Origin of the sequence: Glaciecola punicea, assembly GCF_001756615.1 — a bacterium.
Taxonomy (GTDB): domain Bacteria; phylum Pseudomonadota; class Gammaproteobacteria; order Enterobacterales; family Alteromonadaceae; genus Glaciecola; species Glaciecola punicea.
Map to the genome: position 1 here is coordinate 403,701 of NZ_LZXY01000001.1, position 57,671 is coordinate 461,371.

The 57,671-nt window shown below is 42.7% G+C and carries 46 protein-coding genes and 1 tRNA gene (2 of these 47 cut by a window edge); 11 read left to right on the plus strand and 36 right to left on the minus strand.

Translation table 11 applies throughout. The features are described from left to right. Positions 1 to 413, plus strand: partial view of a YciK family oxidoreductase gene (locus BAE46_RS01860; RefSeq protein WP_006004085.1) — the 3' portion only. Its footprint begins 364 nt before the window's first position; 413 of the gene's 777 nt are visible here — the last part of the coding sequence; its start codon lies off the left edge, out of view; the stop codon is at positions 411 to 413. 66 nt (positions 414 to 479) lie between these two features. Here BAE46_RS01860 and glnS read toward each other — a convergent pair whose 3' ends face one another. Continuing rightward, positions 480 to 2,135, minus strand: a complete 1,656-nt coding sequence (glnS, locus tag BAE46_RS01865; protein WP_070111632.1) for a glutamine--tRNA ligase — start codon at positions 2,133 to 2,135, stop codon at positions 480 to 482. A 241-nt stretch (positions 2,136 to 2,376) separates the two neighbouring features. Here glnS and BAE46_RS01870 point away from each other — a divergent pair, with 241 nt between their 5' ends. Beyond that, positions 2,377 to 2,847: an FKBP-type peptidyl-prolyl cis-trans isomerase gene (locus tag BAE46_RS01870; protein ID WP_070111668.1), complete on the plus strand. Its 471-nt coding sequence runs from the start codon at positions 2,377 to 2,379 to the stop codon at positions 2,845 to 2,847. 127 nt (positions 2,848 to 2,974) lie between these two features. Here the strand turns inward: BAE46_RS01870 and BAE46_RS01875 are convergent, their stop codons facing one another. From BAE46_RS01875 to hrpB, 3 genes are all read right to left on the minus strand, one after another. Then, on the minus strand, positions 2,975 to 3,532 hold the full coding sequence (locus tag BAE46_RS01875; protein WP_070111633.1) for a YbhB/YbcL family Raf kinase inhibitor-like protein: 558 nt from the start codon (positions 3,530 to 3,532) through the stop codon (positions 2,975 to 2,977). Between the two features lie 72 nt (positions 3,533 to 3,604). Further along, on the minus strand, positions 3,605 to 4,390 hold the full coding sequence (locus BAE46_RS01880) for a 3-hydroxybutyrate dehydrogenase (protein WP_070111634.1): 786 nt from the start codon (positions 4,388 to 4,390) through the stop codon (positions 3,605 to 3,607). 65 nt (positions 4,391 to 4,455) lie between these two features. Beyond that, positions 4,456 to 6,999, minus strand: a complete 2,544-nt coding sequence (gene hrpB / locus BAE46_RS01885; RefSeq protein WP_070111635.1) for an ATP-dependent helicase HrpB — start codon at positions 6,997 to 6,999, stop codon at positions 4,456 to 4,458. A gap of 193 nt (positions 7,000 to 7,192) precedes the next feature. Between hrpB and BAE46_RS01890 the strand changes: the two genes are divergently transcribed. Continuing rightward, entirely contained in the window at positions 7,193 to 8,500 is a 1,308-nt protein-coding gene (locus BAE46_RS01890) for a mechanosensitive ion channel family protein (RefSeq protein WP_006004098.1), read from the plus strand. A gap of 88 nt (positions 8,501 to 8,588) precedes the next feature. Here BAE46_RS01890 and sucD read toward each other — a convergent pair whose 3' ends face one another. The 8 genes from sucD to sdhC form a co-directional block, all read right to left on the minus strand. Then, positions 8,589 to 9,461: a succinate--CoA ligase subunit alpha gene (gene sucD, locus BAE46_RS01895; RefSeq protein WP_040520326.1), complete on the minus strand. Its 873-nt coding sequence runs from the start codon at positions 9,459 to 9,461 to the stop codon at positions 8,589 to 8,591. Then, positions 9,458 to 10,627 (minus strand): ADP-forming succinate--CoA ligase subunit beta, encoded by a 1,170-nt coding sequence (gene sucC / locus BAE46_RS01900; protein WP_006004103.1) that lies wholly within the window; start codon positions 10,625 to 10,627, stop codon positions 9,458 to 9,460. Before sucC ends, sucD begins: the two co-directional genes overlap by 4 nt. A 183-nt stretch (positions 10,628 to 10,810) precedes the next feature. After that, a complete protein-coding gene (gene odhB, locus BAE46_RS01905) occupies positions 10,811 to 12,322 on the minus strand; it encodes a 2-oxoglutarate dehydrogenase complex dihydrolipoyllysine-residue succinyltransferase (RefSeq protein WP_070111636.1) in 1,512 nt (503 codons plus the stop codon). A gap of 1 nt (position 12,323) precedes the next feature. Further along, positions 12,324 to 15,158, minus strand: a complete 2,835-nt coding sequence (locus BAE46_RS01910) for a 2-oxoglutarate dehydrogenase E1 component (RefSeq protein WP_006004110.1) — start codon at positions 15,156 to 15,158, stop codon at positions 12,324 to 12,326. A 182-nt stretch (positions 15,159 to 15,340) separates the two neighbouring features. Beyond that, positions 15,341 to 16,051: a succinate dehydrogenase iron-sulfur subunit gene (locus BAE46_RS01915; RefSeq protein WP_040520328.1), complete on the minus strand. Its 711-nt coding sequence runs from the start codon at positions 16,049 to 16,051 to the stop codon at positions 15,341 to 15,343. A gap of 14 nt (positions 16,052 to 16,065) precedes the next feature. Next, the gene (gene sdhA / locus BAE46_RS01920; RefSeq protein WP_006004114.1) at positions 16,066 to 17,838 is read right to left on the minus strand and encodes a succinate dehydrogenase flavoprotein subunit; all 1,773 of its coding nucleotides are present in this window, start codon (positions 17,836 to 17,838) and stop codon (positions 16,066 to 16,068) included. A 1-nt stretch (position 17,839) separates the two neighbouring features. Then, complete coding sequence (gene sdhD, locus BAE46_RS01925) at positions 17,840 to 18,187, minus strand: succinate dehydrogenase, hydrophobic membrane anchor protein (protein WP_006004116.1); 348 nt, start codon at positions 18,185 to 18,187, stop codon at positions 17,840 to 17,842. Next, entirely contained in the window at positions 18,181 to 18,555 is a 375-nt protein-coding gene (gene sdhC / locus BAE46_RS01930) for a succinate dehydrogenase, cytochrome b556 subunit (RefSeq protein ID WP_006004118.1), read from the minus strand. The genes sdhD and sdhC overlap by 7 nt, the downstream gene beginning before the upstream one ends. A gap of 612 nt (positions 18,556 to 19,167) precedes the next feature. On the opposite strand from sdhC, the gene BAE46_RS01935 reads away from it, so the two are divergent. Beyond that, a complete protein-coding gene (locus tag BAE46_RS01935; protein ID WP_006004122.1) occupies positions 19,168 to 20,448 on the plus strand; it encodes a citrate synthase in 1,281 nt (426 codons plus the stop codon). Between the two features lie 111 nt (positions 20,449 to 20,559). Continuing rightward, positions 20,560 to 20,976, plus strand: a complete 417-nt coding sequence (locus BAE46_RS01940) for a DUF3429 domain-containing protein (protein WP_006004124.1) — start codon at positions 20,560 to 20,562, stop codon at positions 20,974 to 20,976. A gap of 116 nt (positions 20,977 to 21,092) precedes the next feature. Here BAE46_RS01940 and BAE46_RS01945 read toward each other — a convergent pair whose 3' ends face one another. Then, complete coding sequence (locus tag BAE46_RS01945; RefSeq protein WP_006004126.1) at positions 21,093 to 22,547, minus strand: phosphohexomutase domain-containing protein; 1,455 nt, start codon at positions 22,545 to 22,547, stop codon at positions 21,093 to 21,095. 173 nt (positions 22,548 to 22,720) lie between these two features. Here BAE46_RS01945 and tcdA point away from each other — a divergent pair, with 173 nt between their 5' ends. Further along, positions 22,721 to 23,518, plus strand: a complete 798-nt coding sequence (gene tcdA, locus BAE46_RS01950; protein ID WP_006004133.1) for a tRNA cyclic N6-threonylcarbamoyladenosine(37) synthase TcdA — start codon at positions 22,721 to 22,723, stop codon at positions 23,516 to 23,518. A 37-nt stretch (positions 23,519 to 23,555) separates the two neighbouring features. Here tcdA and BAE46_RS01955 read toward each other — a convergent pair whose 3' ends face one another. Continuing rightward, positions 23,556 to 24,209: a hypothetical protein gene (locus tag BAE46_RS01955; protein ID WP_070111637.1), complete on the minus strand. Its 654-nt coding sequence runs from the start codon at positions 24,207 to 24,209 to the stop codon at positions 23,556 to 23,558. 337 nt (positions 24,210 to 24,546) lie between these two features. Here BAE46_RS01955 and BAE46_RS01960 point away from each other — a divergent pair, with 337 nt between their 5' ends. Next, positions 24,547 to 24,912, plus strand: a complete 366-nt coding sequence (locus BAE46_RS01960) for a RidA family protein (protein ID WP_006004138.1) — start codon at positions 24,547 to 24,549, stop codon at positions 24,910 to 24,912. A 348-nt stretch (positions 24,913 to 25,260) separates the two neighbouring features. Here the strand turns inward: BAE46_RS01960 and BAE46_RS15165 are convergent, their stop codons facing one another. From BAE46_RS15165 to proB, 3 genes are read right to left on the minus strand one after another with little or no spacing between them, the layout of a single operon-like run. Continuing rightward, entirely contained in the window at positions 25,261 to 25,728 is a 468-nt protein-coding gene (locus tag BAE46_RS15165) for a DUF2919 family protein (RefSeq protein ID WP_006004142.1), read from the minus strand. 30 nt (positions 25,729 to 25,758) lie between these two features. After that, a complete protein-coding gene (locus tag BAE46_RS01965) occupies positions 25,759 to 27,006 on the minus strand; it encodes a glutamate-5-semialdehyde dehydrogenase (protein WP_070111638.1) in 1,248 nt (415 codons plus the stop codon). Continuing rightward, the gene (gene proB / locus BAE46_RS01970; protein ID WP_006004144.1) at positions 27,003 to 28,106 is read right to left on the minus strand and encodes a glutamate 5-kinase; all 1,104 of its coding nucleotides are present in this window, start codon (positions 28,104 to 28,106) and stop codon (positions 27,003 to 27,005) included. Before proB ends, BAE46_RS01965 begins: the two co-directional genes overlap by 4 nt. A gap of 352 nt (positions 28,107 to 28,458) precedes the next feature. On the opposite strand from proB, the gene rimO reads away from it, so the two are divergent. Next, entirely contained in the window at positions 28,459 to 29,871 is a 1,413-nt protein-coding gene (gene rimO, locus BAE46_RS01975) for a 30S ribosomal protein S12 methylthiotransferase RimO (RefSeq protein WP_040520365.1), read from the plus strand. Here rimO and kdsB read toward each other — a convergent pair. From kdsB to BAE46_RS02000, 5 genes are all read right to left on the minus strand, one after another. Next, positions 29,868 to 30,626 carry a 3-deoxy-manno-octulosonate cytidylyltransferase gene (gene kdsB, locus BAE46_RS01980; protein ID WP_006004146.1) on the minus strand — a complete coding sequence of 253 codons (759 nt, stop codon included), beginning with the start codon at positions 30,624 to 30,626 and terminating at the stop codon, positions 29,868 to 29,870. The two genes, rimO and kdsB, sit on opposite strands and share 4 nt — an antisense overlap. Before the next feature lie 96 nt (positions 30,627 to 30,722). Next, entirely contained in the window at positions 30,723 to 30,929 is a 207-nt protein-coding gene (locus tag BAE46_RS01985; RefSeq protein WP_006004147.1) for a Trm112 family protein, read from the minus strand. Positions 30,930 to 30,997: 68 nt separating this feature from the next. Then, on the minus strand, positions 30,998 to 32,071 hold the full coding sequence (gene lpxK / locus BAE46_RS01990) for a tetraacyldisaccharide 4'-kinase (protein ID WP_083256765.1): 1,074 nt from the start codon (positions 32,069 to 32,071) through the stop codon (positions 30,998 to 31,000). Positions 32,072 to 32,104: 33 nt separating this feature from the next. Beyond that, the gene (gene msbA / locus BAE46_RS01995; protein ID WP_006004149.1) at positions 32,105 to 33,886 is read right to left on the minus strand and encodes a lipid A export permease/ATP-binding protein MsbA; all 1,782 of its coding nucleotides are present in this window, start codon (positions 33,884 to 33,886) and stop codon (positions 32,105 to 32,107) included. A gap of 171 nt (positions 33,887 to 34,057) precedes the next feature. Next, positions 34,058 to 36,457 (minus strand): DNA internalization-related competence protein ComEC/Rec2, encoded by a 2,400-nt coding sequence (locus BAE46_RS02000; protein WP_070111640.1) that lies wholly within the window; start codon positions 36,455 to 36,457, stop codon positions 34,058 to 34,060. A gap of 30 nt (positions 36,458 to 36,487) precedes the next feature. Here BAE46_RS02000 and BAE46_RS02005 point away from each other — a divergent pair, with 30 nt between their 5' ends. Then, a complete protein-coding gene (locus BAE46_RS02005; protein ID WP_040520367.1) occupies positions 36,488 to 37,012 on the plus strand; it encodes a DUF2062 domain-containing protein in 525 nt (174 codons plus the stop codon). Positions 37,013 to 37,076: 64 nt separating this feature from the next. Here the strand turns inward: BAE46_RS02005 and ligA are convergent, their stop codons facing one another. The 3 genes from ligA to smc all read right to left on the minus strand — a co-directional run bounded on the left by ligA (position 37,077) and on the right by smc (position 44,252). Further along, on the minus strand, positions 37,077 to 39,119 hold the full coding sequence (ligA, locus tag BAE46_RS02010; protein WP_006004152.1) for an NAD-dependent DNA ligase LigA: 2,043 nt from the start codon (positions 39,117 to 39,119) through the stop codon (positions 37,077 to 37,079). A gap of 102 nt (positions 39,120 to 39,221) precedes the next feature. Then, on the minus strand, positions 39,222 to 40,712 hold the full coding sequence (gene zipA, locus BAE46_RS02015; RefSeq protein WP_006004153.1) for a cell division protein ZipA: 1,491 nt from the start codon (positions 40,710 to 40,712) through the stop codon (positions 39,222 to 39,224). A 30-nt stretch (positions 40,713 to 40,742) separates the two neighbouring features. Next, positions 40,743 to 44,252 (minus strand): chromosome segregation protein SMC, encoded by a 3,510-nt coding sequence (gene smc, locus BAE46_RS02020; protein WP_070111641.1) that lies wholly within the window; start codon positions 44,250 to 44,252, stop codon positions 40,743 to 40,745. Between the two features lie 216 nt (positions 44,253 to 44,468). On the opposite strand from smc, the gene cysZ reads away from it, so the two are divergent. Next, positions 44,469 to 45,227 (plus strand): sulfate transporter CysZ, encoded by a 759-nt coding sequence (cysZ, locus tag BAE46_RS02025; protein WP_083256766.1) that lies wholly within the window; start codon positions 44,469 to 44,471, stop codon positions 45,225 to 45,227. 27 nt (positions 45,228 to 45,254) lie between these two features. Here the strand turns inward: cysZ and BAE46_RS02030 are convergent, their stop codons facing one another. The 5 genes from BAE46_RS02030 to nhaR all read right to left on the minus strand — a co-directional run bounded on the left by BAE46_RS02030 (position 45,255) and on the right by nhaR (position 51,484). Further along, on the minus strand, positions 45,255 to 46,730 hold the full coding sequence (locus BAE46_RS02030) for a tetratricopeptide repeat protein (protein ID WP_070111642.1): 1,476 nt from the start codon (positions 46,728 to 46,730) through the stop codon (positions 45,255 to 45,257). A gap of 79 nt (positions 46,731 to 46,809) precedes the next feature. Beyond that, positions 46,810 to 47,751, minus strand: coding sequence for a lipoprotein NlpI (gene nlpI, locus BAE46_RS02035; protein WP_342341481.1), 942 nt, complete (start codon positions 47,749 to 47,751; stop codon positions 46,810 to 46,812). A gap of 116 nt (positions 47,752 to 47,867) precedes the next feature. Then, entirely contained in the window at positions 47,868 to 48,170 is a 303-nt protein-coding gene (locus BAE46_RS02040) for a DUF1244 domain-containing protein (protein ID WP_006004160.1), read from the minus strand. Positions 48,171 to 48,339: 169 nt separating this feature from the next. Further along, positions 48,340 to 50,454: a polyribonucleotide nucleotidyltransferase gene (gene pnp / locus BAE46_RS02045; RefSeq protein WP_006004161.1), complete on the minus strand. Its 2,115-nt coding sequence runs from the start codon at positions 50,452 to 50,454 to the stop codon at positions 48,340 to 48,342. A gap of 127 nt (positions 50,455 to 50,581) precedes the next feature. Next, positions 50,582 to 51,484 (minus strand): transcriptional activator NhaR, encoded by a 903-nt coding sequence (gene nhaR / locus BAE46_RS02050; protein WP_006004162.1) that lies wholly within the window; start codon positions 51,482 to 51,484, stop codon positions 50,582 to 50,584. 267 nt (positions 51,485 to 51,751) lie between these two features. Here nhaR and BAE46_RS02055 point away from each other — a divergent pair, with 267 nt between their 5' ends. Continuing rightward, positions 51,752 to 52,093: an HPF/RaiA family ribosome-associated protein gene (locus BAE46_RS02055; RefSeq protein WP_040520336.1), complete on the plus strand. Its 342-nt coding sequence runs from the start codon at positions 51,752 to 51,754 to the stop codon at positions 52,091 to 52,093. 57 nt (positions 52,094 to 52,150) lie between these two features. On the opposite strand, the gene BAE46_RS02060 is transcribed toward BAE46_RS02055, so the two are convergent. The 6 genes from BAE46_RS02060 to ftsH all read right to left on the minus strand — a co-directional run. Then, a tRNA-Leu gene (locus BAE46_RS02060) sits at positions 52,151 to 52,235 on the minus strand. Between the two features lie 10 nt (positions 52,236 to 52,245). After that, a complete protein-coding gene (secG, locus tag BAE46_RS02065) occupies positions 52,246 to 52,632 on the minus strand; it encodes a preprotein translocase subunit SecG (protein WP_006004163.1) in 387 nt (128 codons plus the stop codon). A gap of 13 nt (positions 52,633 to 52,645) precedes the next feature. After that, positions 52,646 to 53,380 (minus strand): triose-phosphate isomerase, encoded by a 735-nt coding sequence (gene tpiA, locus BAE46_RS02070; protein WP_006004164.1) that lies wholly within the window; start codon positions 53,378 to 53,380, stop codon positions 52,646 to 52,648. A 132-nt stretch (positions 53,381 to 53,512) separates the two neighbouring features. Beyond that, complete coding sequence (glmM, locus tag BAE46_RS02075; protein ID WP_006004165.1) at positions 53,513 to 54,853, minus strand: phosphoglucosamine mutase; 1,341 nt, start codon at positions 54,851 to 54,853, stop codon at positions 53,513 to 53,515. A gap of 14 nt (positions 54,854 to 54,867) precedes the next feature. Beyond that, positions 54,868 to 55,704, minus strand: coding sequence for a dihydropteroate synthase (gene folP, locus BAE46_RS02080; protein WP_006004166.1), 837 nt, complete (start codon positions 55,702 to 55,704; stop codon positions 54,868 to 54,870). Between the two features lie 165 nt (positions 55,705 to 55,869). Beyond that, positions 55,870 to 57,671: the 3' portion of an ATP-dependent zinc metalloprotease FtsH gene (ftsH, locus tag BAE46_RS02085; RefSeq protein WP_040520339.1), read on the minus strand. The gene runs 121 nt beyond the window's last position; 1,802 of the gene's 1,923 nt are visible here — the last part of the coding sequence; its start codon lies beyond the right edge, outside the window; its stop codon occupies positions 55,870 to 55,872.

Sequence of the window (57,671 nt, forward strand, 5' to 3'; positions counted from 1 at the left end):
AGCAAATAAAAGAAAGTGAATATGACGAAGTGATGCAAACCAACGTTAAGAGTCATTTTTTGCTAGTGCAGTCTATGTTGGGCTTATTAAAACGCACCAAGCTTGCTTCTGTTATATTTACGACATCTTCTGTTGGTCGCCAAGGCAGAGCATTTTGGGGCGGTTACGCTATATCAAAATTTGCGACCGAAGGCATGATGCAAGTGCTTGCTGATGAACATAAAAACAGCTTAGTGCGGTTTAACTGTATTAATCCTGGGGCGACTCGTACCGACATGAGGGCTAAAGCGTATCCAGGAGAAGATCCTAAAGCGCTTAAAACGCCCGCGCAAATTATGGCAGCTTACGTATATTTAATGTCTGATATTAGCCGCGGAATTACGGGGCAATCATTAGACTGCCAGCCCATGTAAAGAATTTTTATTTACTAAGCAAAACAGCCACTTAAGTGGCTGTTTTATATAAATTTACAACATGTGTTAATTTTGCCAGCTATCGCGCAAACCAACTGTGCGGTTGAACACTAAACTGTTTTGGCTACTGCTGCCATCAATGCTGAAATAACCAACGCGCTCAAACTGAAAACCTTGGCCTTGCTCACCAAGCATTAAGGCGGGCTCTACAACCGCCTGTTTTTCTATTAAAGACTCAGGATTAATACTCTGCGAAAAGTCATCCTGTGCCCCTGGATTGGGCACTGTGAACAAGCGATCATACAAACATACTTTAGCCTTAAGTCCTTTTGTCGCACTTACCCAATGGATCACGCCTTTGGCTTTACGGCCATCTTGTGGATCATTTCCGAGCGTGCTGTCATCAAATGTGCAGTACACGCAGGTCACATTGCCATGGGCGTCTTGATCAAAACGCTCAGCTTTTATGAAGTAAGCATTTCTAAGTCTTACTTCTTTGCCGATAACTAAACGCTTGAATTTTTTATTCGCCGCTTCTTTAAAGTCTTCTGCTTCGATAAATAATTCACGTGTAAACGGCACTTCACGCGTTCCCATTTCAGGTTTGTTTGGATGATTTGGTGCCTGTAGGAGCTCAACTTTATCGTCTGGATAATTTTCAATGATGATTTTTATCGGGTCAAGTACCGCCATTCTTCGTGGCGCACTGTCGTTTAGCTCCTCGCGAATGCAGGCTTCTAGCATGCTCATTTCAACCATGTTATCCACTTTTGTTACGCCAATGCGCTTGCAAAATTCGACGATTGAATCGGGGGTATAGCCGCGTCGTCTTAAACCTGCAATAGTAGGCATTCGGGGATCATCCCAGCCCTGCACATGGTTTTCGTCAACTAGTTGGATCAATCGGCGCTTACTTAAGACCGTATATTCTAAGTTCAAACGACTAAATTCATACTGACGCGGCACACATTCTATGCTTATATTTTCAATAACCCAATCGTATAAACGGCGATTATCTTGAAACTCTAAGGTGCACAATGAATGCGTAATACCCTCAATGGCGTCACTAATGCAGTGCGTAAAGTCATACATGGGATAAATACACCACTTGTCACCGGTTTGATGATGGTGTACAAATCTTACGCGATAAATAATAGGATCGCGCATACACATAAAATTTGATGCCATGTCTATTTTGGCGCGTAAGCTGCACTGACCTTCTTTATAGTCACCTTGTCGCATTTTTTCAAAATGGATAAGGTTTTCAGCAACGTTGGTGTCTCTATAAGGGCTGTTTGTGCCCGGCTGCTTTAAGGTACCGCGCATTTCTCGCACTGCTTTTTGCTCACTAAAGTCTACATAGGCTAAGCCTTTCTCAATTAGTTCAAGCGCAAAACCATATAGCAAATCAAAATAGTCTGACGAATAACGTGCTTCGTTGTGCCAAGTAAAACCTAACCAGGACACATCTTTTTTTATCGCGTTAACATAATCAATATTTTCTTTGGCAGGGTTTGTATCATCAAAGCGCAGGTTGCAGCTGCCATGATAGTCTTGTGCAATCCCAAAGTTAAGGCAGATAGACTTTGCATGACCTATATGAAGAAAACCATTTGGCTCTGGCGGAAAACGCGTCACAATATTAGTGTGGATGCCTGCAGCTAGATCTTTATCTATTATTTGGCGAATGAAGTTGGTCGCACGGCGGTCTCTCTCGGCCATAAAGGCATCTTCCTTTTGTGTAAGTATTTAGGAGTATCACGCGAGTATACCACTACCTTGCTATAAGCATAATAGCTTGTTAGTTTTTGTGTTTGAAAGCTGTGTGGATTGACTAAGAAAAACACATTGCGCTTTTTTATGGCTGTTAAGAAGTGCCGAAGATCGAAAAAGAGGAATATAGGTTTATCACTCAAAGCTACGAGTGTTAGAATACAGCGAAGTGTTACAAGCAGGACTTGTTATGAAGTATATTATTTTAGCTGTCGTTGTTGCCTTAGCAGTGTTCTATTTTACAAGAAGCTCCAGCAATAAAAAGTTGGCGCTCGAAAATATTACTGTTGGCAAGGATTTTTTGATTGAAAACAAAGCGAATGCCGATATTGTAGAAACCGCTTCTGGTTTGCAGTACCAAGTTTTACAAAAAGGCGCTGGCAGCACCCATCCAGACGCGCGTTCAACGGTAAAAGTGCATTATCATGGCACTTTGATTGACGGTACTGTATTTGACAGCTCGGTAGATAGAGGTCAAGCCATCAGTTTTCCGTTAAACCAAGTTATAAGCGGCTGGACTGAAGGTGTGCAATTAATGGTCGTGGGTGACAAGTTTAAGTTTTTTATACCGCCTAAACTGGGCTATGGAAATTCAGCAACAGGGAATATAACTCCTGGATCGCTATTAATTTTTGAAGTAGAACTGCTAGAAATTAAATAAAAATTTGATTAGGTTTATATGCAAAACAGGCGCGCCTACTCCATTTTCATTAATCGCAACAAAAAACGCCTGAATAATTATTGCTCTGCGGGCGTTTTGCATTATATGTTAGCCTTACCTATAGCACTTATTTACGTTCGTACAGCGCTTCTATTGTGGCTGATGCAAGCGAATTTGATTTCACCATAAAGCCCGTAAGCGCACCGGAAGGGTCTTGCGGCAAGTCTAGCTTTTGAGACAGTGCATACACCGTGAATTGGTATCGATGAGCGGCCTTGCCAACGGGAGGGCAAGCGCCGCCGTAAACGTTCTGGCCATAGTCATTCTTTATTTGAGTAACGCCCTGCAGTGCCTTTTGATCATTCGAAATCTCTACACCGGCGGCTAAAGAATTAACATTTCTGTCTATATTTACAAGTTGCCAATGCCACCAACCACTGCCAGTGGGCGCATCTAGGTCGTAAGCAAATACGGCAAAGGCTTTTGTACCCTCAGGCGCTCCGGTCCAAGATAGCTGCGGTGAGATGTTTGCGCCATCGCACCCAAAGCCGTTAAACTCCTGCGCTTTATTCATAAACTCGCCCGACTTAATATCTGTGCTGGTCAATGTAAATGTCTCAGCAAAAACCGACGCTGACAACAATATAGATGATGCAAAAACCAGACTTTTAGTAAAAAGGTTCATATTAATATATCTCCGTAATGATGTTTATCTCAATATTAAGCAGCGCAGCTTCATTCTTTATCTTTTTGATACTCATAGCGCCGTCCATCCGCCGTCAACGCTTATACTAGTGCCCGTAATTTGCGCCGCTGCATCTGAACACAAAAACACAGCCGTGCCGCCTAACTGCTGGGTTGTTGCGAATTCTTTTGAAGGTTGACGTTTAAGCATCACGTTTTGAATGACTTCTTCGCGGCTCATATTGTATTCTTTCATGGTGTCGGGAATTTGCTTTTCTACTATAGGGGTGAGCACGTAGCCCGGGCAAATGGCGTTTGCGGTGATATGTTCTTGGGCTGTTTCTAGTGCTGTGGTTTTAGTTAGGCCAATAACCCCGTGCTTAGCCGCTATATAAGCTGCTTTAAAGGGCGATGCAGTTAAGCCATGAGCTGATGATATATTAATAACACGACCCCACCCGGCCCTGCGCATCATTGGCAGTGCAATCGCGGTAGTATGAAAGGCGGAGGACATATTAATAGCGATAATCGCGTCCCATTTATCTACTGGAAACTCGGGAATAGGGGAAACGTGCTGAATACCGGCATTATTTACCAGAATATCGCATTTACCCGCATCTTTAATCAACTGTCGGCATTGCTCACCTTTTGACATATCCGCCTGAATATAGCGAGTCTTGGTGCCGGTCGCTTTTGCTATTTCAGCGGCATGTGCATGATCTTCTTCACTGTTAGAAAATGAGTTTAACACCACATCGGCGCCAGCGCGCGCCAACTCCCATGCAATGCCTAATCCAATGCCTGAATTAGAACCTGTGATAACGGCGGTTTTGCCTGCAAGTGAAATTTCAAATGCCATGATACTTTTCTTTTTAATTGTAATTATTAGGAAAGAGTAAACCACATGCTAACGCGACGCAACTGCTACATTTTCTTTTTCGTTTTAGTAGTAGGCACCGCACTTTCTGGATCTTCAGGCCAATAGTGGCGTGGGTATCGCCCTTTCATGTCTTTTTGCACTTCGCGATAACTACCTGACCAAAATGTGGGTAAATCGGCGGTTTTTTGAATTAAGCTATGCGCCGGAGACAGCAGTGAAAGTGTAATAGGAAAGCTATTTCTTCCCACTCTAGGATGGGTGTTAAGTCCATATAGCTCTTGTATGCGAATAGCCAAGCTTACTTTACCTTGCTCGCTGTAATCAAGGCTATGCCTATTGCCAGTAGGGGCCATGAACGTCAGCGGGAAATACTCATCTAAATACACAAGCTGAGCATAGCTTAAGCTTGCGCGCACAATATCAAGCCAATTAAGCTCAACTAACTGCTGCCACGTATTGACCTTGTTGAGATAAGGCACTAACCATGTTTCCATCGAGTCCATTAGAGACGATTGCGAAATGCCTTGACTATCTTTGCTAGCATTGTTGTCGAGTGCTTCTAGCAATTTCATTCTTGATAAAAGTACATTTGCTTTACCTAGCAATACGATCAGTCCTTTTTTCCTAATTTGCTTAAGAAGTAATGCTGTTGTTTCATAGTCGGCGCTAAAGGAACACACCTGGTTAGATATTTCGATGGCGCCTACCCTAGCAACTTGCCGACACACTACTTTGTCTAATGCGTTATCCCAATACTGCTGCTTTTCGCTATGCGTATTTTTATCTAAAAACGCGTTTAAAGCACTGCCTGATAATTCGCAATACTGACGCACCATGGCATTTGTTTTATGCGTAATCTGGGTTTGCGTGCAGATGATCCACTGCGCATGAATGTCTTCATCATTTTGCATGAGCTCTGCACCGGTGCCATCGGCAATAGAAAAGCCCACTTTGTCTCGTTTACGCCCGATTTTATCTGGATACGCGGCCAATAAAATGTTGGCAATTTCTTGCGCTAAATCCGGACCTTTTAATAAGCTTTCTAACAGGGCATTGTTTACATGTTTGATCCCAAGTTGTTTTGCAATTCGACTTATATCTTTGTTTAACTCAAACATCCCCTTATGTAAGGTTTTATTATTTAGCTGTGTTAGCACATAGCGACATTGAAAAACAATATCGTTGCTACCTAGCATTTGGCCTAAGGGTTTACCCTCTATTAACGCGACTAAGACTGCACTTAGTATTTTTTGATCTTCGCAGTTTTGGGTACTTGCAATCACCAACATGCGCGCTAATCTTGGTTCCGTATTAAATTGATACGCAAGCTTTGTGCTTGCCCTAATGTGACCAGCTTGATTCAAGAAACCAAGCTGCTTTAATAACCTAAAAGCGTAATCTATTTGCGCCTCACTGGGTTTATCAATGAGCGGCAATTGGGTAAAATCGGTTCCCCATTGGAGCAAGGTAAGTAAGGTTTGACTAATATCAACCTGCGTAATTTGTGCAGGTGCGTTTTCTTGCAAAAACTGCTGCTGTTCTTGCGACCATAATCGATAGCAAACACCCGCTTGCTGTCTACCCGCACGCCCTGCTCGCTGAATACTCGACGCTTTTGATATCATTTGCTCAGATAGCTGGTGCAATTTTCTGGACACTATAAATCGCTGTGCTTTTTCGCGCCCGCTATCAATCACAATGTTCACGCCGTTTATAGTTAAACTCGTTTCAGCAATGTTAGTTGCCAGTACGATTTTGCGCTTGTTACCTGGCGGTATATCAATGGCCTGTTTTTGCTGCGTTGTCGTCAAAGCGCCATATAATGGGGCAATTAAAGTATCGCTTAAGCTAAGTCTTTCAAGCGCACTTTGTACTTTGTTTATTATTGCCGCGCCCGGTAAAAACACTAATATGTTGCCACTATGATCGTGATGAGCTTGCGCAACTGTGTTTACCACAGCGTTTATCAATTGATTATTGGGGTTATTGTGTGAGCGCTGCAGCTTGCTAAAAGCCGATATAGGCTTATAAATATAGTCTATCGGATAGGTTCTGCCGCTTGATGAAAGCTGACGGGCTTTTGGCATTAACGTGCTAAGGTCGGCTACATTTAGGGTGGCCGACATTACTAACAGCCTAAGATCGGGTCGCAGCGCACTTTGTATTTCTAAACAAAGGCCAAGCGCTATATCAGACTGCACGCTACGCTCATGAAATTCATCAAATATAATTAAGCCAACGTCATTCAGTTCAGGATCGCTTTGTATCTTTGCAACTAACAAGCCTTCGGTGATCACGCATAGACGCGTTTTATCACTTAGTGCCGATTCTCCCCGCATTTGATAGCCAATGCTGCGGCCCACTTTTTCACCTAAACTCAACGCTAAAAAATTGGCAATAGATCGCACTGCGACTTGTCGAGGTTGTAGCAGCAAAATCTTCTTATTCGAAAAATAGGCCAATGACAATAACTGAAGCGGCAGGTAAGTTGACTTTCCCGCGCCCGGTGGAGCCGATAAAATACAGTCATTCTCTTGTATAAGGCTTAGTAACTCAGGTGTAATAGTTTCAATTGGCAAGGGGATCATATAAGGGATAAATCTATAGTTAACGTTAGGGTGCGGGCTGATGTGAGCTAAGTGTCAAATCACGTCGGTTTAGGTGTATGTGAAATCTATGCTAGTTTAATAATTAACAAAGACCATCAGAAATCATTATGCCTTAGTGTGAATTTTTAGTACCTTATAAGGATAAAAAATATAACGACACTGATGTTACCGCATGAATCACTTATCTGAAACCTTCAATGAACTCAGTCGCATTATTGTGACCGCCTTAAATGAACCGCAAACCTATATTCAGTTTGTAGTGGTAGCGTCGCTATATTCTCTTGCCTATGTAATTGCTTTATATATTAAACGAAACATTAGCGCCTTACATTTAAAATCCGACGAGAATTCACACCCTTTACGAAAATTAGCCTTTAACATCGGCATTATTTTAGCGCCCCTACTGGGTCTGTTTTTCATAAAAATAGCCTACCAAGTGGTAATGACCTTAGGCTACGACTCCTGGTTTATTCGCTTTATATTAGCCGTAGCCGTTTTATTATTCTTCTATTCTGCCATTACTACTTTTGTAACCAGCCCTTTTGCTGCTCACCTATTTAAGTGGATTGGTTTACCCATTCTATTTTTGCATGTTGTTGAGCTACTCAACCCGCTTATTTTGATATTAAAAGATATTTCAATAGAAGCAGGTAATGTCAATATATCTGCGTATGGATTTTTACGGGTATTAATATTTGGCCTACTGCTATTTTGGTTAGGTAGAGTATCGAATAATTTTGGCAAGGCGATTATCAAAAAACAGCTTGCTTTGGATGTCCCCACGCGCGAGGTATTCACCAAGTTATTTGAAGTCTCGCTGTTTTGTATCATTGTGTTGTTGCTACTCAATGTAATGGGCATAAACCTGACTACGCTAGCTGTTTTTGGCGGCGCACTGGGGGTAGGCATTGGTTTGGGTCTGCAGTCTATTGCTTCAAACTTTGTGTCGGGTATTATTATATTATTAGATAAGTCGCTCACCATTGGAGACTATGTTGAGCTTGATAATGGTCAAACCGGCTTTGTGCGCGAGTTTAGAATGCGTTATACCGTGTTAGAGACGTATGACGGTAAAGACTTACTTGTGCCCAACGAAATGTTTATATCAGATTTATTGGTTAACTGGTCGCATAAAGATCCAAAGCAGCGCTACAAAGTCGAATTTTCCGTGCCTTACGCTACCGATGTTCGCGCCATGGTGGAATATATTAAAGAAGCCGTAGCTGAGCATCCGCAGGTCCTAAGCGGAGATGAAGTAGCGTTAGAGGAGCGCCCAGACTGCGAGATTGAAAGCTTTGGAGACTCGGGCATCAATATGTTTGTTGAGTTTTGGATGATCGGCATAGACGATGGGAAAAATCGTGTAGGCGGTGATTTAATGCTGATTATTTTTGAAACCTTGCGTAAACACAATATTGAAATACCCTTCCCGCAAAGAGAGGTGCGTATTTTAAATCCTGAGCATAAACCGGCAGGCTAATCCGTTTACCCTAGGTTATTTATCCTGTCTGTCACCCACAAAAAATCCGCCATAAGACGGATTTTTATTTAGCAAAATAAACGCCTGATTACCAACCAGTAATTTCGCGTAAACCTTTGCCAATCTCAGCAAGAGAGCGAACCGTTTTAACACCAGCCGCTTCTAAAGCCTTGAATTTTTCATCGGCTGTACCTTTACCGCCCGCAATAATTGCGCCGGCATGGCCCATACGCTTTCCAGCTGGCGCAGTTACACCGGCAATGTAAGAAACGACAGGTTTAGTGACATGCTCTTTGATATATTGCGCCGCTTCTTCCTCAGCGTTACCGCCGATTTCACCAATCATCACGATGGCTTGTGTAGCAGGATCTTTTTCAAACAGCGCTAGAATGTCAATAAAGCTAGCACCCGGAATTGGGTCGCCGCCAATACCTACACAAGTAGATTGACCAAAGCCTTCATCGGTAGTTTGCTTAACGGCTTCATAGGTAAGTGTACCCGAGCGTGAAACAATGCCTACTTTGCCAGGCATGTGAATGTGACCAGGCATGATACCAATCTTGCATTCTCCAGGGGTAATTACGCCTGGGCAGTTTGGTCCTATCATGGTCACGCCTTTACGCGAAATGTACTCTTTCACGTATAACATGTCGATAGTTGGAATACCTTCTGTAATGCATACAATCAGCTCAATTCCAGCGTCGGCTGCTTCAATGATTGAATCTTTACAAAATGGTGCCGGTACGTAAATCACAGAAGCCGTTGCGCCTGTTTCTTTAACTGCGTCAGCCACGGTATCAAATACTGGCAAACCTAGGTGGGTTGTACCGCCTTTACCAGGTGTGACGCCGCCGACCATTTTTGTTCCATACTCTATAGCTTGCTCTGAATGGAACGTACCTTGTCCGCCAGTGAATCCTTGGCAGATAACTTTTGTATCTTTGTTAATTAAGACGCTCACTGTGCACCTCCGGCTGCATCAACCACTTTTTGAGCAGCGTCGCTCAAACTAGTCGCCGCAATAATATTTAGTCCACACTCTTTTAGTTTTTGAGTGCCTAACTCGGCGTTGTTGCCCTCTAGTCTTACTACGACGGGTACATTTACGCCTACTTCTTCAACCGCGCCTATAATACCTTCGGCAATCATGTCACAGCGTACAATGCCACCAAAAATGTTAACCAGTACCGCTTTTACGTTACTGTCAGACAAGATAATTTTGAATGCTTCGGTGACACGCTCTTTAGTAGCACCGCCGCCAACGTCTAGAAAGTTAGCTGGGTTGCCGCCGTGAAGTTTAACAATGTCCATAGTACCCATAGCAAGACCTGCGCCATTTACCATACAGCCAATATTACCATCTAATGCAACATAGTTCAGTTCCCACTGAGCCGCTTGTGCTTCACGCGCGTCTTCTTGTGAAGGATCGTGCATGTCGCGTACTTTAGGCTGACGATACATTGCGTTACTATCTATTGCTAATTTAGCGTCTAAGCAATGCAAGTTACCATCTTTTTTGATCACCAATGGATTAACTTCGATTAGCGCTAAGTCTAAATCTTCAAACATTTTGGCTAGGCCAATAAATATTTGTGTAAACTGCTTAACTTGAACGCCTTTAAGGCCAAGTTTAAATGCAATTTGACGTGCTTGGAAAGGCTGAGCGCCGACCAGCGGATCAATTTCAGCTTTAAGAATTTTTTCTGGCGTGTGTTCAGCAACCGTTTCAATTTCTACGCCACCTTCTGTAGATGCCATAAACACAATTTTACGTGAAGTACGATCAACAACCGCACCTAAATACAGCTCTTGCGCTATGTCTGTACATGACTCTACCAAAATACGACTAACTGGCTGGCCTTTTTCGTCAGTTTGATAAGTTACTAGGTTTTTGCCAAGCCAAAGTTCAGCAAATGCTCTGATTTCTTCTTTGGTCTTAACTAGCTTAACGCCGCCCGCTTTACCGCGTCCGCCTGCGTGCACTTGACACTTGACTACCCATTCGCTGCCGCCAATGCGACCAGCTGCTTCAACAGCTGCCTGTGGTGTATCGACAGCGTATCCATCAGAAACGGGTAAACCGTACTCTTTAAATAACTGCTTACCCTGATATTCATGCAAATTCATGGTTATTTATCCGATTGTCTTGATTGATTGAGAATGCGTGAACATACCCGCTTAAAACAGCGCCGAAGGATATCACAAAAGCAATAACTTGTTCGGCGTTCTTATTGGCCATACAAGCCGTATGCTGCAGATTTTTACGCTAAACTATAGCTGAACTGCAGAATATTTTGCTTGTGGCTATTTTTACACGTCTAGCAATAAACGCGTTGGATCTTCTAACATTTCTTTGATCGTGACTAAGAAACCAACTGATTCTTTACCGTCTACTATTCTGTGGTCGTAAGACAAGGCTAAATACATCATAGGCAGTATTTCTACTTTGCCGTTCACGGCCATAGGGCGATCTTGGATTTTATGCATGCCCAATATCGCACTTTGTGGAGGATTAATGATAGGCGTAGATAATAGTGAACCAAACACACCACCGTTGGTGATCGTAAAGTTACCGCCTTGGAGCTCACTTAGCGCAAGTTTGCCATCACGGCCTTTGAGCGCTAGTTCTCTAATGCCTTTTTCTATGGCGGCCATACCCAGTGTGTCGGTATCTTTTAGTATAGGCGTGACAAGTCCACGTGGCGTTGACACCGCGATGGATATGTCAAAATAGTTATGATAAACAATGTCATCACCGTCAATTGACGCGTTAACTTCTGGGAAGCGTTTAAGCGCCTCGGTGACCGCTTTTACATAAAATGACATAAAGCCTAAACGTATACCGTGACGCTTTTCAAAGCTATCTTGATATTGCTTGCGCAAGTCCATGATAGGTTTCATGTTAACTTCGTTAAACGTGGTCAACATAGCGGTGTCATTCTTGGCTTGTAATAAACGTTTTGCGATTGTTTTGCGTAGACGTGTCATCGGTACACGTTTTTCAGACCTTTCGCCTTGTGCAAGGCTTGGCTCTGCCGCTGGCGAAGCACTCGTGTTTGGTGCATTACTAGTCTTAGCCGGCGCTGCTTTTACATGGTGCTCTACGTCTTCTTTTGTTACGCGTCCACCTTTGCCTGTGCCTTTAACGCTGCTAGGTTCGATATCTTTTTCGGCCAATAGACGACGAACAGACGGACTTAGGGTATCTGTGTCAGTCTTTTGTGTTTCTGACTTTTGTGTTTCAGACTTTGCTGAAGCTGCACTTTTTGCGTCGCTAATTGCGCCGCTTACAAACTTAGCAATAAGCTGTTCTGCGATTACCGTTGCGCCTTCCTGGGCAATAATTTCGCTAATTGAGCCGTCATCAGGTGCCACTACTTCAAGCACCACTTTGTCGGTTTCAATGTCGACTAAATTCTGGTCGCGCTTAACTGCTTCACCGGGCTGCACATGCCAAGTGGCAATGCTAGCGTCGGCAACAGACTCGGGCAACACGGGAACATTAATATCTTGCACTTTACCAGATGGTGCGCTTGAAACAGGCGCGGCAGGTGCAGTTGCTGTATTACCCGTATTTGATACTGCCCCTTCAGAAACGGTTGCCAGTAATTGCTCACCTAATACAGTTTCGCCTTCGGGGCACAGAATTTCGCCAAGTACTCCGTCAGCTGGTGAAACCACTTCTAAAACCACTTTATCTGTTTCAATATCTACCAGATTTTGATCTCGCGTTACCGTATCGCCAGCTTTAACATGCCAAGTTGCAATGCTTGCATCAGCAACTGATTCCGGTAATACGGGAACTTTTATTTCATGTGCCATCTTAGGTTCCTTGTTTAATGATAAGTGCGTTTTCAACCAGTGCTTTTTGCTGCTGATTGTGAACAGTTATGTAACCTACCGCAGGCGAAGCTGATGCCTCACGCCCAGCATATGCAAGTGTTGCGCCTTGCGGGATCGTATTTCTAAAATGATGCTGACTGCTATACCAAGCGCCTTGATTTTGCGGCTCTTCTTGACACCAAACCCAGTCACTCACATGTGCATACTTAGTCGCAACTGCTTCCAACTCCTTGCTTGGGAACGGGTATAACTGTTCTATTCTTACGATAGCAACATTATTTAATTCATTTTCGCGTCGTTGTTCTAACAGGTCATAATAAACCTTTCCAGAGCACATCACCACTCGGCTTACTTTTTCAAGAGTAAGTTCGTCTATTTCGTCAATAACATTATAGAAGATACCGGTGCTTAAGTCGTCTATACTAGACACTGCAAGAGGATGGCGCAGTAAAGATTTTGGTGACATTACAATAAGCGGTTTACGCATTGGGCGTACCGCTTGTCTACGCAGCATATTATAAACTTGTGCGGGCGTAGAAGGCACGCACACCTGCCAATTATGATCTGCACAAAGCTGCAAGAACCTTTCTAAGCGCGCTGAACTGTGTTCAGGGCCTTGGCCTTCGTAACCGTGCGGTAATAAAACCGTTAGACCGCATAAACGTCCCCACTTAGCTTCTCCTGAACTTAAGAATTGGTCAAACACCACCTGAGCACCGTTTGCAAAATCGCCAAACTGAGCTTCCCAAATAGTCAATGTGCCTGGTTCTGCAGTCGCAAACCCATATTCAAATGCCATTACCGCAGCTTCAGACAAGACTGAATCGTATATTTCTATTTCTCCTTGCCCAGCACGCAAGTGCTGCAAAGGAATATAGGTAGAGGCATCAGTTTGATTGTGTAAAACAGAATGGCGATGGAAGAAAGTGCCTCTTCCAGAATCTTGCCCAGTAAAGCGTATATCGCTGCCATAATCGAGAATAGTTGCATAGGCTAGGTTTTCTGCCATGCCCCAGTCGATCATGCGCTCACCCTTTATCATCGAAACGCGATCGTTATATAGTTTATTTATTCTTGAATGTAGTATATGACTTTCTGGAAAGCTAGTGATAGATTGCCCTAGCTCTACTAGCCGCTCTTTGCTAACACTACCATCGTAATCAACATCCCAATCATGGCCCAGATATGGAGACCAATCTACAGAATGCGCTGTCATTGGACGCCATTCTTCAACCACACATGCTCCGTGGTCGAGAGCTGCTCGGTAATCCGAAATCATTTTTTCTACTTCATACTTCTCTATAATGCCTTGAGCAATAAGTTGATCAGCGTATATTTGTCTGGCTACTGGATGCTTCTTAATCTTTTTATACATGAGCGGTTGGGTTGCGCTTGGCTCATCAGCTTCATTGTGACCGTGGCGACGGTAACAAACTAAATCAATCACCACATCACGCTTAAATGTATTTCTATAATCTAAGGCTAGTTTTGTCACAAACGAAACGGCTTCTGGATCGTCGGCATTAACGTGAAAGATTGGCGCCTGCACCATTTTTGCAATATCAGTACAATATTGGGTTGATCTTGCATCTTCTATTTTTGAGGTAGTAAAGCCTACTTGGTTATTAATAACGATACGTACCGTGCCACCTACAGAGAACCCTCTAGTTTGGGACATATTGAACGTTTCCTGCACCACGCCTTGACCAACAATAGCCGCGTCACCGTGAATGGTGATAGGTACTACGGCTGAACCGTTAACGCAGTTGCGTCGTGCTTGCCTGGCCCTAACAGAGCCCATTACTACCGGATTCACAATTTCTAAATGAGAGGGGTTAAACGCCAATGCTAAATGCACATTGCCACCGTCGGTAGCGAAATCTGAAGAGAAACCCGCATGGTATTTAACATCGCCAGCGCCTAAAGTACCGTCGTGTTTACCAGCAAACTCATCAAACAACACCGATGGATTTTTGCCCAGTACGTTCACTAAAACATTCAAGCGACCTCGGTGAGCCATACCCAACACAACTTCTTTTGCGCCCGACTCTCCTGCCGCACAAATAAGTCCTTTCAACATTGGCACAAGCGCATCGCCGCCTTCGAGGCTGAAACGCTTAGCACCGGTAAATTTATTGCCTAAGTACTTTTCCATACCGTCGGCGGCAACAAGTCCTTTCAATATTTTTAATTTTGCATTGCGATCAAAGGTTGGCTTTGCTTCAACTGATTCAAGGTAGTGCTGAATCCAGCGTTTTTGCTCAGTGTCGGTAATGTGCATATATTCAGAACCAATTGAACCACAGTAAGTGTGGTTAAGTGATTTGAATAGTTCGCCCAGTGGCATTTTTTCTTTGCCAACGGCATAAGAGCCCAGACTATAAATAACGTCGAAGTCAGCTTCTGATAAGTTGTGAAAGGAAAGCTCTAAATCTCTTACGCGTTCTTGCTTCCAAAGTCCAAGTGGGTCCAAATTAGCGTGCTGGTGGCCCCTGAAACGGTAAGCGTTGATAAGCTGAAGCACTTTAACCTGCTTAACATCGCCCGAAGAGTCGCCAGCGCTTGGTGGGGGTGCACCCATACGAGCAGAAGGCCCAAGCGCCGCCATCTTTCTAAAGCTGTCGCGAATACTTGTATGGTTGGCTTCAACTGTCACACCTTCCACTTTAGGCAGTTCGTCAAAGATTGCTTTCCAACTGTCTGAGACATTAAGGGGGTTTTCAAGATAGGTTTCATATAATTCTTCAACATAAGCAGCGTTGGAACCTGCCATATGCGAGGAGTCCCACCATGCCTTCATCACGCTATTGTGCATCATTTAGCCTTGATTTAAATAATTGTTGGTATTGTATTCTAAGTAGTATCTAAAATAAATCTTCTATAACCAAAGTCTTAGTATTTTTCACTTTATTTACAAAAAAAAAGCTATCCACTGCTGGATAGCTATTTGAGCTTTGTCTATATTAAATGAACGTTGCTGGTCAATTTACTTGCCCATTAAACAGCACGTTGTAATAACATTGATTTTATTTTTCCGATAGCTTTGGTAGGGTTTAAGCCCTTGGGACAAACACTAACACAGTTCATAATGCCATGGCATCTAAAAACACTAAAAGCGTCATCTAAGTCACTCAAGCGTTCTTCGGTGGCTGTGTCACGGCTATCGATAAGAAAGCGATATGCGTGAAGCAAGCCGGCCGGACCAATAAACTTATCAGGGTTCCACCAAAACGACGGGCATGATGAAGAACAACATGCACACAAGATACACTCATATAAACCGTCCAGTTTCGCGCGTTCTTCAGGCATTTGAATGAATTCACGCGACGGTGGTTGTTTGTCGTCATTAATAAGGAAAGGTTTAATCTTTTCATATTGTGTATAAAACTGAGTCATGTCTACAACTAAGTCTCTTACCACCGGTAAACCAGGCAGTGGACGTACAATTATTTTACCTTTGCCTAGAGAAGAGACGGGCGTGATACACGCTAAACCATTCTTACCGTTCATGTTCATGCCGTCAGAACCGCAAACGCCTTCTCTGCATGAGCGACGAAATGACAAGGTAGCGTCTTTCTCTTTAAGGGCGATGAGTGCATCAAGTACCATCATATCTTGGCCTTCTTCTACCGCAAGAGCATAGTCGACCATTTTAGGCGCATCATCCACTTCTGGATTATAGCGATAAATCGAAAATTTTAATTCCATCATTAATACTCCTATTAATATGTACGGGCTTTAGGAGGGAATGCCTCTCTAAGCTTGGGCGCCATGTTCACTTCACGTTTCAGCATGGTATCACCATCTGGCACGTAAACTGAGTGGCACAACCAATTTTCATCGTCGCGGTCAGGGAAATCGAAGCGACTGTGTGCACCTCGACTTTCTGTTCTAAAGTTTGCCGCAACGGCGGTGCTGTAAGCAGTTTCCATGAGGTTGTCTAGCTCTAAGCACTCAATACGAGCGGTGTTAAAATCAGCACTTTTATCATTCAAACTAGCGTGTTGCAAACGTTCGCGTATTTCTGATAACTCTTTAAGGCCTTCAGCCATTGCGTCCCCTTCCCTAAAAACAGAGAAATTGAGCTGCATGCACTGCTGCATATCTTTCTTGATTTGCGCTGGGCTTTCACCCTTGCCTTTTTCAGAAGATTCCCATCTGTTAAATCTTGCCATGGCGGCATCAATATCTGAAGTAGAGGCTTCTGACTTAATTTGAATATCGTCGATACTCTTGCCTAGATGCAGGCCTGTAGCGCGGCCAAACACAACTAAATCGAGTAAGGAGTTTCCGCCTAAACGGTTTGCGCCGTGAACAGACACGCAGGCTATCTCACCGCAGGCAAACAGACCTTCCATAGGCGTTTCTTTACCATTTTTATCAATATTTATTACTTGACCATCGACGTTAGTTGGAATACCACCCATCATGTAATGACATGTGGGTATAACGGGAATAGGCTCTTTCACTGGATCGACGTGCGCAAAAGTTCTCGAGAGTTCCAAAATACCAGGCAAGCGCGACTCTAATACATCTTTACCCAAATGGTCTAACTTGAGTTTTAGGTGAGGACCCCATGGACCATCACAGCCACGTCCTTCACGGATTTCGGTCATCATTGAACGAGCCACAACATCACGTCCTGCTAAGTCTTTAGCATTTGGCGCGTAGCGCTCCATGAAGCGCTCGCCGTCTTTATTTAACAAATAGCCACCTTCACCACGGCAACCTTCGGTTACCAACGTTCCTGCACCGGCTATACCAGTAGGGTGAAACTGCCACATTTCCATGTCTTGCAGCGGAACACCGGCACGAACAGCCATGCCCACGCCATCACCCGTGTTAATGTGCGCATTAGTAGTAGATGCATATATACGACCCGCACCGCCGGTAGCTAATACGACGGCTTTAGATTTGAAATAAACAACTTCGCCTGTTTCAATGTCAATTGCGGTGCAGCCAACTACTTGGCCTTGTTGATTTTTTACTAGGTCTAATGCATACCATTCAGAAAATATGTTTGTCTTATTTTTAATGTTTTGCTGATATAACAAATGCAGTAAAGCATGGCCAGTTCTATCTGCAGCAGCAGCTGTTCTGGCGGCTTGCTCGCCCCCAAAGTTTCTGGATTGACCGCCGAATGGACGCTGATATACTTTTCCCTCTTCGGTGCGTGAAAATGGTAAGCCCATGTTCTCCATTTCAATAATGGCTTCAGGTCCGGTTTTACACATATATTCAATGGCCTCTTGATCGCCAATGAAGTCAGAACCTTTAACAGTGTCATACATATGCCATTCCCAATTGTCTTCATGAGAATTACCAAGCGCAACGGTAATGCCGCCTTGTGCCGAAACTGTGTGAGAACGGGTTGGAAATACTTTTGACAGGAGTGCGCACGAACGCCCAGACTCTGTTATCTGCAGTGCTGCACGCATGCCTGCGCCACCAGCACCTATAACTACTGTATCAAATTCATGAACAGGTAAACTCATTCTAAACACCCCATAAAACAAACAGACCAACCGCTACGTAAGCGAAGGCCATTAAATTAAGTACAAATTGCAAACCCATGCGCAAATTGTGCGGTTTAACATAATCAGTTAGCACTTGCCAAAGACCAATACGAACATGCATCAAAATAGCCAGCAAAGTAATCAAGGTAAATGCTTTCATATATATTGAGGCAAATAAACCCTGCCATACAGTATAAGTGATTTCGGGAGTGGCAATAAAAAAGTACACCATAAAAATAGTGAACGCCGATATTACTGCTGCGGACGCTCTAAGCGTCACGTAGTCTTGTATACCGTTGCGTTTCATTGACGCTTGATTAGTTACCATAATATCACTCCTAAAACGACGGTTAGTACAATCCACCCGCCAATAGCAATATTAGCACTAAGGTTTCCAGAATGTAGTTCTTCCCAATACCCCATGTCCATAATAACGTGGCGAATGCCACCAAGTAAATGGAACGAAAGTGCAGACAATGTACCTAATGCAACAACGTACCCGAAAGGTCCGTTTAGTACGTCTTTTACCATCTGAAAATCAGCTTCAGAACCCAAAGATGTAGCCCATGCCCAAATGACGAAAACGAGCGCGAAGAACATGGCGACGCCAGTAACTCGATGCAAGATAGACGCTTTACCGGCAGCTGGCAATTCGATTGTGGTTAAATCTAGATTGACTGGTCTTTGCTTTTTCACAATAAATAACCTATTTTTTAGTGTACGATCACCGCCCTGTTTAAGACTACATAACCGCAATTGTTGTGTGTTTACCTAACCGTTTAAGTGCAAGCAGCGGCAAGCTGTTTACACCTATTTGGTGTTCTGTGTTGAGGTTTGTTACTGGCCAAACTCTTTAAATGTGAAATAGTCTAGGCCATTATGCTGAATTATTATTTTAATACACATTAAGTTTTCGCCATGTGTGTAAACGATGTGTAAATGATGTGTAAACAAAAAATAGGTGTATAGTTAACATCTATTTCTTGAGTTTCAGCACTCATAAATATATCAATCTAGGTGCTTAATAGCAATGTTTACTTGGCTCTTAGTACTATGGTCGTAAACTATTGTTTATAGTCCGAATAGACGTAATGATAGCAATATAACTGGTTACAACAGCGCGTTCAAAATAACAATCTTTTGCCGGCGATACCTTGGACAAATAAGCATTTAAATTGACTTACTTAGGTATTAGGTTAAGAATGTCGGCACTTTTTGCTATGCTACTATTAGCTATATTGATAACAAGTGAACGAATTATTCACTTTTTCCGTTTACTCGGATACTTTACACATAGGAGAGATATTCATGTCTACAAAGACCGCCACCTTGAAAGCGGGTGAAATAGAAGTTGAATTCCCAATTTTGGAGGGTACCGAAGGACACTCTGTCATTGACATCAGAAAATTGGGCGCCAGCGGATACTTCACATTCGACCCGGGTTTTATGGCGACAGGCTCATGTGAATCATCTATTACGTTTATTGACGGCGCTAAAGGTATTCTTCTGCATCGTGGCTACTCAATTGAAGACTTAGCCAGGCATTCAAGCTACTTAGAAGTGTGCCATATGCTGCTGCATGACGCGACGCCCAACGCTGAAGAATTTCTAGAGTTTCAAGACACCATTACTCGCCATACTATGGTGCATGAGCAATTAAATATGTTTTTTCACGGCTTTAGAAACGACGCTCACCCCATGGCTATGCTATGCGGGACCGTAGGCGCAATGTCATCTTTTTATCACAGCGACTTAGATGTAAAAGATCCTGAGCAACGTGTACGCTCGGCGCATCGTCTAATCGCCAAAATGCCAACGCTTGTAGCCATGTGCTACAAATACAATGTGGGTCAACCCTTCGTTTATCCGCGTAACGATTTAAGCTACGCTGCTAACTTTTTGAACATGATGTTTTCGGTACCCGCGGAAGAGTATAAAATAAGCCCCACGGTTGAACGCGCCATGGATAGAATATTTATTTTGCATGCTGATCACGAACAAAACGCCTCTACTTCTACGGTAAGATTAGCGGGTTCTTCTGGCGCAAACCCATACGCGTGTATTGCTGCAGGCGTTGCTTCGTTATGGGGACCAGCGCATGGGGGTGCAAATGAAGCATGCTTGAAAATGCTTGAAGAAATTGGCACGGTTGACCGTATCCCTGAGTTTGTCGCCCGTGCAAAAGACAAAGATGACCCCTTCAGATTAATGGGCTTTGGCCACCGCGTTTATAAAAATCATGACCCACGCGCCACCGTTATGCGCGAAAGCTGTCATGAAGTATTAGCTGAAATGAATGTTAAAAATCCATTGCTACAAGTAGCAATGGAGCTAGAGCGTATCGCCTTGAGTGATCCTTACTTTGTAGAAAAGAAACTTTTTCCAAATGTAGATTTCTATTCTGGCATAGTGCTAAGCGCAATTGGCATTCCTACTAATATGTTTACTTGTATATTTGCATTGGCAAGAACGGTCGGGTGGATTTCTCACTGGCATGAAATGTTAAGCCAGCCGGGTCAAAAAATTGGCCGTCCGCGTCAGTTATACACAGGTCATAGCAAACGCAATTATAGCCCGATTACTAAGTAAACTGGCTTAAATCAATGAAAATGGCGCTTATGCGTCATTTTTTTGTGTCTTAACCTCTACAAGCGAAACTAATTGGTCAAGACGTAAATCGACATAAAAGTAGGGGCAAATATGCATAAAACCACTAAATATTTAGGCTACGCTGGGCTAATACCCTTTGTAAGCATGCCAATACTGGTAATGATTGGGCTTGTAGATGCTTACTTAGGCTACCTACATTTCGTCCAATATTCGGCTATTATATTGTCGTTTTTTGGCGGTATTCACTGGCTTGACGCCATTCAGAATAGGCGCAAGGACCATCAATTGTTCGTATCTATGCTGCCCAGTATTGTTGCTTGGCTATCGCTAATGTTTTTGGATGGCACTATGTTATTAAGTGTGTTGTCGCTTAGCTACATAGGTATTTTGCTTTATGATAAGTACGTACTGGCGTTGGAAAAAGATATTTTGATGGATTACACAAAAATGCGCATGCAACTAACGACCGTAGTGGTGCTTAGTCATTTGTTTATGGCGTATAATTAGGATAGTCAGTGGGTATATCTGTTAATCCGCTTTGATGAGGCAAACAGCCATACCCTTTATATTAGTAAAATAGACATATCTTTGTTAGGCGTATTAAATGACATAACGCACGCAGTCTAATCAATAATAAGCGCAGCTAACTCTTTGGTTTTTTCCTCCATTAGCGCTTTATTCTGCCTGCTTTCCACATTCAATCGAATGACAGATTCAGTGTTAGACTTACGCAAATTAAAGCGCCAGCTACCAAACTCCATGCCAATACCGTCTGTTCTATCAATCACATCAGCTTTATCTTCATAGTGAATAATTATTTTCTTTATTGTGGCTCCCGCGTCTTTTACCACATAGTTAATTTCTCCCGATGATGGGAATTTGGCAATGCGCGCTTTCACAAGTGATGATAAAGGCAACTTTGCTTTGCACAGTAGTTCTGCGACCAACAGCCATGGGATCATGCCTGAATCACAGTAGGCAAAGTCTCTGAAATAATGATGAGCACTCATTTCCCCCCCGTATACTGCATCTTCTTTGCGCATACGCTCTTTTATAAAAGCGTGGCCTGTTTTCGATTTTATCGCTTTTCCACCAGCGGCTTTAATAATATCTTCGGTGTTCCAAAATACTCTTGGATCATAAATTATCTTAGCGCCCTTATTTTTATCTAAGAAAGCTTTTGCGAGCAGACCCACAATATAATAACCTTCAATAAATGCGCCGGTTTCGTCGAATAAGAAACAACGGTCAAAGTCACCGTCCCACGCAATGCCCATGTCAGCTTTGTGCTTAATAACAGCCTCAGCAGTATCAACTCTGTTTTCAGGCAACAAGGGGTTTGGAATACCGTTTGGAAAGTCTCCATCTGGATTATGATGTACTTTTATAAACTCAATAGGCACATTTTGATGCGTAAAAAACAGCTCAAGCGCGTCTATTATATGCCCTGCACTGCCATTGCCCGAGTTGACCACAAGTTTGAGCGGCGTAATAGCAGATATATCGATGTATTCGTTTAAGTGCAGCACGTAATCATTCACGCAACTTACACGCTCGTATTGTTTACTTGCTAGCAGCACGATCTGCTTTACGGAATGAGCACCTTTTAAAAAATCTTCATTGTTGACTAAGCCATTTGCACAAAAATGCATCAATTGCTTATGTACAAGCACCTCGTCGTATTTCTCGGCTAACACTTTTATAGCGTTTAAGCCACTGTCACCGCTGATGGGCACTGAGCCCGCCTTGACCATCTTTAGACCATTATAATTAATCGGGTTGTGACTCGCGGTAACTTCTATGCCACCATCAACGCCAAGGTGCTTGGTGGCAAAATAGATTTCTTCTGTGCCTGCACTACCAATATCAAATACTTTTGCACCGCCGTCGATAATACCCGCACTTAACGCTAACTTTAGTGGCAAGGATGTTTTGCGTGCATCACTGCCGACCACGACCGTCTTTGCTTGTAAATTTTCAGCAAACGCACGCCCTACTCTATAGGCTACCTTTTCATCGAGCTGAGTGAGCAATTCACCGCGTATATCATAGGCTTTAAAACAGGTAATTGGGGTCATTAAGGACTTCTTTTAAACGTGCAGATAATAGGTTGTTGCCATACTAAAAAAGATAGCAGTGTGTTGCAAATTGTTTTGCCTTTTTTCAAACGGCTTTAGCCATACATAAGCGCAGCAAAAGCTGATAATATAATGTTTAATATCAACTGTATCGTTAGTTCCCTAGGAGCAGTATGTCTTATCAGCAACGTTTTTCTGGTCTTGCCCGGTTATATTCAATCCAAGGCCTAGATAAACTGCAAAAAGCCAATGTATGTGTCATTGGTATCGGCGGTGTTGGCTCTTGGATAGCAGAAGCACTGGCGCGCTCAGGGATAAATCAACTGACCTTAATTGACTTAGACGATGTTTCTATTAGCAACGTGAACAGACAAATTCACGCTTTGGACTCTACCCTAAATCAAAGTAAAATTGAGATAATGGCGGCACGGATTCACGATATTAACCCTGATTGTCAAACACAGCTTATTGAAGATTTTGTCACCCCTGACAATGTAAGAGACTATATTAATTCAGAATTTGACGTGGTAATTGATGCCGCCGATAGCGTCAAGGCCAAAGCGGCAATAGTTGCACACTGTAAACGTCAAAAGATTAAAGTAATATGCTTAGGCGCCGCTGGGGGCCAGTGCGATCCTTTGAAAATTACGAGGGGTGATTTAGCTAAGACAATACAAGATCCTTTGCTAGCAAAAGTGCGCTCTGATTTACGCCGATTTTATAATTTCAGTCAAAACCCTAAGCGAAATTTTGGCGTTGAGTGCATATACTCGACTGAGCAGTTGAAATATCCAACTGAGACAGGCGGCATCACCCAACAAAAGCAGCGCAGCGACGGCGCAAATAAAATGGACTGCAGCACTGGTTTTGGTGCTTTTGTGGGCGTTACCGCAAGTTTTGGGCTCGTTGCCGCGAGTCGCGCTGTTGATTACATTGTCAACAGTAAAATTTGCATAGCGTCGAAATGCTAGTTTTATATTAACCTTGTGCGCGCGTTAAGTTAGCCATTTAGGCAAGCTTGCCTGCTTTATGTTTTTTGACATCCAAATAAAGCGTCACAATTAACCAAACGCAGATAACACCAAACAGCATATAGGTATTCTCTGCCATAGCCATTACTTGCTCACTGAGTACGGCTGTGCCAGCAATAAGCAATAAATAGTACGGCAAGTTAAATAAGCCCGCAAACGCCACTACTTTTATTGATTTTTTTCGCGCGCCTTGTGCAAACATAAAAAAAGCCAGGGAATTAATATGGATCATCGCCAGCAGTAGTCGCGATAGTTTAATCGGCATGCCGTCACCTTTAAGGATCGCACTTTTATCGCCCTTAGAGTATCGCCCCAACATAAAGTTAATAATACTACCCACCGTTGCGGCTGCAACCATCGCAAACGTGAGCGAGCCGATATCTTTTGCACTAGGATTAGCCCCTACAACAATAAGCACCGCAAAAAATTGACCGGGAAAATAGAAGCCAACGTAAATGATAGACTCAAGCAGAATAATTAAAAAAACTAGCCAAAAAACACCCTCAGTAAATGACGATTTCATCCACTCAAGCAGCTCCAAACCCGGAGGAATAACACCAAACTTGACTAATAAAGCAATGAGGGACAGCGCCAGTAGTGCGCTAATAGGAAGTATTGATGCATATCTCATATTTTAACTTATTAATTAAAGCTTAACTAAAAGTACTCAAGATCTTTAGTATTGGATTAAATAACTTGGTTACCACTTTTTAATATAAGGCGCAAACTAGCAATATTGCAGTTGAAAAAAGCGTTGACACTTTATATCGTTAATAATTTGGAGCGGCTACTATAGTTCTTTAATTTATAATAAAAGCAGCAAATCTCACACTTTACAAAGTATCACATTAACGCAAAATGTATAGTGGCATTGGATGGGCTATGCGCGGCTTTATTTAAACAATCGAGACTTAAAAACAAAGGACTGTTATTCTTAATTTTTTTAGCATTAATTATAAAGGGAAACAATGGCAAACATTAAACGAAAAGAAACTAAGCAGCGTATGAGTAGAATTGTTATTCACCAATCAACCGTGTATTTATGTGGTCAGGTTGCCGCTGACGCAAATAAAGACATCGAAGAACAGACTCATACCATGCTAGAAAAAGTAGATACTTTACTAATAGACGCTGGCAGCGATCGTCAACATATCCTATCAGCCACAATTTACATAAAAGATATGCAAGACTTTGCTGCCATGAATAAGATCTGGGACAGCTGGGTACCTGAAGGATATGCCCCGGCCAGAGCGTGTGTGCAGGCGTCGATGGCAAGGCCAGAGCTGCTCGTTGAAATATCGGTCGTGGCGGCGCAAATTAAAGACCAACAATAGTGGGTGGCATTTCAAATTTACGAACATATTTTACAACACTGCTAAATTGCATTACCGTAATAAACATCATTCATAAGTAAATACACATAAATGAATAAGGTACAACTTCAAAAGTTCATGCAAAACATTGCCAGTAATGCCGTGCTGGCCACTAAATAACACTTCGACCTCGATTTGGACTGTTCAATAGAAAGTTTAGCGATAGTTGATATTACTATCGAAAATTATTTAGACACGTTCAAAGCGCTGGCTTTAGAGGACAAAGCGGTGTTCACTCTTAGTAACATTTATGGCGCTTATATAGGCGCAGTCTTTTTGAAATGCTGTTAGTAAGACTAAGTAAATGCGCTAAGGTGAAGTCCAATCTTTAATCAGATGCACAATATAGCGGCTTTGCCTCAGGTAGATTAGGCCACAAAATATCATGAGTAGCGATATTCCATGCGTTATCGAATACACAAAGTTAATTTCCTGAAGCATATATAGCTGAATAGCCGCATCAAACAGAAGTGCGCAGTACAAGTACAAGCCTAACCATCTAAACCATAAGTGGTGCCCGTTATGCCATAGTATTGTTCGCTTACTCACCAAGTAAAGTGCAAGTAAAGCTGGCAATATAGGCGTGAACGATAAGTAAAAATGGTAGGGTAAGGGATAGAAAATGCGTAATAATCTTTCACTGTCTTCTCTAAACGACAAAGAAATTATTAGAACGATGAATCCTCTACATACAAATAACAATAATATGTAGACAAAAATGGGCGGCTTCAACCGCCCTGCTTCGTCATAGTAATGCAATGGGTATTTTAGCTTCATAGGGCATAGAGGCTTAGTCGTTAATCATGCTTAGGCTCTTACTTGGCCATCTCCATTCACCAAAAATTTCTCGGCTGTTAGCGACTCTAATCCCATGGGACCGTATGCGTGCATTTTGGTGGTGGCAATGCCTATTTCTGCGCCTAAGCCTAATTGACTCCCATCAGAAAAACGCGAAGATGCATTTACCATAACAACGGATGCGTCGACACACTGTTGAAACAGCTGACTGGCTGGCTTATCTTCAGTGCAAATAACTTCTGTATGGTTGCTGCCAAAGGTATCAATGTGGCTTATCGCGCCTTCAATATCGTCAACAATACGCACGGCAATCTCTAAGCCTAGATATTCATGGCCAAACTCAGTGTCGGCTAGCACAGTAGGACTGTCAAAATACTGAGCGGCGCGTTGACAGCTGTTTATTTTCACATTCTCTTTGGCCAAGGCAGCACTTGCCAAAGGCAAAAAGTTTGCTGCTATATCTTTATGCACCAGTAAACCCTCAAGCGCATTACATACACCTGTCCGCTGTGTTTTGCCGTTTAACAAAAGTGCAACTGCTTTGTCTATATTGGCGTCTTTATCAACATATAAATGACACACACCTTTATAGTGCTGAATAACAGGTATTAAACTGTTTTGGGTCACAAAGTTTATTAAACCTTCACCGCCGCGTGGAATAATGACGTCTATGTACTCTTTTTGCTTAATAAGCTCTAACATAAGTGCGCGATCAGGATCGGGCACGACCGTAATAATCGCTTCAGGCAAATTATGTGCCTTTAATACAGTCTGCATGGCCCCGGCAATTGCTTTTGACGAATGCAATGCCTCTTTACCACCGCGCAGTATAACCGCGTTACCTGACTTAAAACATAGCGCACCAGCGTCGGCGGTCACATTAGGCCTTGCTTCATAAATCATACACACAACGCCAAGGGGTATACGCATCTTTGATATTTTAATACCGTTTGGACGCGTTGTTATGTCACGTGTTTGACCCACCGGGTTAGGCAGTGAAGCAACCACCTCTATGCCCTCAGCCATGGCATTAATACGTGCTTCATCTAATAATAACCGGTCTAACATAGCGTCGTCCAAACCATCTTCTTTGGCCGCCTGCATGTCTTGTTTATTAGCCTCAAGGATGACAGAGAAATTGCTTCTTAATTTTGCCGCCATTTCTAATAGAATGACGTTCTTTTGTTGTTCGCTTAACCGAATGATGGTTTTTGCTGCTGTAGCCGCGTTTTTGGCCAAAGTTGTTATTATACTCATGAATTCTCCAGCACAGCCAAGTGCTCATCTGAAATAATTGAATTATGTAAAAGCGAAGAGTCTTTGTCTAATCTACTGCGAATATCATCATCAGCCAAGTAGTTTAGCAAACAACTGCTGTAATTCACTTTTGCTTTTGCAATTTTGTTGCCTTCGTCGTCGCGCAATAAAATAGTGTCCCCCACAGAAAACTCACCTTTCACTGACACGATCCGGGCACTAGTTACGCCATCTTGATAATCGTCAGATTCACATAAAGGTTCACTTAAAACTACCTCACCGCATTCTCTAACACTGTGAGTCATCCAGTGTAAGCCATCAGCCATAGGTTTAGCATGCGCTAAAAAATGCGATCCGGGATTGAAGCCTGAGGTTAATTGTTCAAACGATTTTGGATCGAATCCGTCAACAATATAGGTATCGATACCATGACTTGTAGCTTTTTCAGCCGCCTCAATTTTAGTGCGCATCCCGCCCGTTCCTTGAGCGCTTGTTGCACCGCCTGCCATGGCATAAATTTCATCGTTTATGTGCTCAATAGACGTCAGTTTGCGAGCATCGGCGTGCTGCTGAGGATTCTTATCGTACAAACCATCTACATCGGTTAGCATAATAAATGCGTCAGCGTCAACGGAACTGGCTACCATAGCGGCTAGGTTATCGTTATCGCCTACTTTGCGATCGTCTGAGGTTACAGTATCGTTTTCATTTACGATAGGCAAAACATGGTGTTCCAACAGCGCCTCAATGGTATCGCGAATGCTGTCAAATCGTTCTTTGTTACGGATATCATCATTAGTAAGCAGTAATTGCGCAGTAGGAAAATCGAATAGCTTATCCCATACTTCCATCATGTCGGACTGACCTGCTGCGGCCATAGCACGCTTTAATGCTACCGTCATTGTCTGGGTATCGAACCATTTTCGTCCGGCAGCTACCGAGCCTGAGGAAACAAGCACAACTTGTTTACCCTGTGAGCGGCACTTGATAATGAACTGCGCAATAGCCAATAGGTTATGTGAGCTACAACCATTATTTTGAGGCGCTATAAGGGAGCTTCCCACCTTGATAACAACTCTTTTTTTATTACTAATCGACATATATCCTCTTATTTGATTGCTTTAAACGGTTTTTATAATAAATAGTTAGTGTTCTACTTATTATTGTCGACTATTTTTCATATTATATCAAGTTTTATATCGATTTAAGCTTATAATCAGCTGCTTATCTATAATTTTACTAGAGTTGTAAATAATAGCGCTATACACATTCAAAAATCGCTTACAACAAGTCCTTAAGATATAATCCTGCCATTAAGCTAGAAAAATGCATTATTACCATCTTTACGGTATTATCTATACAAACCTAATAAAGTGTCAAGATCCAGTGCGTTTCATTCGTTTTACAACGCGCTGCAGTACTCATCACAGCAATTATTAAATGGCCAGCGCAATGACAGTTAAAATACACACTCCCAAACAAACAACAACGATGGAAATACCCGTAAAAACCCTCAGTAGCGACTTTATGAACAGCGGCGGTAGTAATGGCAGAATTGGGTTCATCAGCCTTGGCTGTCCAAAAAACCTAGTCGATTCGGAACGGATTTTAACGCAGCTAAGAACCGAAGGTTACGATGTTGTGCCAAGCTATGAGAACGCCGATTTGGTCATTGTAAACACTTGTGGGTTTATCGATTCAGCGGTTACAGAGTCTCTTGATACCATAGGCGAAGCCTTGGCCGAAAATGGAAAAGTAATCGTGACTGGTTGCTTAGGGGTCAAAGAAGACGAAATACGCCAAGTACATCCAAATGTGCTTGCGGTAACCGGCCCGCACGCTTATGAAAGCGTGGTTGAACAAGTGCATCAGTTTTTACCAAAGCCATTGCATAATCCTTTTTTACATTTAGTACCAGACCATGGCATAAAGCTAACCCCTCGACACTTTGCCTATTTGAAAATTTCTGAAGGCTGTAATCACCGCTGTACTTTTTGTATTATTCCTTCAATGCGCGGTGATCTGGTGTCTAGGCCTGTTGGGGAAGTTCTCAATGAAGCTAAACGTTTAAAAGCGGCAGGTGTCAATGAGCTGCTCGTAATATCTCAAGATACTAGCGCTTATGGCGTTGATGTAAAATACAAAATCGATTTTTGGGACGGTATGCCAGTAAAAACGCACATGCAGCAGTTGTGCGAAAAATTAGGCGAGCTGGGCATATGGGTACGGTTGCACTACGTATACCCCTATCCTCATGTAGACGACTTGATCCCACTTATGGCGCAGGGAAAAATACTCCCTTACTTAGACATACCCTTCCAACATGCAAATAAACGCATATTACGCCTTATGAAGAGGCCCGGCAGCGCAGATCGGACCATAGAACGGATTAAAAAATGGCGCGAGATGTGTCCCGACCTGGTTATTCGCTCAACCTTTATTGTGGGCTTTCCAGGCGAAACTGAGGAAGAATTTGAAGAGTTACTGCAATTTTTAGAAGACGCGCAGCTAGATCGCGTAGGCTGTTTTAAATATTCACCGGTAGCAGGCGCAACTGCAAACCAGTTACCCAACCCTATAGATGAAAGCGTTAAAGAAGACCGGTTACAACGCTTTATGCAGGTTCAGTCGGTAATTAGTGCGCAGCGCTTGCAGGCACGCATTGGCAATGAATACTACGTTATGGTTGACGAAGTTACCAGCGAAGGCGCTGTCGCCAGAAGCTTTGGAGAAGCACCTGAAATTGACGGCGTTATTCATATAAATAATGAACATGACTTAGTGCCGGGCACGCGTCTGTGGGTAGAAATTATCCATGCCGACGAGCACGATTTATGGGCAGTGCCAAGCGAAGAGCAAGACTAAGCTAGGTGCTGATTCAGCCGATCAAGATCTTCAGGCGTGTCAACGCCATGAGGAGGGGCTTGCTGCGCTATTGCTACGTGAATATCAAAGCCATGATAAAGCACTCTGAGTTGCTCAAGTGACTCAATCTTTTCGTAGTGGCTAGGCGCAAGCTGAATGTACTGATGAATAAATGCGGCTTTGTAAGCGTATATTCCCACGTGTCGGAAATACGCACTTTCATGCATTTGTTGGGTATTTTGCATCCAACGCCGGTCATACGGTATGGGTGCTCGTGAGAAATAAAGGGCTTTACCATTTTTAGCAAAGTTCACTTTTACCACATTGGGATTGTCTAATTCAGATTTTGTACTAATAGGAAAACACAGCGTTGCCATTTGCATGTTCGCTTGCGTTGACGCGACCATTAGGTTTTTGGCAACTTGAGCAATATTTTGAGGCGGAATAAAGGGCTCGTCGCCCTGCACGTTTACCACGATAGTATTGTCGCTAAGTCCATGCTTAATTAATACCTCAGCAATACGCTCAGTACCAGATTCGTGCTGAATTCCGGTATAACAAACCTTACCTGAGAAGCTTTCTACGACATCGCCAATGCGCTTATCGTCGGTGGCAACAATTACCTCTTGCGCCCCGGCTGCAACACTGCGCTCATATACATGCTGGATCATAGGCTTACCTTGGATCAACGCAAGCGGCTTACCGGGAAAACGAGTAGAACCGAATCGGGCGGGAATTACCACTATAAATGACATGGATATTATCCTGATGAATGCCTTAGCATCATGATTTTCTAATAGGCTGATTTTGTGCTGTTTTAACTTTTGGCTTTTAGGTTTAAGCTTAAAGCGCTAGCGTAAAGCTTCAATTTCATCGAGCGATAATGTTCTTGCTTGGTTTTCTAGCAATACCGGGATGTTGTCTTTAATTTCATACGCTAAACGATCAAATTTACAGACTAACTCTTGCTCATCTTTATTCACCAGTGTAGTTAACATAAGCTCCCCTTTGCATGCTGGACATGCAATGATTGCCATTAATTTTTTGTCAAATGCCATTTTCAAGTTCCTGTATATTAATAAGATGAGTCGTAGATACTTAGCCCACACCTTGATGTTAAAAAGTATCACTGCCTTGGCGTTATTGCACGTTTTTTTACTAGCAACTGAGATTTCGCCTGAATTCTGTCTTCGATCAACGTATAAAAATCATCATCAATAGTCGCGTCAATACGCAGATACCACGCATTTTTATGAATAAAACCCATACATTTAACCGCGTCTTTTTCAGTCATCAGCACCCACCCGTTTGTCGGCAGGTCGTCTTGGGTGAACTGATGATGATCGGCAAATGAAATCGTCCTATCCAGCTTAAGCTGCATATTCTCTAATGTATCGAAAAAGCGCTTTGGATCGCCTATTCCTGCAAGCGCAGTAAAAACAGTATTTTCACCTGCACGTTTAACATTCACGGCAAATTCAGCTAAGCTTTTTTTTTCTTGCGTATTTACGTTTACCCAGCAAGAAGGCTGCAAACGCATTTCAAAGGCCGTCATCACTGAGTCAAAATTGGCCTTGCTTGACTTTTTATGCGCCGAAAAACCAATGTTATGCACAAGAGCATCAACCGTCTTCAAACGCCAAACACCCTCTCGTAGCGGGCCCATTGGCAACAAATAGCCATTGCCTACACCGCGTTTGTCAAGCACGCAAATTTCAACGTCTCGTTTCATTGCATAATGCTGTAATCCGTCGTCACATATTATTACGTTGGCAGCTGTATTTTGCTCAATGAACTTAACGCCTCTAGCACGAACGGGATCAATTACCACTATGCACGGTGCTCGTTTACTAATTAATGCAGGTTCATCGCCGACTAGCGCGGCAGAATCATTTTTGTCTACCAAACAGGGAAAGTTTGTCTGGCTGCCGCCGTAGCCTCTTGATAGAACAGCCAGTGTATAACCTTTATTTCGCAAAGTGCTGATCAGTGCCAGTACAAGTGGCGTTTTACCATTTCCGCCAACACCGATGTTTCCCACTACAATGACAGGAATTGATGCTTCATTAGACGCAAACAAACCCGTGCGAAATAAAAAACGCCTGGTAGAAGATAGCAACCAGAACACGAAAGTAAGCGGGAATAAGCACCACACCCATTTAGCACTGGAATACCAAGCACTGATAAGCTTTGTTGTCATGTTATTCATTCTTTGTCACTAAAGGCGAAGCCGTTAAGATGCAGAAAACTGTAGCGAATGAAGCTGTGCATACATGCCATTTTTCGCCAGCAGCGCCTTGTGGTTGCCAAATTCTAAAATTTCACCGTTTTCTACCACTAAAATTAGGTCAGCATTTTCAATAGTTGAAAGTCGGTGGGCAACTACAATGCTGGTGCGAGAGCGCTGCAGTTCGTCTAGCTGTTGTTGAATAAACTTTTCTGACTCGGTGTCAAGGGCAGAAGTGGCCTCATCTAGCAGTAATATAGGCGAGTCGGCTAATATGGCTCTGGCAATAGCGATTCGCTGGCGTTGTCCACCTGACAGCATAAGCCCATTTTCGCCCACAATAGTGTCAAAGCCATCGTTTTGCTGTTTAACAAAGTCTGTTACATGTGCCATATCTGCTGCTCTTATAATTTGCTCTCGGCTTACCTCACCTTCCTTGCCATAGGCAATGTTGTTGGCAATAGTGTCGTTAAACAATACAACCTGCTGCGAGACTAAGGCAAATTGGGCGCGCAGACTGCGCAGGGTGAATTCATTAATGTTAACATCGTCAAGCATTATTTGCCCCGAGTCTGGAGAGTAAAAACGTGTCAGTAAGTTTGAAAGCGTCGATTTACCGCCGCCAGAGCGCCCTACTAAGGCAACGGTTTGTCCAGGCTCAACGTCAAAGCTCACGTTCTTAATAGCGGGATCTTTTCTAGTTGGATAAGTAAACGTAACATTTTGCAGGCTTAATTTTCCGCTTGACCGAGCCATTACCTTTTTCCCCGTGTCGGTCTCGTTTTGGGTGTCAAGTACAGCAAATATGCTGGCGCAAGCCGCCATACCTTTTTGAAACTCAGTGTTTACGGTGGTTAACTGTTTTAAGGGCTTAAGCAACATTACCATACACACAATGACGTTAATAAAGATACCCACGGTAAGCTCTTCAACCATCGAGGGTAAACTTGCCGCAAACAACACAAACGCAAGAGCAACCGAAGCAATAATTTGAATAGATGACACACTGAGTATTTGAGAGGTTACCAACTTCATATTTTGTAATCTGTTTTGATTGTTTCTATAGGCAAACTTGTCTGCTTCATATTTTTGACCGTCATGCATAAGGACTACTTTATGTCCTTTCACTGCTTGTTCTACACTGGCAGTTAAGGTCCCCATTGCCTGCTGTATAGCCTTGCTTACTATCCGAAAACGTTTGCTGACAATAGACACGATGAGGCCTACAACCGGCCCTATTAAGAAAAAAATAAGCGATAATTTCCACGAGTAATAAAACATAACCGCGACTAGGCCCAACACGAACATGCCGTCTCTGACTAAGGTCAGCATTGCTTTGCCGGCCGCACCACGCACTTGTTCGGTATCAAAAATGACTTTAGAAATAAGACTGCCTGAAGAGTTATGATCGTGATATTCAACCGGTAAGTGAATAAACTTTTCAAACAACTCTTGGCGCATTTTCATGACCACTTTAGTGCCTATGTACTCAAGCGTATACGAGCCCATGAAGTTGAAAATACCTCTTAATAAAAACAGTGGCACTATAAACAAGGCGGCGGTTTTTAAATAATCGTAGTTCCCTATATTAAGGCTTTGATCTATCAAAGGTCTTACTTGAGAAAACACAAAGGTGTCAACTCCGGCATACCCAACCATGCCTAATACTGCAAAAAAAAAGAGAAGCTTAAACGGCTTTATGTAGCTGAGGAACCGGCGCAGCACAGCTTTAGACTGGTTTTTTTCAAGCGCAGCACTGACATTCTTGATAATGGGAGATGGTGACATTAACGAAATAACCTGATTTATAGCCTTGCTTTAGTTTACCTTTTTTTCATGCTTTTAGGCTAACTTATTGATAATAACCATAGACAAGAGTTCAAATATCGCCATGTTTAGACTAAAAAGAACATAACGTTTGATATTAATAGTTAAAGGCACCGTTCACGGTAAGTAATTTTACCTTGCTTTAAAAAACCACCTTGGATATTCATCTTCACGATAAGATGACACCACAATGTCGTTCTGCGTAATCGTGATGTTTATTCTGCCGTGCTGCCCTGTCACATATACCTTTGCATTAACACTTTTGTAGCGATTGACAACACTTTGAGCAGGAAAACTCCAGCGATTATTATTACCACTTGTAAACACCACGTATTCTGGCGAAACAGCACTTACGAATTTTGCTGTGGAGGAGGTTTTACTGCCGTGGTGAGGTGCAATCAATATGCTACTGTTAAGTGAGTTTGTATCTTTATACATGGCGACAATTTGTGCTTCGCTTTGTTTTTCAATATCGCCCGTTAACAAAATAGAGTGCTCGCCTTTATGCAATTTAATAACACAGCTATGCCGGTTTTCATCGCCTGAAATAGGCTTAAGCGGCCACAAAATCTGCGCCTCAAACCCTAAGAAGTTAGCCACACCCGATGGATGAAGTGCCAAGAAATCTTGTCTATTACAGCCTTTTTGTGGCGATAGAGCCTGCCCAATTTCCAAATGCTGTTTAATGATGTTAGCTCCACCCGCATGATCATTGTCTAAATGACTTACTATGAAATACTTGAGCTTATTTATGTTCTCATGTTTAAAAAATGGCAGCAATACCGAATTTGCCATACTAAAACCCGCAAACGAACCGCCGGTGTCATATAGCATTGTGCCATTCTTATCTTTTATAACAATGGCACTGCCTTGACCCACATCCATAGCGTACAAATGCGATTTATTTTCTGAAAATGCGTGTTTATCAATAAATTTTTGATGAATGACACACACACCCAATATACTAAGCACTAGTGGCATTTTGCCATTCCATGGGGGTAATGTTATGAGTAAAAATGCTAGTACTATGCCGGGATGAGTTAGCCAAGCCATGCTTTTTTTGACCCACAGTGCCGATTGCCAATCTTCACCCAAGAATTGCGATGTGCCACCATCAAGCCAATTTAATAACAAGAATGCATATTCAAAACAAGTATTAATTAGCCAATATATGATAGCAACATCGAAACCTATAGCGACGATAATAGCAGCCACCAAACATAGTGGTACCAGCACAAAAGTCACAAGGGGGATCATAAATAAATTAGCAAAAAACGAAACGACCGGCAAAGATGAAAACGTGAACGCTATTAACGGCAGAGTAATTACACTTATAAATAACTGTAGTTTTATAGTGTGCATAAATTTACTCACCAGTGAGGCGTTTGCTGGTAGTTTGAAACGCCAAAGAAAAAGCATGATAACTAACACCACTGTAAAGCTTAACCAAAAACTAATCCCCAATATTGAAAATGGAAAAATAATAAAAAAACTGCTCAGCAAGATCAACAGAACGTTCGGCATTCGCCAATGCTTGGCAAACATCACAAGTGTGGTCCAAAACAACATGGTGAATAGTGCTCTCATTACGGGAATTTCAAAGCCCGCTATATAAGCATAAGCAACACAAATGCTGCAAGGTAACATGAGCAAATGTGGTCTAAAACTAACGCTCATGACTACATTAGGATGAAGCGCTGATGCAAAAAATAAGCCTTTACCAATAAGAAATGTGAAGCTAAACACGATCCCTAAATGCATTCCCGATATAGCAAATAAATGCGCGGTGCCAGTGCGTTGCATTAAGCCCCAATCATCTTTGGTTAACATTCTCCTGTCACCATAGCTTAAGGCTAGTATCCACCTAATATTAGGTAAATCATGCTCTGAAAGTAGATTCACGCTACGCTGCCTTATACTTGAACTTTGCGAAATAAATTGATTGGAAGGACTTTGCCTTACATAGCCAAGCGCAGTTATATTTTTACTGCTGAGCCACTGCTGATAATTAAAACCATCTGGGTTTGCCAGACCTGCAGGCGGCTTTAACCGTATAAACAATCTCACGCTGTCTCCCTGCTGCAGCGATAAGCGTGGCGAATACCACGACAGCCTTACCTTTGGTTTTATAATTTGCGTTTGCTCGCCTATTTTATCAATGACAAAGTTAAATTTAATCGCGCGCTGATCAAGCGCGCTTGATTGCTTAGCGCTATCTTTAGCCGGTGATATACCATGCAGGTTATTAGCTGGCAGGGGTGCTAATAAACTAACCACCTTACCCTGTACAATTAGATTGTTGTTATATAAGTCATTATCAATTTGCCATGAAAGATAATAGTAGCCGCAAAAGCTTGCCCATAAAAAACCGACTAATGTTCCTGCTGCAAGGGCCGAAGATCTTGTAAGGACTACAAATAAGAGCGCAATAATTGCTAAAGCAATGAGTGATATTTGCGGTAAACTAGGCCATAATGTGCTGCTTAAGAATGTTATTATAAAACCAAGCAGAGTTTTTTCACTCTTCGTCATTTGCAGGTACCTGAGAAAACAGCCGTGAGCATAATAAAGAACTTAATCCGCCGTTTTTCACCCAGCCAACATACGGTGAAGAACCACAAGATGCTAAAAGTATTTGGCACAATGCTACACGACCCAAATTTATGGTTGCTTAATCGTCGCTCCGCTAAGGGCGCTTTTGGCATTGGGCTTTTCTGCGCTTTTTGGCCAATTCCTTTTCAAATGGCCCTGTCTGCTGCACTTGCCATTCCAATGCGCGTTAACCTACCCTTAGCTATTACGACCGTGTGGGTATCAAACCCTATTACCATGCCACCGCTATTCTACTGTGCTTATTTGGTAGGAAGTACTGTACTTGGGACTGAAATGTCGCATTTTAATTTTGAGCTAAGCTGGGCGTGGTTGGGGCAATCTTTAACCACTATGGGGCCTGCCTTTTTACTAGGCTGTCTTATCTGCTCACTAGTGGCTGGGGCTATCGGATACTTTTCTTTGGAGTTAGTGTGGCGCTGGTCGGTCGTAAAAGCATGGGAAGAACGCAGGCGTATGAAACGCGAAGATGTCTAAAAATGTACCCGTCAAAGTTTAATGAACTGAGACAATAACTTGCTGGATAAACAATATGTGGGGCTTAAGGTAAGCCCGAAAAATATTTCACAAGCGCATTTTCGTCCCAAATTTCAATGCCTAAATTCTGGGCCTTCGTCAATTTTGAACCCGCTTTCTCACCCGCTATCAACAAATCTGTTTTAGCAGAAATACTCCCAGAAACCTTGGCGCCAAGCTCTTGAAGTTTAGACTTTGCCTCCGTTCGCCCCATTTGGGTCAGCATACCGGTAAGCACGAGCGTTTTTCCAAGCAGTGGCTGCTTTTCTTGTGAAGGAGGCGCTATAACTGGCCACGTTATACCCACACTAACAAGCTTATTTAGCACATCGATATTTAAAGGTTCTCGCAAGAATTCATATAAATGACTTGCAACAATTTCACCCACGTCTTGAACCTCTTTGAGTGCGTCCAAGTTTGCGCTTATTATTGCGTCTAAAGTATTGAAATGTAGTGCTAAATTACGCGCAGTAGACTCACCCACTTCACGGATACCCAATGAATATATAAACTTAGCAAGCGTAGTTTGTTTGGATGCATCTATTGCCCGCAAGAGGTTTACAGCAGACTTGGTGCCAAAACGTTCTAAAGAGACTAATTCTGATAACTGCAAAGCGAAAATATCGGTAGGATTTTGGATTAATTTTTGATCAACCAACTGGTCTACTATTTTGTCACCTAAACCTTCAATATCGAAAGCTTTGCGCGATGCAAAGTGCTTTATAGCTTGCTTAGTTTGCGCAGCGCACACGAGGCCTCCGGTGCAGCGCATAACCGCTTCGTTCTCAATTCGCTCAACATGTGATTGGCATACAGGGCACTCGCTAGGAAAGCTGATCTCAGTGCTGTGTGCTGGCCTTCTATCAAGCACAACGCTAACGATTTGCGGAATCACATCGCCTGCTCGCCTTATAACCACGGTATCGCCTATTCTCACGCCTAATCGATTAATTTCGTCTTGGTTGTGTAGTGTCGCATTTGAGACCGTAACGCCGCCAACAAAAACAGGCTCTAAACGGGCTACGGGGGTAATGGCACCGGTGCGACCAACTTGAAATTCCACTTCCTTTAGAATGGTAAGTTCTTCTTGTGCAGGAAACTTTTGCGCCATTGCCCACCGAGGTGCCTTTGACACAAACCCAAGCCTATTTTGTAAGGTGATCCTGTTCACTTTAAACACCACGCCGTCAATGTCGTAGCTTAAGCTGTTTCGCACTTGTCCTATTTTGACAAAATATTCAAGACAGGCAGTAAAGCCTCTTACTACTTGTGTCTCTTTGCACAGTGGCAAACCTAATGCTTCTAGACAAGTAAGACGTTGGGTATGACTCTGTGCTTGGCTGATGTCACCCCCTTGGAGAATACCTACTGAATATGCATATAAACGAAGTGGTCGCGACGCCGTTATTTTTGAATCGAGCTGACGAAGCGAACCTGCCGCTGCATTGCGTGGGTTAACGAAAATTTTATTACCCGCTTTTTTTTGCAGTTCGTTTAAATTTTCAAAGCCCTGCTTGGGCATAAATACCTCGCCTCTAACCTCAAGGCGTTGAGGCAAGTTGTCGCCTCTTAGTTTAAGTGGAACATTGGCAATAGTTTTAACATTCGCGGTAATATTTTCACCCACTTGGCCATCGCCTCGCGTAGCGGCTTGCGTCAGTATGCCGTTTTCATACAAAATGCTGACTGCTAAACCATCTAATTTTGGTTCACAGGCAAACTCTATCGTTTCTTCGGTATTTAAGCGGTCTTTAATGCGCTGTTCGAACGCACGTAAATCGTCATCTTTAAAGCCATTATCTAAGGACAACATAGCAATTTCATGTTCAATTTGGTCAAATTTTGTAAGCGCAGCCCCTCCTACTTTTTGACTGGGTGAGTCTGGCGTGCGTAAACTGGGGAATGAGCCTTCAATGGCTAGAAGATCTTGCATTAAACGGTCATATTCGACATCCGGAATGCTTGGGTCGTCTAATACGTAGTACTGGTGATTATAGTCTTCAATAGTGGTTTTAATACTGTCAAGGAAGGCTTTGGCATCATCACTAGAAATAAAACTAGGGGTCATTCACATTTATCCATTAAGGTCATCAGGCATTTTTACATGCAATGATTGTACAGGTTGTTGCTTTATCGTTTAGCACTGCCCTATCGCGCAGGCTCAAGGGATTTAATTTTGGGAGATACGCTTGCGCTCAAACTCTCTTATACGTTCAACATACTGCTGTAAGCTTTGCTTACTTAACCCAACTTTATTACCGTCGAGTAATCGACAGCCAAATTCATCAGATATTTTGCGCGTCGCATTGTGCATCATATTAAACACTTGCTGTGGCTCGCCCTCAATAGGCAGCATCATAAATAAAGATAAACCGTGAGTACTGAAATTTTCTATATTATCGATGTCAAACACGCCGGGTTTAAACATGTTAGTCAAACTGAATAATATAGGTCCCTTACCATTAGTATTTACATGTCGGTGAAATATATCGTGCTCTCCAAACTTGAACCCTAAAGTAAGGAGCATGGGCAACAAGCTAGCGCCACTAATTGGGTTGCTATCAGTGGCACGGATATTCAAGACCAGCACGTCTGTTTCAGTGTTTTGGGTCATTAATTTGGCATCAGCACCTTGAGATTGCGCTTGGCTGGCAGTAGGGCTTTGCGACTCATTGAAGTCGATGCGCATTTGGTCATCCGCATCCTTAGCTTTAAGCACAGGCTCCTTTCTAATCCTTTCGCCGACGGTTTTTTTGTTTCGTCTTACAAAGCGCTTTGCTTGCTCAGTAAAACTTAATTGATTCTCGACTTTTGCTGGGGGTGATGACTGCGTTGGCAATCCTTGGGACGCGAATGAAGGTGTTGCTTGCTCAGTTGAAGCACTATGAGGCGCAACATTATTGGTCAACTGTTCATTTGTATGACTCTTATAAACGCGCGCTTGTTTATGCTCTGCGGCTTGCTTATTTACTTGGCTTACACCGGCAGTTGGCATATCTTCACTTTCTTGCGACATAGCTTTTTGCGCGTCTGCAGTGTTTAGCAATGAAACAGGCGGTTGACCAAAGGACTCTTCACTTATGTTTACCGTTGCCTTACTAAATTCAGGCTTGCGTTGGGTGACAACATTAGAATATACCGGCGGCTGACTTTGCTTGGCAGTTTCGGACGTTTCATTACTAGCTTCGTTATAATCTGATTTAGCATTTTCTGCATTAATCACCCCATGGCTGCTTTGCTGGTTGCGCTCATCTTTTACGTAATTTGAGAAGCTTTCATGTTTTTCATCAACTGAGTCACCTAACTCCATATTTTTTGGGTGAGTAGCAGAGCCGCCTGCAGACAAGCCTCTTAGAAAAGGGGCTGCTAAAGTATCGGCGCTTTCAGAGCTCTTTTTATTAGGCGCTGACGGCTCTAAACTTTTATCAGTTGCTGACTTAGTAACAACACGAGCTTTTGAGACACCCACATCATCAAAGCCGAGTTCATCATCGTTAATTTCGCTTTGGGGATCGCAATTACCGTCCCAATTACGGGGTTCAAAACGTGCTTTTTTTAACTTTTCTGAATTTTTACGCGTTGTCCACATGCCGTGCAGCAACACGCCGCCTATGACTAGAATACCAATAATAGTTAATGTTATTTGAAGTTCTTTTTGCATTATTACCCTTGATCTTATTACTTTATCTTGTCATTCAGCGATGACTAATGCTTGTTCCATATCAACAGCAACCATTCTAGATACGCCTGGTTCAGCCATGGTTACACCCGTTAAATGCGTTGCCATTTCCATGGCTACTTTATTATGCGTAATATAAATAAATTGTACCGACTCTGACATTTGCGAAACTAAGCGGCAGAACCTGCCGACATTTGCATCGTCTAGAGGAGCGTCAACTTCATCTAGCAAACAAAATGGTGCAGGATTAAGTCTAAATATAGCAAATACCAATGATAAAGCGGTTAAGGCTTTTTCTCCACCAGATAATAGCCCAATAGTGCTATTTTTCTTTCCAGGTGGTCTTGCCATTATAGTAACACCTGTATCGAGCATGTCATCATCGTTCAGTGCTAAATATGCCATACCGCCGCCAAAGACTTTAGGAAATAAACTTTTCAAATCGTTATTAACCGCATCAAAGGTAGACTTGAAGCGCGAGGTAGTTTCTTTATCTATCTTGCGCATCGCGTTTTCAAGCATATCTAATGCTTGTGTTAAATCCAAATTTTGTGCGTCAAGATTATCTTTGCGCTTCGACTGCTGTTGAAACTCATCAACAGCAGCTAAGTTCACCGCGCCTAGACGCGCAACGCTGTCTGACGTGCAGTTAAGCTCACTTTGCCACGTTTGCTCATCTGCATCCACTGGTAAGGTAGCCACAATATCTTTCACAGATTGGTGTAATTGCTGCAATTGTTCTATAAATGACTGAGCGCGCACCTTGGCACTTTCTAGGGCAATGCGCTTTATTTCTATACGCGCTTTAATTTCATTTATGCGCACAACTTCATCAAGTTGATCTTTCTCAATTTCAGCCATATCTAACTCTAGTTGCGCTAAGCTATTTCGCTGGAGCACCTGTGCTTCTTGCTGTTGCTGCTGTGTGGTCAATAGTGACTGCAAGTTTTCGTGCTGCACGTCCTGTGGTACTGATAAATCGTGTGTTTCTAAATGCAAACGGCTGAGCTTTTCCTCGTTCTCGTTGAACTGCAGCTGTCTGTTGGCCTGTTGTTCTTGTAGAATCTGTACACTATTACAGATTTGCTGCAACAGCATTGAATGCTGGTGCAGCGATGATTGCATTTGCGTGTGCTGCGCATGCCACTGCAATTGCTGTACACGCAAACTTTCAGTTGTTTGCAAGGCTTCATTTTTTATTTCTTCAAGCCCTACAAGAACCTCAACCAAGTCATTTACTTCATCATTGAGTATTTCAACAGCCATATTTTCTTGTGCTAGACGCTGTTTATTTTGTTGCATCTCAATCTGTATTTTTTGACTTTGTAAAACGCTTTGTTGTTGTTGAAAGAGCATGTTCTGATAATTTATTTCTAGCGCCTGGGTTCGCTGCTTATCAAGGGATAACTGTTTGTGACAGGTGTCTTGCGCTTGTTGGATCTGATTAACGCTCTCAAGAGTCTGCTCAGCGAGTATTCTTGCTTGCATGCTAATACTTTGGCTAAGAGTATGCTGCTCATGCAGTATCTTTATTTGTGCTGCTCTGGCTATTTTATTATCACCTTGGTGACGCTTTATGAATGTGTCAATCGTATAAATATCTCCGTTAGGGACAATTATCCTGTCGTTTGCTGTTATCACCCTAAGCAATTCTAAAGCATGGGTATGATCCATCGCAAGAAAGTAATGGTTGAACAACTGCGGCACTAGTTCATTAATCAGTAGGCTCGCTAAGGTACCTTTGACCTTATGCTGAGTAAAACTTTGTTTAAAAAGCAAGCTTTGCGGCGCATGCAGCCATACCGCTAATGGCCAGTTGTGCGTAATTGGATCGCTTAACGCGGCGTCAATTACCCACACCGCTCCTACTTCTTGAAGAACACTGTTAAGTATTTTCTCGCTGCCGTTTTCAACGTGGAAAAATTCCCACGCAGTTTCCTTGGTGAATTTATCTAAAACCGGCTCTACATTAGCGCGCGATGCCGATGTGCTTGACCGAGTATTCCCTATCGATGACATTTGCAGTGCTTCTAATGCGTCTAGCTTGGCTTTAACACTAGCTGTATTATCGCGCTGGTGCTCATAAGCGTGCTGCGCTTCATTTTGTTTAGCCCTTGCTTGATGCAATTGATCACTTAGCTCACAATGACGTTTTTCCTGCTTTATTATTGATTCAGTCAGTATATGCCTAGTATCACTTAGCTGAGCAAGCTCTTTGTTACTCTGCTTATTGGCTAAATTTGATAGCTCGTCAATAAGTTCGTCCACCCTCGTTTGCGTGCGCGTTTGCAAGCTCAGTGTGTACTGAATTTGGCTATTCTTTTTATCTAAAAGTTGCGCCTTGCTATAAAAAGCGTCTTGCGTTTGCGTAGCCACACGTAACTGTTTTTCTAATCGAGCGTCTGCACCAACCTTTTTATCTTCCAACTCGAAAAGCTGCTCTTGAATAATTTCTTTTTCAGGCTCAGTGATTGCGCGCTTTTCTTGTGCATCAGTAATTTCAGCCAATAAACTTTGCAAGGCCATATTTAAGCTTACTCCAGTTTGCGTAATCTGTTCAATCTCAGATTGAATTTGCGCCCTGCGCTTTTTAGCAAACAACTGTAACTGTTCTAGTTTAGTCACTTCGGTGCCTACCGTGAAAATTTCTTTCTGCAAATTATCAATGCTCGATTTAGTCATAGTTTGCTGATTTTTTAATGCTTGCAAACTTGAATAATTGCTCTGCTGGCTTTCCTCTAACTTAGCTAGTAACTGCTGCTCTTGCATTATGTTTGCTTGTGCATCATCCATAATACGACGTTGCGCTAGCCACTTGAGCGTGGCTAATTCACCTTTTAGCTGGCGTTCTTGCTGTTTAAGTTCTTTGTAACGATTAGCTACCAGTGATTGGCGTTTTAACTTAGCAAGTTGTTCACCTAATTCTTGGCGCACGTCTTCAAGCCTATCAAGGTTCTCTTTGGTATGCTTTATACGCGTTAGAGTTTCTTTGCGTCTTTCTTTATACTTTGAAATGCCGGCGGCTTCTTCAATAAAAACCCGAAGCTCTTGCGGTTTAGACTCTACAAGTTTAGAAATCATGCCCTGCTCGATAATAGCATAGCTACGTGGACCTAAACCGGTGCCCAAAAACAGGTCAGTGATATCTCTACGCCTGCACTTAGCGCTATTTAAAAAATAGCTTGAAACAGCCTCCTTTGTGACCACACGCTTAACCGATATTTCGCTATAGGCCGCAAATTCGCCCCCTATACGCTTAGATGTATTGTCAAACACGAGCTCTACAGAGCACTGCGATACCGCTTTACGAGAGCTTGAACCATTAAATATTACGTCGATCATCGCATCACCACGTAAATTTTTAGCTGACGATTCCCCTAAGACCCAGCGCACAGCGTCAATTATATTTGATTTACCACAGCCATTGGGCCCGACAATAGCAGTCATATCCCCTGGAAACGGAATATTCGTGGGATCTACGAAAGATTTAAAGCCAGCTAGGCGGATTTTTTGTAAACGCATAAGTATAGTGTAGGTGAATAAATGCTAAGGGTAAATAGACAAGTGCACGCCTTTTGGCCAGTTTTACATGCCTTTTTGTGAGGAACTGAGCGGTCAAAAGGTGCCTAACTATTACCCATATATTACGTAGTAAAGTTTAGTAACAAATTAGTTTTAGATGTCACTGGTGGCTGCTGACGCGAGGCTTTATAATAATATTTTAAAAAAGGAGTTTTAATGAACCATAGTTCAGTATATAACGATAACCATCGAAGTGGTGTGAGTTATTTTTTTCAGGGTTTCGAACTGATAAAAACGAAAGGACTGAAGCGCTTTGTGCTAGTTCCCCTTGTAATTAATTTATTGTTATTTAGCAGCGCATTTTATTTTCTGCTCGATTACATACAGCTATCTGTAAACTACATTATAAGCATAGTACCGCAGTGGATGAGTTTTATTAAAGACGCACTGAGCTATATTTTGTGGCCAATTGCTATCATTACCGTATTGCTTCTATTCGCCCTCATTTTTGGCACTTTAGCTAACTGGATTGCTGCCCCGTTTAATGGTTTTTTAAGCGAGAAAGTTGAACGCTATTTAAGCGGGGAAGAAATGGGGGATGAGGGTTTACTAGATGCCTTAAAGGACACGCCGAGAGCCTTAGCCCGAGAATTTTCAAAACTTACTTACTTTATTCCACGCGCAAGCGGTTTTTTACTTATTTTCTTTTTTGTTCCCCTATTTGGACAAATTATTTGGTTCTTATTTACCGCTTGGATGATGGCAGTTCAATATGTAGACTATCCTTTTGATAACCATAAAGCCGACTTTAGATTGACACGTGACAGCTTACGCCTAGATAAATCACGGGCCTTTAGTTTTGGCATTATGGTGAATATTTTCTCGTTTATTCCGGTAATTAATTTCATGGTAATGCCGGTATCAATTTGCGGCGCAACCGCAATGTACGCTGATCATTTCAAGCATAAAAGTTGACTCCACTAAGATGGGGCGCATGCAGGCCTAAAACCCTGACCAATAAAGCGCAGCACCTTGATTGTCGCTTTGCTGGGCGCTTTTCATAAATAAGGCCGTCACTGCAATATCATGATGTCTTTGTTTCAGAAGATCTTTCCACATCAATATATAAATGGGTGGAATATTCCGCGTGTCGTGATATTCCATAAACGTAAGTTGACTAGAAGGTTTGTAGGCTGTCAAATCTAACGACTCGCATGTAAGCGAAGGCGCAATATCCAATGACAGACGCTTTGTATACTTATTACTCTGTTTATCCTCGCTAAGCTCTTCACCACTATTGGGTAAATTGAGAAGTATCAACTGGTCTTGATATCGCTGCCAGAGCTGATATTTTTCATGCTCATATAATATTTCATCATTGCTAACGAGCAAGTTAGGCGCGTAGCTTTTATAGCAGTGCTGCTGTGCTAACGCAGACGGTAAAGAATATTCATCAACAAACCCGACAAAATGCGCTAGCTCATGCACAAAAACGGCATAGGTATCGTCTTGTGCTAAAAACATTGCACCGTCGTTTACATATGCCTTACCTTCCTCTAAAAAGAACACCAAATGCGTGTAGTTAGGCACAAATGATTGTTTTGCAACACTGCTCAAATCACACACTTTGCGACCGTCAGCAAGATCACACTCCAGCTCATTTTGCGCTAACCAAATAATAGAGCTAACACAAATAGGCAGCGTGCTAAGACGTTTATCGCGCTCAAATGCATGTTTAATATTCATGGCCTGTACTGCACCATCCAACGAGGTGGCAACGAACTGAAGCTGCTGAGCGCAGTACGCTGGCATTGATGTGGGCTGACTAATCAGACTCGACAGTGTTGTTTGCTTATAGTTGTTGAGCACATCTACATAGTTTTTAGCAATTGGCGTGTAGGCAACCGCTTTGTTAAACGCAGCGCGCGCTTGAGCCTCAAAACCTTCCCTAAAGAGCATTCTAGCCAGCTTAAATGTACTTGACTTATCGTATTCAACTGCGCGTGTAAGCCATCGCAATGCATTACTTGCATCTCTGTTTTCATAGTAAAACTTACTCAGAGCAATAATTGCAGGAATATGCTCGTTCATAGCTGCTTGTTCTAAGTAGCGGATACGCTGTTGGGTAGAATCAACTAAAAATGAAAGTTCAAACTGACTCGGCGCATGGCCTATGATTGCCGCCTGCTGCCACCAAAACGTTTTGTCACTGCCATCGGATAAATCTGCCAGCGCTAGTATAGCTTGCAAGTTTTGCAAAGAAGCTACTTTTTCAAGCCAGAAAATATCGTTGTTAAGCGCAGCTAATTCCGACAGCATATTAAGCGCTGACTCCGAACCATTTTTGGCTGCCGGCCATAGGCCAGCATAGGATTCTTGTTTAAGTTCTGGTGAGATATAGTGACGCAGCATGGGAGAATAATGAGTAGTACTAGAATACAACAGTACACTTAAGGCCAAACAGGCCAATAACAACATTGCTTTAACACTTTTTTTATACAAGATAGTTTACTACCACATAGTTTGCACAACAGTTCTGTTAACAGCGCTGAACGTGCTACTGAGCCTGCATTTCATCTAATCGTGCTCGTCGAACTTTGGCAAGCTCAATACGAGCATATTTATGCTCAATGTACTCAAATACATTGGTGCTTAACGACAATTTAAAATAATTTTCAGCTTTAGTGTATTTACCTAAATAAGCACTGTGTTTGCCTAAATAAAAATATGCTTCGCACAAGCGATGATTAAGTTGAGTCGGACTCGTCACATCCCTAAGCAATGCGGCTATTACCGCACTTTCATTAACAATTCCTAAATAATAATCGGCTAAACTGCTGGCCCAATTTTGTTCAAATAAAGCACCACGAGCCTTATTCAACATTATTTTTGCCGCTTCATCGTTACTGCTTTCTCGATAGACAATAAAATGCCATAGCAGGCGAAATGGGTCTGTGGGATCTTGCGCTAAATAAGTAGATGTATCATCTACTGCAAGCTGCGCCCTCCCGCCATAATAAAGCGCAATGGCTCTATTTAACAATGCAAAGTTGTAGCTAGGATCTATTTCTAGACTGGCATCAAATGCGTCATAGGCTTGCATGTGCATGTTCGCTTGAGTGTACAGGACACCCAATGAATTGTGCGCTTGCGCAAACCTCGGTTTCAGGACTATTGATTCCGCATAATCTCTGCGTGCAAGAGATATCAGCCCAAGAGAATCAAAGGCAAGGCCTCGTTGAAAGAGCATTTCAGCACGCTCTTGCTCAGTGAATTGTAAGCGGTACAGGCTATTCGTGTAATGCGCAACCGCAAGCTGTGCTTTAGTACTCAGCATTTCTGGCTCGGCCAATAGTAAGCCACTAGACAATGAGTCTGTGGTATTCTTGGTAGAACTACAGCCTGATAGTAAAGCCATTGATAACAACACCAACGCAATACATTTCAACGCTCGTGCTCTGTTAAACAATTTACGTAAATTTAGCGTTTTTTTATGCACCTAGCCCGCATTCCTTAAATTTTTGAGGTGTGTAACGGTAATCAATATAAAATTAAGCACTGTCAACGTGTAGTTTACCAATAAACATGTATAAAACCAAAAAGTAATGTGACCCGTTATTTTTGTTTGGCTGCAGTTTTTGCATCAAAGGCTAACATTTGCTCCTTTGTAGCCGGCAATTGATGCTCCTGTTTCCACTGTGAATAGGGCATTTTATAAACATGCTGTCGTGCTTCATCATCACTTAAATCAATATTGGCTTTTTGGGCTTCACTTAAATACCATTTAGATAAGCAATTACGGCAAAAATCGGCCACCAGCATTAGCTCAATATTTTGCACTTGCTTATTGCTGTCTAAATGCGCGAGAAGTCGGCGGAAAGTTGCTGCTTCTAATTCGGTTTGTTGATCTTTTGTCATGTCGATTCTCACTCAATGTAAAGGTCTAACAATAATGTAAAAATAAAAAAACCGCCTATTTTGACGGTTTTTTGCTCTAGGTACGCTGTAAATGCTCTTATACAATCTGAACAGACGCTTAATTCATCAGACCACCTTCATCGCAGCGGTCTATATTTGTAAAATAAATTTACTCACCATCACCATTTTGTGGCGCAGCTGGTTTTTCAAGTAATTCTTTCATGCTCAAACGAACACGGTTTTGACGATCAATTTCCATCACTTTTACGTCAACCGCCTGACCTTCTTTCAAATAATCAGATACTTTAGCAACACGTTCATGCGCAATTTGTGAGATATGCACTAAGCCTTCTTTACCTGGCAATACTTCCACAAAAGCACCAAAATCGACTATGCGCATTACTTTACCGTGGTAAGTTTTACCTACTTCAAGCTCAGCTGTTACCTGCTCTATTCGAGCGATCGCAGCATCAGCTTTGGTTTTTTCAGTCGCGAAAATCTTGATAGTACCATCGTCTTCAATTTCAATATTGGTGTCAGTGTCTTCGGTAATAGAACGAATAACCGCACCGCCCTTACCAATTACTTCACGAATTTTGTCTGAATTAATCTTAATCACGTATATACGTGGCGCAAACTCAGACATTTCTTCGCGGTGACTACCAATCGCTTGGTCCATTACACTAAGAATATGCAGTCTAGCTTCTTTAGCCTGTTTAAGGGCTTTTTGCATAATTTCTTGCGTAATACCTTCAATTTTTATGTCCATCTGAAGAGCCGTAATACCGCCTGTAGTGCCAGCTACTTTAAAGTCCATGTCGCCCAAATGATCTTCATCACCAAGAATGTCAGATAACACTACAAAGTTGTCGTCAGACTTAACCAAACCCATTGCTATGCCCGCAACAGAGGCTTTGATAGGAACACCAGCATCCATGAGTGCTAGTGAAGTACCGCACACCGAAGCCATTGATGAAGAACCGTTAGATTCGGTAATCTCAGACACCACACGTACCACGTATGGAAATTCTTCTGCCGACGGCATAACTGCTTGCATACCACGCTTCGCTAGACGACCATGACCAATTTCACGGCGCTTTGGCGAACCAACAAAACCAGTTTCTCCTACAGAGTATGGAGGAAAGTTATAATGCAACATAAAGCGGTTATTGCTAAGGCCAGAAAGACCATCAATCATCTGTGCGTCGCGTTCGGTTCCAAGAGTAGCCACTACCAAAGCTTGCGTTTCACCTCGTGTGAATACCGCGGAACCATGCGCTCTAGGTAACAAGCCTGTTGCCACATGTAAACCGCGAATAGTTTCAGGATCGCGACCGTCTATACGTTTTTCACCAGCTAAAATACGTGAGCGTACAACATCACTTTCTAATTCGTGCAGCAACTCTGACACTTCTTTCGGGTCTAAGCTGTCGTCAGCTGTAGTTAGTTCAGCGCGAGCATTCGCGGTAACTACATCTACAGCGTCTTTACGCGCAAGTTTGTCAGATATTTGATAAGCCTTTGTCATGCTTTCTTGAGCAATCGCTTTAATTTTGTCTTTTAAAGCGACATTTGGCTCAGGTGCAGTCCAGTTCCAAGATTCGGTACCAACTTCAGCGGCAAACTCTTTAATCGCGTTAACCACTGTTTGAGACTGCTCATGCCCGTAAACCACAGCACCTAACATCACTTCTTCAGACAGTACATCAGCCTCAGATTCAACCATAAGTACAGCGCTGTCGGTACCGGCAACAACTAGATCTAATTTACTTTCTTCAAGTTCAGAAGTACGCGTGTTTAAAATAAATTCATTGTTTACATAACCAACGCGCGCTGCGCCAACTGGGCCGCTAAATGGCATACCAGAAATTGCAAGCGCCGCTGATGTGCCAATAAGTGAAATGATATCGGTAGGTATTTCTGGATTTGCAGAAATTACAGTAATGATAATCTGCACTTCGTTTTTAAAAGCAGATGGAAAAAGAGGTCTAATTGGACGGTCAATTAAGCGAGCAATTAAGGTTTCGCTTTCAGAAGGTCTGCCTTCGCGTTTGAAGAAACCACCGGGTATCTTACCCGCAGCGTAGGTCTTTTCTTGATAATTCACAGTTAATGGAAAGAAGTTTTGGTCAGCTTTAGCTTCTTTTCTGCCGACAACCGTTACCAAAACGGTAGTGTCGTCCATACTTGCCATTACGGCTGCTGTTGCTTGTCTGGCAATTACGCCTGTCTCTAGGGTGACAGTATGTTGACCATACTGAAAAGTTTTAGTAATAGGAGTCACACTCTATCCTTTAGTTTATTAATATTTATACTTTTTAAATGCGACCATAGTATATAGCCCTAGCACCTTAATACCAACTTTTTAATGAATATTTCGACAATATAGCTCAGAGAAAAATAATAAATCGTTATTTAAATATCTTGTCTCTAGCAGCGTTACAGATAGCCGCAACTGCTGGATGAGTCACTTTGCGTTCAGAAGAAATTGCATAAAACTTTTGCTTCAAAGTTTTGCTTCTCCCGATCACTTGAAGCCCAAAGCCGTCCTTTACCTCTTCCTCTATGATACTAGGCATAAAAAACACACCAAACCCAGCCTTACCAAACGACTTCATTAGTGCACTGTCGTCGTACTGACCGCGCACCACAGGAAATATGCTATTATCGGTACACCACCTGTCAAAGAGCTGTCTTATTGCATATTGTTTTGTTGGCAACAGCATTGGAGCATCTTGCAAGCAAGCAGGAAAATCACCGTGTAGCTTGGCCGCAAGGTTAGGCGAAGCAAAAAACGAAAGCGTCGATTGTCCTAAATAATGATTGTAAGCTTTTATACTAAATGCACTGCTTAAGGGTGTGTCAGTTAGCACCATGTCGACTTCATGTACGGCAAGCTCACCTAAAATGGCTTCAACAGGTCCCTCTCTGCAGGTAAGACTAATATCGTTTGACACCGAAAGTGCAGGCTCTAGCACTTTATACACAATGGTTTTTGGCAAAGCACTTGCCGCGCTTACAATAAATTCAGATGTTCCCACGATCGGTGCGCCTCTAAGTACATCGTTAAGCTCTTTGCCCAACGCAAAAATATCATCAGCATATCTAAGCACCAACCTCCCCGTTTCAGTTAAGCGAAGTCGACGCCCTATTCGATCAAACAAAGGCTGCCCAATGCGCTCTTCAAGCATACTAAGTTGCCCACTTATCGTTTGCGGGGTAATGAAAAGTTTCTCGGCGGCGCGCGCTATACTGCCTTCGGTGGCGACCACCCAAAAATAATGTAGATGTTTATAATTAAAATTGTCTGACATGTAAGCCTTTTAATACAGCTGATAGGTAAGATTTCCCGATTAGTTTTATACATATTTACGAATTTAATTGTTCACTTTTAATTGATAAAGTTTTATTACTCAACGTAAAAAACGATGCGTCAACGTTTATGCATTAGTCGCAGTCCCTATATACCGAATTTACGTCGTCAGGGTGAAAAAAAATAGAAACCCTGGCAAAACCAAATAGCTACCTGCGATCATTTTTACACTATATATTTATTTATGCACATCAGTTACGGGTGACTTATGCACTATATTATAGACAACAATGGCATTCAGCCAAATAATCAAGAATTGGAGGCTATAGATACTCGTCTTAGCTTAGCTCTATCGCGCTTCAATAGTATAATTACCAAGTGTGAGGTATCTTTCATACCAGAAAAGTCGGTACTAGGCACTAACACGATATGCTGCACTGTCTGTGTGTCTATTATTAAAACCTCAGATTTCGTTGCAAGTGACTCAGCCAACACTATCAGCGAAGCCTTCGACGTAGTGCTTGGAAGAGTAAAACGCAAGATAGAGCGACACTTGAAACGCATCAGGCCTAAGCGAATGTCAGCTACGTTAAGAACAAACATTCACTAGTATTTTTCAAGCAAAAAAAAACTGTAGCGATTTTCTCACTACAGTCTATTTTATGTTTGGTGCGGAAAGGGGGACTCGAACCCCCACGCCCTAAAGCACCACCCCCTCAAGGTGGCGTGTCTACCAATTCCACCACTTCCGCGTGTTAAATATTACTGATTGTCTTGTGCCTTTGGCGCTTCTTCGGTAAGTTCAGTTTTTGTCTCTTGAACCGAAACTGGAAAATCTGAACCGTCTGTGCTTGCAGAGGGAGTTTGTTCCAGCATTATCTGTTCAATTGTCTCAAACTCGTCAACCGTTGTACTAGTACCTGCGGTTATGCCACCGATAATTAGACTTATAGTAAAGAACAAGGTCGCAAGTACGGCGGTGGTTCTTGTCATGAAATTACCTGAACCGCCCGACCCAAATACGGTGTTAGAGCCTCCTGCACCAAATGATGCGCCCATTTCAGCACCTTTACCTTGCTGCAACAACACAAAACCGACCAACATGATAGCCACAATCAAATAGGCGCCTAGCAATACTTCATATAACATATTAAAATTCCTCTTATTTTACCGCGTTACAAATAGCGATAAAATCATCAATTTTCAAGCTAGCGCCCCCAATTAGGCCGCCATCAATATCTGGTTTTGCAAACAAAGCATGAGCATTGCTTGCGTTAACACTTCCACCGTATAGCAGACGGGTAGAAACTGCATTGTGGTTCCACTTTACTATTTCAGTTCTAATAAACTGGTGCACTTCTTGTGCCTGCTCTGGTGAGGCTGTTTTGCCCGTTCCGATTGCCCAAATAGGCTCATAAGCAATAATGCATTTTTCAAGAAAATCTTTTGAACAAACGTCTATTACGGCTTGTAGCTGTTCAAATACAAACTTATTAACGTTACCTGCTTCTCGCACTTTTAATGGTTCACCTACACATAGTATGGGTGTTAAACCGGCATTCAGGACCGTTTGAACTTTTAGTGCTACTGCTATATTACTTTCGTTATGGTCTTGCCTTCTTTCGGAGTGCCCGACGATAACATACGTTGCACCCAGTTCTTGCAACATACCAACCGCAATATCACCTGTGTGAGCGCCAGCTCCGAATTGACTGCAGTCTTGAGCACCCACTTTAAAACTTGCTTTACTCGCAGCTGCTAAATAAGGATAAGGCAGGCATAACACGGTGTCTAACAAGGGTGAGGCCTTAAGTTCACTAATGAAAGTATGTAACAAGGCCAAGGAACCATTCATTTTCCAGTTGCCCGCCACCATGGGCTTACGTACATTACTCATATATCACCCTGTATTCATGTCTTAAACGAGACTAGACAAGCTTTAAACCAATTACTGCTCGGAAGTAAAAGCGGCGCTGATATTAACTGTACGCACTTGATTATACAAGTCACAAACTAACAAAAACAGCAATTATCCTGCTTTTTTAACTTCATCAGCAATGTACTGCGCCCATCCTGTAGAATCTTCCTCCGATTCTGCTTCGACCATAACTCTAATTAAGGGTTCGGTGCCACTTTCACGCAGCAAAACGCGTCCCGTATCACCCATGGCCTTTTCGGCCTTATGCACAGATGCAAGCACCGCTGGATTGGTTAATGGATCTCTGCCTTTATTTTTAAATTTTACATTAATAAGCTTTTGAGGAAATTTAATAAAGCCAGAATTTAATGCACTTAAGCTCATGTTAGCACGTAGCATAGCCGCTATCACCTGCAAACCGGCTACAATGCCGTCGCCAGTAGATGAATAGTTAAGATTAAGTACGTGGCCAGAATTCTCGCCTCCAATAGACCATCCTTTCTTTTTCAACAGCTCCATTACGTAGCGATCCCCTACATCGGCACGCTCAAACGGGATCCCTAGTTTTTCAAACGCCACTTCCATGCCTAAATTAGACATTTTAGTGCCTACCACGCCTCCGCCTAAGTTACCTAAACGTAATGCGTCACGCGCAATAATGAAAATTATCTGGTCACCGTCAATTACGTCACAGTGTTCATCCACTAACATTATACGGTCGCCATCACCGTCAAGTGCAAACCCTAAGTCGGCTTTATGCTTTTTAACCGCCTCTATACAGGCTCGTAAGGAGGTTGCGCCCACTTTGTGGTTAATATTCAAACCATCTGGTGCAGTACCTATTTCTATCACGGTAGCACCTAATTCGCGCAGCACGTCTGGTGCAATATGATAGGTGGCACCATGCGCACAATCTACGACAACTTTTAGACCGGAAAGTGAAAGTTCAGATGGGAACGTACCTTTACAGTATTCTATATAGCGTCCTGCTGCGTCATTTATTCGACTTGCTTTGCCTAAACGGTCAGACTCTACACAGGTCATCTTTTCTTTCATTTGCGCCTCAATGGCTAGTTCAATGTCGTCGTCTAATTTATGCCCTGTCGACGAAAAGAACTTAATACCGTTATCGTAATAAGGATTATGCGAGGCTGAAATCACAATGCCTGCCTCGGAGCGAAATGTTTTGGTTAAATAGGCGATTGCAGGCGTGGGCATAGGACCAAGTAGGCCAATATTAATGCCAGCAGCTGACAAACCTGCCTCTAATGCAGACTCTAGCATGTAGCCACTTATACGCGTGTCTTTGCCAATTAGCACCTTGTTGGTGCCGCGACCGGCTAATATTTTACCCGCGGCCCATCCTAATTTGGTCACAAATTCAGGATTGATGATGCTGTCGCCTACTCTTCCTCTAATACCGTCAGTTCCAAAAAATTCTCTTTTTGCCATAAATAATCCTTATCCTATTTTACGCTAGTAGTTTTACCGACAATTTTCATTGCGTCTACAGTTTGTTCAACGTCGTGTACACGCAATATACTGGCGCCTAACATAGCGGCAATAGTATGCGCCGCAATGTCGCCCGACAAACGATTATCGACATCCTTGTTGAGGAGATTGCCAATCATTGATTTACGCGACATACCGGCTACTACTGGCAAATCAAACTGGGTAAATTGCATCAGTGATTTCAATAATTGATAGTTGTTGTCTAGTGACTTGCCAAATCCAAAACCAGGATCTAACAAAATTTGATTGTAGTGGAAACCAGCCGAGGTAAGACGCTCAATTTGAAACCTAAAAAAATCGCTAACTTCAGCCACCACGCATCCATATTGAGGTGCACATTGCATCGTCGCCGGTGTGCCCTTCATGTGCATTACGCAGGTAGGAACATTTAGTTCTTTAGCAAATTTGGCAGCCGTTTCAAGCGCATTTGGTAGTTTCAAAGCACGCACATCGTTAATTAACCTAGCACCTGCACTAACTGCTTCTTGCATTACTATCGCCTTGCTTGTGTCAACTGACACAATGACATCAAGTTCATTATTTATTGCTTCAATGACTGGAATTACACGGTTAAGCTCTTCTTCTAAGCTTACGGCTGTGGCGCCTGGGCGAGTGGACTCGCCACCTACATCTATAAACGTGGCGCCATGCTTAAGCATAAGCGATGCCTGCTTCAAGGCCTTGTTTAGGCTTATAAATCTGCCACCGTCGGAGAATGAATCTGGCGTTACATTCAGTATCCCCATTACTTTGGGGCTGTTAAAGATAACTTCACGATCTTTAAACAACATTGCAGAACGTTCCTGTGCAGACTTATAAAATAGCACGAGATTATACCCGATCGTAATCAAAAAATAATGTTAAATAAAACTTTCCATTACAAAATGGCTCTCTAAACGAAAAACACCGGCATAAGCCGGTGTTGTTTAACTTTGAAAACTACTCCCTACATTTGCTTAAGTAGCTTTGCTTGCTTCACTATCATCTGCCGGCTTGTCGTCTTTCCCGACATCAACTGAAGAACCACCGGTTGGCGTGTTGGAATCAGACTTATCATTGTTATCCCAATCTGCTGGTTGGCGTACTTCTCTGCGAGCCATTAAGTCGTCAATTTGCTTGGCGTCTATTGTCTCATACTTCATTAACGCATCTTTCATGGTGTGCAGTACATCTATGTTGTCGCGTAATATTTGCTCCGCACGCTTGTAGTTACGGTCTAAAACGTCTTTGATTTCAGCGTCGATGACCTTGGCAGTTTCGTCAGACATGTTGTTTGACTTACCCGGCATGTACATTTCATTTTCATCATCAGCAAACAACTGCGGGCCTAGTTTAGTCGACAGTCCCCACTGCGTTACCATTTTCTTAGCAATTTCGGTAGCGCGTTCTATGTCGTTTGATGCTCCCGTGGTAACCATTTCTTCACCGTAGATAATTTCTTCGGCCAAACGGCCGCCGTATAAGCTAGAAATCATACATTCCAAGTGGCGTTTGGAGTAACTAAGACGGTCTTGTTCCGGCAAGTACATTGTTACCCCCAACGCTCTACCGCGAGGAATAATGGACACTTTGTAAACAGGATCATGTTCAGGTACTACGCGACCGACTATTGCGTGTCCAGCCTCGTGGTAAGCAGTCATGGTCTTTTCATCTTCCGTCATTACCATACTCTTACGCTCTGAGCCCATCATTATTTTGTCTTTTGCTTTGTCAAACTCTTCCTGCGAGACTACTTTCTTGTTAGTTCTGGCCGCAAACAAGGCTGCTTCATTCACGAGGTTGGCTAAATCAGCACCAGAAAACCCTGGTGTACCACGCGCGATTACTGAAGCTTGTACGTTGTCAGACAAAGGAACTTTACGCATGTGAACTTTCAATATTTGTTCACGACCTCTTATGTCAGGCAGACCAACCGTTACTTGACGATCAAAACGACCAGGGCGAAGTAATGCTGGGTCTAAGACGTCAGGGCGGTTAGTAGCCGCAATAACGATTATGCCTTCGTGCCCTTCAAAACCATCCATCTCGACTAGCATTTGATTAAGAGTCTGCTCGCGTTCGTCGTTTCCGCCGCCCATTCCTGCGCCACGTTTACGCCCTACCGCGTCTATTTCATCTATGAAAATAATACACGGAGATGACTTTTTCGCTTGCTCAAACATATCTCTGACCCGAGAGGCACCTACACCGACGAACATTTCAACAAAATCAGACCCTGATATAGTGAAAAATGGTACTTTTGCTTCACCTGCGATAGCTTTAGCGAGGAGAGTTTTACCTGTTCCTGGAGGCCCTATCATTAGCACCCCTTTTGGAATTTTCCCGCCTAACTTTTGAAACTTGGTCGGGTCGCGCAAAAAGTCAACTAACTCAGACACGTCTTCTTTAGCTTCGTCGCAACCAGCAACATCAGCAAAAGATGTTTTAATTTGGTCTTCGCCCAGCAACCTTGCTTTACTCTTACCAAAAGACATTGCACCTCGACCGCCACCACCGCCTTGCATTTGGCGCATGAAGAATATCCAAACACCAATAAGCAATAACATTGGAAACCAATTAATGAAAATTCGGCCTAACAATGATGCTTCTTCTGGTTCTTTACCAAAAGCACGAATATCTTTTTCCAGCAATTGATCTAGTAATTTGTCATCGCGGATAGGCATATAAGTGGTGAAGTTCTCGTTGTTGCGAAGTGTACCAGTGATTTTTTGACCATCCACCAGTACTTCAACGACGTTTCCGTCTTCAACGTCTTTTA

What these genes read in the sequence shown, in the direction of transcription:
- glnS (WP_070111632.1), bottom strand. Translation starts at nt 2,135, where the DNA reads ATGGCCGAGAGAGACCGCCGTGCGACCAACTTCATTCGCCAAATAATA.
- BAE46_RS01870 (WP_070111668.1), top strand. Translation starts at nt 2,377, where the DNA reads ATGAAGTATATTATTTTAGCTGTCGTTGTTGCCTTAGCAGTGTTCTAT.
- BAE46_RS01875 (WP_070111633.1), bottom strand. Translation starts at nt 3,532, where the DNA reads ATGAACCTTTTTACTAAAAGTCTGGTTTTTGCATCATCTATATTGTTG.
- BAE46_RS01880 (WP_070111634.1), bottom strand. Translation starts at nt 4,390, where the DNA reads ATGGCATTTGAAATTTCACTTGCAGGCAAAACCGCCGTTATCACAGGT.
- hrpB (WP_070111635.1), bottom strand. Translation starts at nt 6,999, where the DNA reads ATGATCCCCTTGCCAATTGAAACTATTACACCTGAGTTACTAAGCCTT.
- BAE46_RS01890 (WP_006004098.1), top strand. Translation starts at nt 7,193, where the DNA reads ATGAATCACTTATCTGAAACCTTCAATGAACTCAGTCGCATTATTGTG.
- sucC (WP_006004103.1), bottom strand. Translation starts at nt 10,627, where the DNA reads ATGAATTTGCATGAATATCAGGGTAAGCAGTTATTTAAAGAGTACGGT.
- odhB (WP_070111636.1), bottom strand. Translation starts at nt 12,322, where the DNA reads ATGGCACATGAAATAAAAGTTCCCGTATTACCGGAATCAGTTGCTGAT.
- BAE46_RS01910 (WP_006004110.1), bottom strand. Translation starts at nt 15,158, where the DNA reads ATGCACAATAGCGTGATGAAGGCATGGTGGGACTCCTCGCATATGGCA.
- BAE46_RS01915 (WP_040520328.1), bottom strand. Translation starts at nt 16,051, where the DNA reads ATGGAATTAAAATTTTCGATTTATCGCTATAATCCAGAAGTGGATGAT.
- sdhA (WP_006004114.1), bottom strand. Translation starts at nt 17,838, where the DNA reads ATGAGTTTACCTGTTCATGAATTTGATACAGTAGTTATAGGTGCTGGT.
- sdhD (WP_006004116.1), bottom strand. Translation starts at nt 18,187, where the DNA reads ATGGTAACTAATCAAGCGTCAATGAAACGCAACGGTATACAAGACTAC.
- BAE46_RS01935 (WP_006004122.1), top strand. Translation starts at nt 19,168, where the DNA reads ATGTCTACAAAGACCGCCACCTTGAAAGCGGGTGAAATAGAAGTTGAA.
- BAE46_RS01940 (WP_006004124.1), top strand. Translation starts at nt 20,560, where the DNA reads ATGCATAAAACCACTAAATATTTAGGCTACGCTGGGCTAATACCCTTT.
- BAE46_RS01945 (WP_006004126.1), bottom strand. Translation starts at nt 22,547, where the DNA reads ATGACCCCAATTACCTGTTTTAAAGCCTATGATATACGCGGTGAATTG.
- tcdA (WP_006004133.1), top strand. Translation starts at nt 22,721, where the DNA reads ATGTCTTATCAGCAACGTTTTTCTGGTCTTGCCCGGTTATATTCAATC.
- BAE46_RS01955 (WP_070111637.1), bottom strand. Translation starts at nt 24,209, where the DNA reads ATGAGATATGCATCAATACTTCCTATTAGCGCACTACTGGCGCTGTCC.
- BAE46_RS01960 (WP_006004138.1), top strand. Translation starts at nt 24,547, where the DNA reads ATGGCAAACATTAAACGAAAAGAAACTAAGCAGCGTATGAGTAGAATT.
- BAE46_RS15165 (WP_006004142.1), bottom strand. Translation starts at nt 25,728, where the DNA reads ATGAAGCTAAAATACCCATTGCATTACTATGACGAAGCAGGGCGGTTG.
- BAE46_RS01965 (WP_070111638.1), bottom strand. Translation starts at nt 27,006, where the DNA reads ATGAGTATAATAACAACTTTGGCCAAAAACGCGGCTACAGCAGCAAAA.
- proB (WP_006004144.1), bottom strand. Translation starts at nt 28,106, where the DNA reads ATGTCGATTAGTAATAAAAAAAGAGTTGTTATCAAGGTGGGAAGCTCC.
- rimO (WP_040520365.1), top strand. Translation starts at nt 28,459, where the DNA reads ATGACAGTTAAAATACACACTCCCAAACAAACAACAACGATGGAAATA.
- kdsB (WP_006004146.1), bottom strand. Translation starts at nt 30,626, where the DNA reads ATGTCATTTATAGTGGTAATTCCCGCCCGATTCGGTTCTACTCGTTTT.
- BAE46_RS01985 (WP_006004147.1), bottom strand. Translation starts at nt 30,929, where the DNA reads ATGGCATTTGACAAAAAATTAATGGCAATCATTGCATGTCCAGCATGC.
- lpxK (WP_083256765.1), bottom strand. Translation starts at nt 32,071, where the DNA reads ATGACAACAAAGCTTATCAGTGCTTGGTATTCCAGTGCTAAATGGGTG.
- msbA (WP_006004149.1), bottom strand. Translation starts at nt 33,886, where the DNA reads ATGTCACCATCTCCCATTATCAAGAATGTCAGTGCTGCGCTTGAAAAA.
- BAE46_RS02000 (WP_070111640.1), bottom strand. Translation starts at nt 36,457, where the DNA reads ATGACGAAGAGTGAAAAAACTCTGCTTGGTTTTATAATAACATTCTTA.
- ligA (WP_006004152.1), bottom strand. Translation starts at nt 39,119, where the DNA reads ATGACCCCTAGTTTTATTTCTAGTGATGATGCCAAAGCCTTCCTTGAC.
- zipA (WP_006004153.1), bottom strand. Translation starts at nt 40,712, where the DNA reads ATGCAAAAAGAACTTCAAATAACATTAACTATTATTGGTATTCTAGTC.
- smc (WP_070111641.1), bottom strand. Translation starts at nt 44,252, where the DNA reads ATGCGTTTACAAAAAATCCGCCTAGCTGGCTTTAAATCTTTCGTAGAT.
- cysZ (WP_083256766.1), top strand. Translation starts at nt 44,469, where the DNA reads ATGAACCATAGTTCAGTATATAACGATAACCATCGAAGTGGTGTGAGT.
- BAE46_RS02030 (WP_070111642.1), bottom strand. Translation starts at nt 46,730, where the DNA reads ATGTTGTTATTGGCCTGTTTGGCCTTAAGTGTACTGTTGTATTCTAGT.
- BAE46_RS02040 (WP_006004160.1), bottom strand. Translation starts at nt 48,170, where the DNA reads ATGACAAAAGATCAACAAACCGAATTAGAAGCAGCAACTTTCCGCCGA.
- nhaR (WP_006004162.1), bottom strand. Translation starts at nt 51,484, where the DNA reads ATGTCAGACAATTTTAATTATAAACATCTACATTATTTTTGGGTGGTC.
- BAE46_RS02055 (WP_040520336.1), top strand. Translation starts at nt 51,752, where the DNA reads ATGCACTATATTATAGACAACAATGGCATTCAGCCAAATAATCAAGAA.
- secG (WP_006004163.1), bottom strand. Translation starts at nt 52,632, where the DNA reads ATGTTATATGAAGTATTGCTAGGCGCCTATTTGATTGTGGCTATCATG.
- tpiA (WP_006004164.1), bottom strand. Translation starts at nt 53,380, where the DNA reads ATGAGTAATGTACGTAAGCCCATGGTGGCGGGCAACTGGAAAATGAAT.
- glmM (WP_006004165.1), bottom strand. Translation starts at nt 54,853, where the DNA reads ATGGCAAAAAGAGAATTTTTTGGAACTGACGGTATTAGAGGAAGAGTA.
- folP (WP_006004166.1), bottom strand. Translation starts at nt 55,704, where the DNA reads ATGTTGTTTAAAGATCGTGAAGTTATCTTTAACAGCCCCAAAGTAATG.